The sequence below is a fragment of the Nocardia coffeae genome (genome assembly GCF_019890715.1).
Lineage (GTDB): Bacteria > Actinomycetota > Actinomycetes > Mycobacteriales > Mycobacteriaceae > Nocardia > Nocardia jiangxiensis.
Window position 1 is genome coordinate 1 of the sequence record NZ_JAINZY010000001.1, and the last position, 57,671, is coordinate 57,671.

At 67.4% G+C, this 57,671-nt stretch carries 50 protein-coding genes and 1 pseudogene (1 of these 51 running past the window's edge); 26 read left to right on the forward strand and 25 right to left on the reverse strand.

The features are described from left to right. Window positions 1-445: 445 nt before the first annotated feature. Window positions 446-2,347 (reverse strand): translational GTPase TypA, encoded by a 1,902-nt coding sequence (gene typA / locus K7711_RS00005; protein ID WP_222963687.1) that lies wholly within the window; start codon window positions 2,345-2,347, stop codon window positions 446-448. Window positions 2,348-2,534: 187 nt separating this feature from the next. Between typA and K7711_RS00010 the strand changes: the two genes are divergently transcribed. Next, on the forward strand, window positions 2,535-2,828 hold the full coding sequence (locus K7711_RS00010) for a 4a-hydroxytetrahydrobiopterin dehydratase (protein ID WP_222963689.1): 294 nt from the start codon (window positions 2,535-2,537) through the stop codon (window positions 2,826-2,828). 8 nt (window positions 2,829-2,836) lie between these two features. Here the strand turns inward: K7711_RS00010 and K7711_RS00015 are convergent, their stop codons facing one another. Next, window positions 2,837-4,078, reverse strand: a complete 1,242-nt coding sequence (locus K7711_RS00015) for a mannosyltransferase (RefSeq protein WP_222963691.1) — start codon at window positions 4,076-4,078, stop codon at window positions 2,837-2,839. A 336-nt stretch (window positions 4,079-4,414) separates the two neighbouring features. Here K7711_RS00015 and K7711_RS00020 point away from each other — a divergent pair, with 336 nt between their 5' ends. Together K7711_RS00020 and K7711_RS00025 are read left to right on the forward strand one after the other, a co-directional pair. Further along, window positions 4,415-5,293 (forward strand): Rv1157c family protein, encoded by an 879-nt coding sequence (locus K7711_RS00020; RefSeq protein ID WP_308014360.1) that lies wholly within the window; start codon window positions 4,415-4,417, stop codon window positions 5,291-5,293. A gap of 231 nt (window positions 5,294-5,524) precedes the next feature. Continuing rightward, window positions 5,525-5,839, forward strand: coding sequence for a hypothetical protein (locus tag K7711_RS00025; protein WP_040827613.1), 315 nt, complete (start codon window positions 5,525-5,527; stop codon window positions 5,837-5,839). A 1-nt stretch (window position 5,840) separates the two neighbouring features. Here the strand turns inward: K7711_RS00025 and K7711_RS00030 are convergent, their stop codons facing one another. Next, window positions 5,841-6,563, reverse strand: coding sequence for a DUF1906 domain-containing protein (locus tag K7711_RS00030; RefSeq protein WP_222963694.1), 723 nt, complete (start codon window positions 6,561-6,563; stop codon window positions 5,841-5,843). 232 nt (window positions 6,564-6,795) lie between these two features. Continuing rightward, window positions 6,796-7,923 carry a hypothetical protein gene (locus K7711_RS00035; protein ID WP_222963696.1) on the reverse strand — a complete coding sequence of 376 codons (1,128 nt, stop codon included), beginning with the start codon at window positions 7,921-7,923 and terminating at the stop codon, window positions 6,796-6,798. A gap of 1,185 nt (window positions 7,924-9,108) precedes the next feature. Between K7711_RS00035 and K7711_RS00040 the strand changes: the two genes are divergently transcribed. From K7711_RS00040 to K7711_RS00055, 4 genes and pseudogenes are all read left to right on the forward strand, one after another. Further along, window positions 9,109-9,759, forward strand: a complete 651-nt coding sequence (locus K7711_RS00040; protein WP_040827822.1) for an ABC transporter permease — start codon at window positions 9,109-9,111, stop codon at window positions 9,757-9,759. Continuing rightward, a pseudogene (locus K7711_RS00045) lies at window positions 9,752-10,933 on the forward strand (ABC transporter ATP-binding protein); the annotation flags it as partial. The gene K7711_RS00040 and the pseudogene K7711_RS00045, both read left to right, overlap by 8 nt. A 514-nt stretch (window positions 10,934-11,447) precedes the next feature. Continuing rightward, on the forward strand, window positions 11,448-12,197 hold the full coding sequence (locus K7711_RS00050) for an ABC transporter permease (RefSeq protein WP_372460080.1): 750 nt from the start codon (window positions 11,448-11,450) through the stop codon (window positions 12,195-12,197). After that, window positions 12,194-13,168 carry a glycine betaine ABC transporter substrate-binding protein gene (locus K7711_RS00055; protein ID WP_308014361.1) on the forward strand — a complete coding sequence of 325 codons (975 nt, stop codon included), beginning with the start codon at window positions 12,194-12,196 and terminating at the stop codon, window positions 13,166-13,168. The genes K7711_RS00050 and K7711_RS00055 overlap by 4 nt, the downstream gene beginning before the upstream one ends. 19 nt (window positions 13,169-13,187) lie before the next feature. On the opposite strand, the gene K7711_RS00060 is transcribed toward K7711_RS00055, so the two are convergent. Continuing rightward, window positions 13,188-13,853 carry a GNAT family N-acetyltransferase gene (locus K7711_RS00060; protein ID WP_308014362.1) on the reverse strand — a complete coding sequence of 222 codons (666 nt, stop codon included), beginning with the start codon at window positions 13,851-13,853 and terminating at the stop codon, window positions 13,188-13,190. Between the two features lie 238 nt (window positions 13,854-14,091). Continuing rightward, entirely contained in the window at window positions 14,092-15,042 is a 951-nt protein-coding gene (locus K7711_RS00065; protein WP_222963700.1) for a helix-turn-helix transcriptional regulator, read from the reverse strand. Window positions 15,043-15,146: 104 nt separating this feature from the next. Between K7711_RS00065 and K7711_RS00070 the strand changes: the two genes are divergently transcribed. From K7711_RS00070 to ychF, 4 genes are all read left to right on the forward strand, one after another. Then, entirely contained in the window at window positions 15,147-15,776 is a 630-nt protein-coding gene (locus K7711_RS00070; RefSeq protein ID WP_222963703.1) for a TIGR03086 family metal-binding protein, read from the forward strand. A gap of 453 nt (window positions 15,777-16,229) precedes the next feature. Beyond that, window positions 16,230-16,562, forward strand: coding sequence for a putative quinol monooxygenase (locus tag K7711_RS00075; RefSeq protein WP_222963705.1), 333 nt, complete (start codon window positions 16,230-16,232; stop codon window positions 16,560-16,562). Between the two features lie 108 nt (window positions 16,563-16,670). After that, window positions 16,671-17,471, forward strand: coding sequence for an N-acetylmuramoyl-L-alanine amidase (locus K7711_RS00080; protein WP_222963707.1), 801 nt, complete (start codon window positions 16,671-16,673; stop codon window positions 17,469-17,471). A gap of 64 nt (window positions 17,472-17,535) precedes the next feature. Next, window positions 17,536-18,615 (forward strand): redox-regulated ATPase YchF, encoded by a 1,080-nt coding sequence (gene ychF / locus K7711_RS00085; RefSeq protein ID WP_222963709.1) that lies wholly within the window; start codon window positions 17,536-17,538, stop codon window positions 18,613-18,615. A gap of 362 nt (window positions 18,616-18,977) precedes the next feature. On the opposite strand, the gene K7711_RS00090 is transcribed toward ychF, so the two are convergent. From K7711_RS00090 to K7711_RS00100, 3 genes are all read right to left on the reverse strand, one after another. Further along, complete coding sequence (locus tag K7711_RS00090; protein WP_222963711.1) at window positions 18,978-19,277, reverse strand: hypothetical protein; 300 nt, start codon at window positions 19,275-19,277, stop codon at window positions 18,978-18,980. A gap of 775 nt (window positions 19,278-20,052) precedes the next feature. After that, window positions 20,053-20,538 (reverse strand): SRPBCC family protein, encoded by a 486-nt coding sequence (locus K7711_RS00095; RefSeq protein ID WP_222963713.1) that lies wholly within the window; start codon window positions 20,536-20,538, stop codon window positions 20,053-20,055. Window positions 20,539-20,540: 2 nt separating this feature from the next. Continuing rightward, the gene (locus K7711_RS00100; RefSeq protein ID WP_222963715.1) at window positions 20,541-20,897 is read right to left on the reverse strand and encodes an ArsR/SmtB family transcription factor; all 357 of its coding nucleotides are present in this window, start codon (window positions 20,895-20,897) and stop codon (window positions 20,541-20,543) included. 345 nt (window positions 20,898-21,242) lie between these two features. Between K7711_RS00100 and K7711_RS00105 the strand changes: the two genes are divergently transcribed. Next, a complete protein-coding gene (locus K7711_RS00105) occupies window positions 21,243-21,428 on the forward strand; it encodes a hypothetical protein (RefSeq protein WP_222963717.1) in 186 nt (61 codons plus the stop codon). Between the two features lie 37 nt (window positions 21,429-21,465). Here the strand turns inward: K7711_RS00105 and K7711_RS00110 are convergent, their stop codons facing one another. Further along, a complete protein-coding gene (locus K7711_RS00110) occupies window positions 21,466-22,056 on the reverse strand; it encodes a P-loop nucleotide/nucleoside kinase family protein (RefSeq protein ID WP_222963719.1) in 591 nt (196 codons plus the stop codon). Window positions 22,057-22,430: 374 nt separating this feature from the next. Here K7711_RS00110 and K7711_RS00115 point away from each other — a divergent pair, with 374 nt between their 5' ends. Next, window positions 22,431-22,646, forward strand: coding sequence for a hypothetical protein (locus tag K7711_RS00115; protein WP_222963721.1), 216 nt, complete (start codon window positions 22,431-22,433; stop codon window positions 22,644-22,646). 206 nt (window positions 22,647-22,852) lie between these two features. Here the strand turns inward: K7711_RS00115 and K7711_RS00120 are convergent, their stop codons facing one another. Then, entirely contained in the window at window positions 22,853-23,503 is a 651-nt protein-coding gene (locus K7711_RS00120; protein ID WP_222963723.1) for a chymotrypsin family serine protease, read from the reverse strand. Window positions 23,504-23,871: 368 nt separating this feature from the next. On the opposite strand from K7711_RS00120, the gene K7711_RS00125 reads away from it, so the two are divergent. Next, complete coding sequence (locus tag K7711_RS00125) at window positions 23,872-24,903, forward strand: alcohol dehydrogenase catalytic domain-containing protein (RefSeq protein ID WP_222963725.1); 1,032 nt, start codon at window positions 23,872-23,874, stop codon at window positions 24,901-24,903. A 149-nt stretch (window positions 24,904-25,052) separates the two neighbouring features. On the opposite strand, the gene fahA is transcribed toward K7711_RS00125, so the two are convergent. Together fahA and K7711_RS00135 are read right to left on the reverse strand one after the other, a co-directional pair. Further along, window positions 25,053-26,261, reverse strand: a complete 1,209-nt coding sequence (gene fahA, locus K7711_RS00130) for a fumarylacetoacetase (protein WP_222963727.1) — start codon at window positions 26,259-26,261, stop codon at window positions 25,053-25,055. Window positions 26,262-26,313: 52 nt separating this feature from the next. Then, window positions 26,314-27,513, reverse strand: coding sequence for a homogentisate 1,2-dioxygenase (locus tag K7711_RS00135; protein ID WP_222963729.1), 1,200 nt, complete (start codon window positions 27,511-27,513; stop codon window positions 26,314-26,316). Window positions 27,514-27,600: 87 nt separating this feature from the next. Here K7711_RS00135 and K7711_RS00140 point away from each other — a divergent pair, with 87 nt between their 5' ends. Further along, a complete protein-coding gene (locus K7711_RS00140; protein WP_222963731.1) occupies window positions 27,601-28,434 on the forward strand; it encodes a hypothetical protein in 834 nt (277 codons plus the stop codon). Window positions 28,435-28,606: 172 nt separating this feature from the next. Next, the gene (locus K7711_RS00145; protein ID WP_222963733.1) at window positions 28,607-29,284 is read left to right on the forward strand and encodes an IclR family transcriptional regulator; all 678 of its coding nucleotides are present in this window, start codon (window positions 28,607-28,609) and stop codon (window positions 29,282-29,284) included. A gap of 48 nt (window positions 29,285-29,332) precedes the next feature. Here K7711_RS00145 and K7711_RS00150 read toward each other — a convergent pair whose 3' ends face one another. Genes K7711_RS00150 through K7711_RS00170 form a run of 5 tightly spaced genes read right to left on the reverse strand, consistent with a single transcriptional unit; the run spans window position 29,333 to window position 34,245 of the window. Then, window positions 29,333-30,658: an MFS transporter gene (locus K7711_RS00150; RefSeq protein ID WP_222963735.1), complete on the reverse strand. Its 1,326-nt coding sequence runs from the start codon at window positions 30,656-30,658 to the stop codon at window positions 29,333-29,335. A gap of 45 nt (window positions 30,659-30,703) precedes the next feature. Beyond that, entirely contained in the window at window positions 30,704-32,158 is a 1,455-nt protein-coding gene (locus tag K7711_RS00155; protein ID WP_222963737.1) for an FAD-dependent oxidoreductase, read from the reverse strand. Then, window positions 32,155-32,949, reverse strand: coding sequence for an SDR family NAD(P)-dependent oxidoreductase (locus tag K7711_RS00160; protein WP_222963739.1), 795 nt, complete (start codon window positions 32,947-32,949; stop codon window positions 32,155-32,157). Before K7711_RS00160 ends, K7711_RS00155 begins: the two co-directional genes overlap by 4 nt. Next, window positions 32,942-33,769 (reverse strand): SDR family NAD(P)-dependent oxidoreductase, encoded by an 828-nt coding sequence (locus K7711_RS00165; protein WP_222963741.1) that lies wholly within the window; start codon window positions 33,767-33,769, stop codon window positions 32,942-32,944. The genes K7711_RS00160 and K7711_RS00165 overlap by 8 nt, the downstream gene beginning before the upstream one ends. 41 nt (window positions 33,770-33,810) lie before the next feature. Then, a complete protein-coding gene (locus K7711_RS00170) occupies window positions 33,811-34,245 on the reverse strand; it encodes a nuclear transport factor 2 family protein (protein ID WP_222963743.1) in 435 nt (144 codons plus the stop codon). 98 nt (window positions 34,246-34,343) lie between these two features. Here K7711_RS00170 and K7711_RS00175 point away from each other — a divergent pair, with 98 nt between their 5' ends. Next, window positions 34,344-35,075 carry an IclR family transcriptional regulator gene (locus K7711_RS00175; RefSeq protein WP_372460081.1) on the forward strand — a complete coding sequence of 244 codons (732 nt, stop codon included), beginning with the start codon at window positions 34,344-34,346 and terminating at the stop codon, window positions 35,073-35,075. Window positions 35,076-35,281: 206 nt separating this feature from the next. Beyond that, window positions 35,282-37,729 (forward strand): tetratricopeptide repeat protein, encoded by a 2,448-nt coding sequence (locus tag K7711_RS00180; RefSeq protein WP_222963745.1) that lies wholly within the window; start codon window positions 35,282-35,284, stop codon window positions 37,727-37,729. Between the two features lie 20 nt (window positions 37,730-37,749). Here K7711_RS00180 and K7711_RS00185 read toward each other — a convergent pair whose 3' ends face one another. From K7711_RS00185 to K7711_RS00200, 4 genes are all read right to left on the reverse strand, one after another. Continuing rightward, window positions 37,750-38,763: a methyltransferase gene (locus tag K7711_RS00185; RefSeq protein ID WP_222963747.1), complete on the reverse strand. Its 1,014-nt coding sequence runs from the start codon at window positions 38,761-38,763 to the stop codon at window positions 37,750-37,752. 129 nt (window positions 38,764-38,892) lie between these two features. Then, a complete protein-coding gene (locus K7711_RS00190) occupies window positions 38,893-39,366 on the reverse strand; it encodes a flavodoxin family protein (RefSeq protein WP_222963749.1) in 474 nt (157 codons plus the stop codon). An 89-nt stretch (window positions 39,367-39,455) separates the two neighbouring features. Continuing rightward, complete coding sequence (locus K7711_RS00195; protein WP_235746492.1) at window positions 39,456-40,322, reverse strand: carbohydrate ABC transporter permease; 867 nt, start codon at window positions 40,320-40,322, stop codon at window positions 39,456-39,458. Between the two features lie 38 nt (window positions 40,323-40,360). Further along, a complete protein-coding gene (locus K7711_RS00200) occupies window positions 40,361-41,623 on the reverse strand; it encodes an ABC transporter substrate-binding protein (protein ID WP_222966488.1) in 1,263 nt (420 codons plus the stop codon). Between the two features lie 296 nt (window positions 41,624-41,919). Between K7711_RS00200 and K7711_RS00205 the strand changes: the two genes are divergently transcribed. The 4 genes from K7711_RS00205 (at window position 41,920) to K7711_RS00220 (ending at window position 46,645) form a co-directional block, all read left to right on the forward strand. Next, window positions 41,920-44,259 (forward strand): carbon starvation CstA family protein, encoded by a 2,340-nt coding sequence (locus K7711_RS00205; protein ID WP_222963751.1) that lies wholly within the window; start codon window positions 41,920-41,922, stop codon window positions 44,257-44,259. 56 nt (window positions 44,260-44,315) lie between these two features. After that, complete coding sequence (locus K7711_RS48290) at window positions 44,316-44,516, forward strand: YbdD/YjiX family protein (protein WP_308014569.1); 201 nt, start codon at window positions 44,316-44,318, stop codon at window positions 44,514-44,516. Between the two features lie 57 nt (window positions 44,517-44,573). Continuing rightward, a complete protein-coding gene (locus K7711_RS00215) occupies window positions 44,574-46,064 on the forward strand; it encodes an AlkA N-terminal domain-containing protein (RefSeq protein WP_372460082.1) in 1,491 nt (496 codons plus the stop codon). A 65-nt stretch (window positions 46,065-46,129) separates the two neighbouring features. Further along, on the forward strand, window positions 46,130-46,645 hold the full coding sequence (locus K7711_RS00220) for a methylated-DNA--[protein]-cysteine S-methyltransferase (RefSeq protein WP_222963757.1): 516 nt from the start codon (window positions 46,130-46,132) through the stop codon (window positions 46,643-46,645). 160 nt (window positions 46,646-46,805) lie between these two features. Here K7711_RS00220 and K7711_RS00225 read toward each other — a convergent pair whose 3' ends face one another. Together K7711_RS00225 and K7711_RS00230 are read right to left on the reverse strand one after the other, a co-directional pair. Next, entirely contained in the window at window positions 46,806-50,798 is a 3,993-nt protein-coding gene (locus K7711_RS00225) for an AAA family ATPase (protein ID WP_235746493.1), read from the reverse strand. A gap of 136 nt (window positions 50,799-50,934) precedes the next feature. Then, a complete protein-coding gene (locus K7711_RS00230; protein WP_222963759.1) occupies window positions 50,935-52,113 on the reverse strand; it encodes an exonuclease SbcCD subunit D in 1,179 nt (392 codons plus the stop codon). Between the two features lie 183 nt (window positions 52,114-52,296). Between K7711_RS00230 and K7711_RS00235 the strand changes: the two genes are divergently transcribed. Beyond that, on the forward strand, window positions 52,297-53,421 hold the full coding sequence (locus K7711_RS00235) for a DNA recombination protein RmuC (RefSeq protein ID WP_222963761.1): 1,125 nt from the start codon (window positions 52,297-52,299) through the stop codon (window positions 53,419-53,421). A 58-nt stretch (window positions 53,422-53,479) separates the two neighbouring features. After that, window positions 53,480-54,532, forward strand: coding sequence for a DUF6542 domain-containing protein (locus K7711_RS00240; RefSeq protein WP_222963763.1), 1,053 nt, complete (start codon window positions 53,480-53,482; stop codon window positions 54,530-54,532). A gap of 48 nt (window positions 54,533-54,580) precedes the next feature. Here K7711_RS00240 and K7711_RS00245 read toward each other — a convergent pair whose 3' ends face one another. Continuing rightward, complete coding sequence (locus K7711_RS00245) at window positions 54,581-55,585, reverse strand: 4-hydroxy-3-methylbut-2-enyl diphosphate reductase (protein WP_222963765.1); 1,005 nt, start codon at window positions 55,583-55,585, stop codon at window positions 54,581-54,583. Window positions 55,586-55,785: 200 nt separating this feature from the next. Between K7711_RS00245 and K7711_RS00250 the strand changes: the two genes are divergently transcribed. After that, the gene (locus K7711_RS00250) at window positions 55,786-56,406 is read left to right on the forward strand and encodes a lipid droplet-associated protein (protein WP_222963767.1); all 621 of its coding nucleotides are present in this window, start codon (window positions 55,786-55,788) and stop codon (window positions 56,404-56,406) included. A 223-nt stretch (window positions 56,407-56,629) separates the two neighbouring features. Then, window positions 56,630-57,671, forward strand: partial view of an exodeoxyribonuclease VII large subunit gene (xseA, locus tag K7711_RS00255; RefSeq protein ID WP_308014570.1) — the 5' portion only. It continues 179 nt past the right edge of the window; 1,042 of the gene's 1,221 nt are visible here — the first part of the coding sequence; its start codon is at window positions 56,630-56,632; its stop codon lies off the right edge, out of view.

Sequence of the window (57,671 nt, forward strand, 5' to 3'; positions counted from 1 at the left end):
AGGTCGGCGGAACTGGGTGACCCCGGGCTTCGCGTCTGCTGCTTCGGCATTGCATTCGATTGCCGCCGGTTCGCTCCGGTCAGTCCAGAATCGACCTGAGCCGCCGCCGAGGGGCGGCGTTCTCCGAGGTCGGTGGAACTGGGTGAACTCGGGCTTCGCGTTTCCTGCTTCGGCATCTCGTTCGATTGCCTCCGCTTCGCTGCGCCGGGGCCATGTGTTCCGGGGTGGGCGGAATCCATCGAGGTCGTGTTCGTCCCGGTTCACCGCGCGATCACTCTCCAAACTTCCGGACCACTGCACCGGCCCGGTCTCGGCGGCTCACTCGGGGAGAACGACATGTGCGGCCTCACCGAATGACACGGCTCTCGCCCTGCCTTGCCGCACGCACCGGAAGGTGCTGTGCGACAAGGCGTTCACGCTTCGTCACGACGAACGAGGAGTCCGGTTACGCGTTCTGCGCCGCCCGGTCGCGGGCCTTGCGGCGGGCGGCCTCGCGGCCACGCTCGGTGGCGCCGAGGATGACCTTGCGCACTCGCACGACCTGCGGGGTGACCTCGACGCACTCGTCGGCGGCGCAGAACTCCATCGCGCCCTCGAGGTCGAGCTGCAGCGGCTTGGCCAGGGTCTCGAATACATCGGCGGTGGCCGAACGCATGTTGGTCAGCTTCTTCTCGCGGGTGACGTTGATGTCCAGATCCTCCGCGCGCGGGTTGATCCCGACGACGTGACCCTCGTAGGTGTCCGCACCCGGCTCCACGAAGAACTGCCCGCGATCGGCGAGCTGGATCATGGCGAACGGGGTCACCGAACCGGCGCGGTCGGACACCAGCGAACCGGTGTGCCGGGCGCGAATCTCGCCGGCCCAGGGGGCGTATCCGTCGAACACGGCGTTGGCGATACCGGTGCCGCGGGTCTCGGTCAGGAAGTCGGTGCGGAAACCGATCAGGCCGCGCGAGGGAACGATGAACTCCATCCGCACCCACCCCGCGGAGTGGTTGCTCATCTGCACCATCTTGCCCTTGCGAGCGGCCAGCAGCTGCGTGATCGCACCCAGGTACTCGTCGGGGCAGTCGATGGTCAGCTCCTCGAACGGCTCGTGCACCTTGCCGTCGACCTGCTTGGTGACCACCTGCGGCTTACCGACGGTCAGCTCGAAACCCTCACGGCGCATCTGCTCGACCAGGATGGCCAGCGCCAGCTCGCCACGGCCCTGGACCTCCCACGCGTCGGGGCGGCCGATGTCCAGCACACGCAGCGAGACGTTGCCGACCAGCTCCTGGTCCAGCCGCGACTTCACCATGCGGGCGGTCAGCTTGTGGCCCTGCGTCCGGCCGACCAGCGGCGAGGTGTTGGTGCCGATGGTCACCGAGATGGCGGGCTCGTCGACGGTGATGCGCGGCAGCGCGACCGGATTGTCCATGTCGGCGAGAGTGTCGCCGATCATGATCTCCGGGATGCCCGCGATGGCGACGATGTCACCCGCCACGGCCTCCTCACCGGGTGTGCGCTCGACGCCGATCGTCTTCAGCAGTTCGGTGATCTTCACGGTCTTCACGCCGTCGCCGTGCATCCACGCGACGTTCTGGCCCTTGCGCAGGGTGCCGTTGTGAATGCGGACCAGGCCGATCCGGCCCAGGAACGGCGAGGCGTCCAGGTTGGTGACGTGCGCCTGCAGCGGCGCGGTCGGGTCACCCTTGGGCGCGGGCACGTACTTCATCAGGACCTCGAACAGCTCGTCGAGGTTCTCCGCATCGGGTGCGTTGCCGTTGTCGGGACGGCTGGTCGAGGCCTTGCCCTCGCGGCCCGAGGCGTAGAGCACGGGCAGATCAAGGGCCAGCTCAGCGGCCTCGGACGCCTCGTCGTCCAGATCGGAGGCCAGGTCCAGGAGCAGATCGTGACTCTCCTCGACAACCTCCTCGATGCGGGCGTCGGGCCGGTCGGTCTTGTTGACGACCAGGATCACCGGCAGCGACGCGGCAAGCGCCTTGCGCAGCACGAAACGGGTCTGCGGCAGCGGCCCCTCGGACGCGTCGACCAGCAGAACGACACCGTCGACCATGGACAGCCCGCGCTCGACCTCACCGCCGAAGTCGGCGTGGCCGGGGGTGTCGATGACGTTGATCACCGTGATGGTGCCGTCGGCGTTGTGCCGGTGCACCGCGGTGTTCTTCGCCAGGATCGTGATGCCCTTCTCACGTTCGAGGTCACCCGAGTCCATGACCCGGTCCACGAGCTCGGCGCGTTCGGCGAAGGCGCCGGACTGCCGCAGCATCGCGTCGACCAGCGTCGTCTTGCCGTGGTCGACGTGCGCCACGATGGCGACGTTGCGAAAGTCGACAGACGACACGTTGATTCCTCCTGCTGAAGATGGTGGTTGCCGGCCCGACCCTCGCCGTAGAGGATCCGTACAAGACAGGTGGAGACAACTCACCGGGCATGCGGCCGGCTACAGCGTACCGAAATCCGGCGAGGGCTCCCTCGTCGACCTGTTCGGATCGCCCCACAGGCCGTGCCGACAGGGGTACAACCGGGGTATGGGTACTGCACTGCTCACCGAGGAAGAACTGCGCACCGCACTCGCGGACCTGCCGGATTGGACTCGTACCGGCGACAGCATCGCCCGCACCGTCCAGGCGTCGTCGTTCCCGGCCGGGATCGATCTGGTCGGCCGGGTCGCCACCGCGGCCGAGGAGGCGAATCACCATCCCGACATCGATATCCGCTGGCGCAAGGTCACCTTCACGCTGTCCACACATTCCGCCGGTGGACTGACCGCGCTGGATTTCGCCCTGGCGAAACGAATCGACCAACTGGCACAACAGAATTGACGCCGCGCCTACGCGGTGGCGTAGGCCCCGAATCGCACCCGGAACCGATCGCGCCGGGTCCAGATCAGCCACGAATAGAACCCCAGCACTCCGATCACGTCCACCGCGCCGAGCCAGGACAACACCCCGGGCCGGGAGATCTTCCAGATCGTGGGCTGCGCGAACGACAGCACCCACGGCACCCCGATCAACGCGTTCACCAGCCAATATCCCGCTACCACACGGACGCCCACGGCCGTGCGCAACGGCCCGTACGTCAGCCACAGCAGCAGCGGCAGCAACCAGACCCAGTGATGCGACCAGGAGATCGGCGACACCATCAAGCCGAGCAACTGCACCACCAGCAGCGCGCCCAGCCGATCGTCCGACTCGAGCGCCCGCCACGCCAGTACCGCCAGCACCGCGACCACCACGACCCAAGCGATCCACCAGGGCCCGAACGGAATTCGATGTCCGGCCAGATGCCAGGGCGCGCCCGCGTCGTGTCCGAGGATGCGGCTCAACGCCCCGCGCAGCGACTGGTTCCACACCGAACCCACCGGACCGATCCGATTCGCATCCCCGACCAGCGGCCCGAAATAGGTTCGCGTCTCACCGGGCGAGATCGCGAAACTCAGCCCGATCGTCGCGGCGAACGCCACCGCCGAGGCCACCGCACTCGCCCAGCGTCGCTGGGTCAGGAAGTACAGGCCGGTGATCGCCGGAGTGAGTTTGACGCCCGCGGCCGCGCCGACCAGCAGTCCCGACCACCACCATCGCGCGGATCGCACCGCCAGCATCACCGCGAGCATCAGAAAGACGTTGACCTGGCCGTAATCGATGGTGGTGCGCACCGGTTCGAGCCACAGCCCCAGCGCGGTCCAGCCCAGTGCCGCAGTGTGCCAACGACTCTCGCGTGCCGCCTCACCCAGGATCAGGCCGAGGGCCAAGCGCACCACCGCGTACAGCGCCGCGACGATCAGCAGCAGCCACACCACGGCGATCACCGTGAACGGCAGGAAATGCAGCGGCCAGAACACCACCGCCGCGAAGGTCGGATAGGTGAACGGCAGCGGAAAATCCGGTGTCTTGTCCGCATAGGTGAAGTCGTAGAGGTGACCGCTGCCCAGCGAGGCCGCCCCGTACACGTACACGTGCAGGTCGACCAGGTTCATTCCGTTGGGCGAGACCAGCATCCACAACATTCGAGCCAGAACCGACAGACCCAGCACCGAGGCGGCGATCGGGCGGGCGCGAGGAGCGGTCCACATTTCTCCGAGTCCCGCGCTGCCGCTGGGCGCCGATCGGAGATCTCGGTTCACTGCGAACAACTTTCGGTCGGGTCGGCGGGCCGGGTCAAGACTAATCACACCGTTCCCCCGCTCCGCGAACCCGTGACACGCCCGGCACCATTTGCCACATCAATCCCATGAGCACCACTGGTCACACGATATATTCCGAGCATGTACCGAATAACTTGCCATTAGCTGAACGGAAGATCACAGCTGCGCTGTACAACACCCTGCTCACTCCCTAGAGTGGCACGGCGTACGCGATGCGCCCTCGCATCGCATTTTGACGTACCCGAGCTAAGGACGGCTACACCAGTGCTTCGCATCAGAGGAACGCGGTTCGCATTGTCGGTGCTGGCCCTTGCGGCCGGCGCGGCCCTCACCGCTTCGACCACCGCAATCGCGGCTCCGGCCGCGCAGACCCAGGCGAATGCCCCGCTGGTGCCCGAGGGCGTGCCGGTGGACGCGCTGGTCTCGCTGGCGCCCGCCATCATCGGCGCGGCTGCGGCACAGCAGATCTCCGGTCCGGCACAGCAGTCCATCCTGGGACAGGCGCAGCAGGCGCTGAACTCCTCGGGCCTGCCGCCGTCGGTCAAGACGACCCTCGGCGCGCTGATCGCGTTCCTCGACGGTAGCAACGGCGGCGGACCGGATATTCCCAAGAATGGGCCGACCATCGCCCAGTTCCTGTACCCGAGCATCGGCAAGGACTGCATCGGCGCCGGTTCGGATTCGGTCGGCACCGCACTGGCCGTGCCCGGTCCCGCCGAACTGCCGCCCCCGGGCCCCAAGGCCGGGCAGACCGGCTTCGTCTTCACCGCCCTGGGCACCAAAGGTCTTACGCCGCATCAGAACACACCGATGACGGTGCAGTGGATCAACCTCGACAGCGGTCGGGGCGGCACGCAGGCACTGACCGACGCCGCGCACATCAACCCCGGCGGCCCGGCCACCCTGTCCGCGATCGCCAACACCGGTTCGGGACGGGTCGTCGCGGTGGTCTCCGGTTCGCTGACCACGCAGCCCGCCGCCGACAAGGCGCCGATCACCTGCTCGTTCCTGCCGACCCTGGGCTTCTTCACCGTTCCCAACGTCGCGGCGGCGGCCGCACCGCAGGCCAAGACTCCCGCCAAGCGACCGCAGCAGGCCGTGCAGCCGCAGGCCAAGGCCCCGGCGGCCGCACCGCACGCATAACCGAATTCGAGCCCGCGAGACCGGAGCTCGAGACAACACATCGGACCGGAGTGTCGCCCTGTGCGACACTCCGGTTTTTTTGGTCTTGATACAGCGTAGAACCCCCGCGAATTGTGATAGACCCCATATATGTCGACTGTCGATCAGCTCGAACGGTCCGCATCACCCACCTCCGATTCCGCCCGCGCGAAATCGGCATCCGCCGTGAGCGGGCGCGCCGGGGGGTCCGTCATGTCCCGCCGGTCCTACAAATCGATTCTCTCCACGCGCTCACACCGATCGATTCTGTCGATCCGCTCCGAACGTTCCATCCTGTCCATCGGATCGGCCTATTCGGTGCTGTCCATCGGCAGCGTCGGATCGGTCCTGTCGGTCGGCTCGATCGGGTCGTTCTTCAGCCTGGGCTCGGTCCTGTCCGGCCTCTCACGCTGGTCACTGCTGGCCTGGACCGGCAACCGCGAAATCCCCGAGGCCCGCCCGACACTCCGCGTCGTCCCCGAAGAGCCCGACCTGTCCAAAGACCCCACCTGCCACTGCCAGACTTAACTCACCACTGGCCGTAGTTTGCGGTGAGGATGGTGTTCAGATCGACGCTGATGTTGTCGAGGGTGCATTTGTTGATCTGGAACTGGTGGAGGTTGGCGGCGGGGTGCACGAATCCCGCTGGGGTGCCCCAATCGTGTTGCCAGAAGTACGTTCCCAGTCCGGCGACGCGGGCGAGTTCGATGGTGGGGGCGTTGGCGTAGACGCCGAGGCGCTTCTTGCCGATCACCGATTGCCAACCGGTCAGGTAGGGGGCGATCAGCCGGACGAATTGGATCGGGGTCGGATTGTCGTCGATCGAGGCGTAGATCGGGGCCGAGTCCGGGCCCCCGGCGACGCCGTGCAGATGCAGACCACGGTCGGCGCACTGCTTGCCGGCCTCCTCGCCGCCGCGCCAATCCGCCGTGGGCCCCTTGCCGTACTGATAGTTCGAGACGACCGTGAGCCCGGCCGCGTGCAGCGCGTCGACCTCCCGGGCCTGCAACGGCTTGGCTGCCATCCATTCCGCGCCCGGCCGCCGCTCGGAGACGTAGCGGATCGCACCGGCATGGCCGGCCGAGCGGATGGATGCGGCCGAGGGGACTCCGCCCGCATAGTCGACCAACGTGCCGAGCTTGGCTTGCTCGGCCGAAGCGGGGGATGCGAATGCGCCCGCGGCGGCGGCCCCGACGGCCGTACCGGCGGCGTATCCGAGCAGGGTGCGGCGAGAGATCGGGACGGGACGCATCGACGACACTCCTTCGGCTCAGTGGAACTGCATACCTGCGTATCTGCCCTGTACTGCCCGTTGGAACCCGCCGACGCACTCGGCGCACCTTCCCCAATGACATCGTGAATGCCATCTGCGCGCCGAGCGCCTCGAACGTGAAGTAATTTCACCACACTCACATGAGAACCGCCATGCTCATAGGACACATCAACCTCATACGCACCAGAAATCCCCCCTGTCCCGGCAGAGGTCAGTCGGTTGCCGCGGTGATGCGGTCCGCGACATCGATGATGCGTATCGACGGATCGGCGAGTTCGGCGACCACGACCCGCGCCACCTGGGCCGCGACCTGCGCGCGGATACCACCGAGCACACCGAGCATCCGCGCCCGCCGGGTGCCGGCCTGCAGATCCACCCCGATGTCGCGCGCATCGGGCGGCACCGCGTCGATGACGACGAACAACGGATCCGCCGCCCGCGCGATCAGCAGCAGCGGGATCTCCACCTCCGCGCGATAACGATTGTTGCCCAGCACAGCGACCGTGATATCCAGCGTGACGGGGATGACCAGGTTGAATTGCACCGGATCCCCGGCTCTTCCGGACAGCCGCGGCACGCGCACGGTGCCCTTCACATCGACCGTGGCCGCCCGGCGCGGCCCGGTTCGCAGCGGACCGACCTGGATGATCCGCCCGGCCAGCCCCTCGACGACCTCGCGCACCCGGGCCGCGGTGACGATCCGCGGGAAGAATCTGCGCCCGAATTCGGTGTAGTCGATCCAGGTGAACTGCTCGAGCGCCCGATGTCGCGAACGAGTGCCGTTCATGATCGCCTCGACGTCGAAGACGCGGGCGCGGCGCGCGCCCGGATCGGTGAGCATCGCGTTGACCCGATTGGCGACCTCGCGCTGCACGAGCGTCGCGATCGGATCCATCAGCAGATCGATCGCATTTCCGACGGCCTCCGCACGCACCACGAAACTGACGTCGCGCCCGCGCACCCGCGGGATGTCGATGACGATCAGCAGCGGATCGGCGGTGCGCGCGTGCAGCGTCAGGTCGATCTCCACGACTGCTTCGAGGCGAAACTGCTTGCCGCCGAGGGTCACGGTGAGGTGCAGCGAAACGGGCAGCCCGACCTCGAAGGTCACATGTGGTCCGTTGCGCACGATCTGTGGTTTGCCGACACTTCCCTCGGCCACGAATCCCGCGAGCCCGGCGGGGCCGATCGAGAACGGACCGATGGATATCCCCCGCCCGGCCATTCCCGCGACCGCGGCCTCGATCCGCGTGGGCGTCACCGCGGCCGCGACGAAGCGTTCGCCGAACACTTCGTAATCGATCCAGGCAGGGGAGCTGTTCTGGCTGGACTGTCGCATGAGTTACCGAAACCTCGCTGTGCCGGATGGTGCGCCTGCCGATCCCAATCCCACGCCCGAGCGTACCGATCTCCGGCTTCCCCACGCGAATACGACGCAGTGATACGACACACGAAGTGATCAGCGGAAAGAAGTGATGCCCCCGGTGTGCAGGTCCCTGTCCTGCCGATGAGGGGGCAGCAGGACAGGGACCGCGTCGACGGCGCTGCCGGGCGCCGCCGGGTCCATAGTAAGGCTCGGCGCGCAGTGCGCCTCCCCCACCGGTTAGAAATACTCGCACGCCACAGGCGGTATTTCCCAAACGGCCGAGACCGACCTTACCCGCCTGATCGGCCCTGGCGTCACGAGATTTTTCTACCGCATCACACTTACTGCCCCCACCGATGGGGACAGCCTTCTCGCCGCGGCCGAACCGGAGGTGTGCGTGAGACCCGAATGCGCTGGTAGCGGCATAGATCACCGCGCCGAAACCGCATAGGTGAGCTCGTGACCGACCTCCGCGGATGTTCTTCCTCGCAGCAGATTCCCACCGACACTCGCCTGGAAAACCTGTCGCAACCCGAGTCCGAACGGCACGGGAAACCCCGCTCGACAACATCGCCGAATCTACGGCCGCGGACTCGACGAACACCGCGACCGCTCGTACCGCCCGCTCCCGGACATCTCTCGCAACCGGCACCACCCCCGAGTGCCACCCCCGATAACGAGTCCGGCAGCTGCCGGATCGGCCCCGGCCTTCGAATCCCGATCGCCCCCACACACCACGCATCCCGCGACGCCCCACCACGACTCCACACACCCGCATCCCCCTACCGACGGACTCACCCCACTGTCATTCGATAAGACGTTCGATCCAGCGGGACGGTTCCCTCGATCCGAAATTTCTTCGTGACACTTCACCCGCCTCGCCGACCCATACCTGCGCGGGCATTCCGACCACATGGCCACACCGGCTCGACGACGCCTTCGCGCGCGCTTATCCAGTTTCATCGCCCACCACACTCGTATGCTCGAAAGTGTCTCAGTTAGGCCAGTTTTCATTGCACTGTCCGGGAAATACCCGGCCACACTGGATATTTGGCCACGAGTTCGGCGAAAAAGCAGGCCGAAACGGCGAAAACGCGCATCTCCGGCAACCTCTCGGTACACTGTGCCGCGGACGTCGAGCCGCCGGAAGGAACCATCCTGGAAACTCTGTGGACGTATGTCGTCGACCACCGCACTCAACTACTGACGGATTCGTATCTGCACGTTTCCGCAGTGGTGCAGTCGGTTGTGATCGCGACCGTGGCGGCGGTGCTGGTCGGCATCGTCGTACATCGCAGTCCCTGGGGTTCGGCACTGGCCACCGCGGCGGCCAGCATCATCCTGACGGTCCCCTCATTCGCCCTGCTCGGCCTGCTCATCCCGGTACTCGGCCTGGGTGTACGCCCCACTATCACCGCGCTGGTGCTGTACGCGTTGCTGCCGATCCTGCGCAATACCATCGTCGGGCTCGCGGGCGTCGACCCTGCCGTGGCCGACGCCGCTCGCGGCGTGGGTATGAACCGGCTGCGGGTGCTGACCGGTATCGAACTCCCGCTGGCCTGGCCCGCGATTCTGGCGGGTATGCGGGTCAGCGCCATGATGTCGATGGGCATCCTGGCCATGGCCGCCTACGCGAAGGGTCCGGGCCTGGGCAACATCATCTTCTCCGGCCTCGCCCGTCTCGGCAGCCCGACCGCGGTGCCGATGGCATTGAGCGGCACGGTGCTGATCATCGTGCTGGCGCTCCTACTGGACGCCGTGCTCGCCCTCATCGGCCGCCTCACCACCCCCAGGGGAATCCGTGACTGAAACCGCAACCGCCGGATCCGATACCGCCGAACAGCGGCACGGCGCCGAGATCGTCCTCGACTCGGTGACCAAACACTATCCGGGACAACGGGATCCGGCCGTCGAGGAATTCTCGATCACCATTCCGGCCGGGGAGATCGTGGTCTTCGTCGGCCCCTCGGGCTGCGGTAAGACCACCACCATGCGGATGATCAACCGCCTGATCGAGCCGACCTCGGGCACGATCACCATCGACGGCCGAGATGTCTCGGGCATCAACGCGGATCGGCTGCGCCGTAGCGTCGGCTATTCGATCCAGCAGGCCGGGCTGTTCCCGCATCTGACCGTCGCCCGCAATATCGCGACGGTGCCGGGACTGCTCGGCTGGGATCGCAAACGGATCAGCGCCCGCGTCGACGAGATGCTCGAGCTGGTCGGCCTCGAACCCGGCACCTTCCGCCGCCGCTATCCGCGTCAGCTCTCCGGCGGGCAGCAGCAGCGCGTCGGCGTCGCCCGAGCGCTGGCCGCCGATCCGCCGGTATTGCTGATGGACGAGCCGTTCGGCGCGGTCGACCCGATCACCCGTGGCCTGTTGCAGGACGAGCTGCTGCGACTGCAGGCCGACCTGCACAAGACCATCGTCTTCGTCACCCACGACTTCAACGAAGCGGTCAAGCTGGGCGACCGAATCGCCGTGCTGGGCGATCGATCCCGCATCCTGCAGTACGACACCCCGGCCGCGATCCTGGCCGATCCGGCCGACGACACCGTCGCCGGATTCGTCGGTGCGGACGCCGCACTCAAACAGCTCACCCTCACTCGCGTCGCCGACGTCGACCTGGGCCAATGCCCTACCGCGCTGGAGTCCGACGCCCCGGACGCCCTGCGCGCCGCCCTGGCCGAACGCGAGTGGAAATGGGGTCTGATCCTGGACGCCCAGCGTCGCCCGCTGCGCTGGGTCTCGGCCGACCACCTGGCACACGCCGCCACCCTGCGCGAAGCGGGTCAACCGGTCGCCGGGACCGTCGTCCTGCGTGCCTCACTCCAGGAGGCGCTGGAAACCCTCCTCGCCGACAGCACCGCCCACGCCGTGGTCACCGGCCGTCGCGGCGAGTACACCGGTCTCATCGCCATCGACACGCTGGTCACCCACCTGTCCGCCATACGCGACGAACACTCCAGCGAGGCAACGGATTCCACGGCCGCGAAGACAGCCTCCGCAGACGCGGACGCGCAAGACGCCGCCGGGAACGCGGATGACAGCGAGACAGCCTCGGCCGACGCTGAAACCGACAGTGCGAGTGGCGATATCGCCGAGGCGTCCGACACCGGCACATCCGTGAGCAGCGAAGCGAACCCGTCGACCGGCGAAACATCCGCTGCACGTGCGGAATCCACTGACGATACGACCGCCGACGACCAGAGTGCGGCCGGTGGAACCATCGCATCAGGCGGCACGGATGTGGACGACGCCACGAGATCCGGCAAGGCCGAAGCCGAAACCGCCGGCGCGACTGCGAATATCGCCGAGGCGCCCGCCGCCGACCAGGCGACTTCCGAAGCAACCAGCACCGCGGACGACGCAGGCTCTGATCCGGATGCATCATCCCCGGACCGGCCGACCAGCGGCGAGGCGAAGCCATGAGCACCAATTCGATTCGCCACCGCGCGCTGCGGCCCGACCTCGGTGGGGGACGCGTATGAGCCCGGTGGATCAGCGTACCGAGCGGCGGGCCGATCTGGTTCGGCTGGCCGTGCAGCCGCTGCTGGCGATCGCGCTGGCCGCCGGAGTGCTGTTCTGGGCATTCCACCGCACACTCACCACGACTCAGCAGGCCAGTATCACCGGGGCGAACATCACCACCGTGGTGCGACAGCACGTGTTGATCACCATCACCGTGGTGGCGATCGTCGTGGTGATCGCGGTGCCGTTGGGCACATTGCTGACCAGACCCGGATATCGCAGGCTCGCACCGATTTTCGTCGGCATCTCCAATGTCGGCGCGGCCGCCCCGGCCATCGGATTGATCGTGCTGTACTACCTGCTCACCCAGAAGACGGGCTTCTGGGTCGGGGTCGCGCCGATCGCGTTCTATTCACTCCTTCCGGTGCTGCGCAATACGATTCTGGGCTATCAGCAGGTGGATCCGACGCTGGTCGACGCCGGACGCGGGCAGGGTATGTCGGCGGCAACGGTGTTGCGGCGCATCGAATTTCCGCTGGCCGTCCCGTACATTCTGGCGGGCCTGCGGACCTCGCTGGTGCTGGCCGTGGGCACCGCCACGCTGTCCTTCCTGGTCAGCGCCGGTGGTCTGGGCATCCTGATCGACACCGGATACAAGTTGCGCGACAACGTGACACTGTGGGTGGGCGCACTGCTCGTGGTCGCGCTGGCGCTCGTGGTCGACTGGGTCGGTGCGCTCGCCGAACAATTCCTCGGACCTCGGGGGCTGCGGTGAAACGCGCACTGCTGGCCACACTTTCGGCCGTCCTGTGTCTGCTCCCGATATCGGGATGCGGACTCGAATCCGGCGGTTCGGTGCCGCTGGAGGTCGGGCCGGGCAGCATCACCCCCGTACCGGAACTGAAGGGCGTGCCGATCACGGTGGGCTCCAAGGACTTCACCGAACAACTCGTCCTGGGCTACATCCTGGAATTCGCCCTCAGCGCGGCCGGGGCGCAGGTGCGCGACCTGACCGACATCACCGGCTCCAACAGTCTGCGCGACGCCCAGTTGCACGGCCAGGTCGACATCGCCTACGACTACACCGGCACCGGCTGGATCAACTACCTCGGCAACGAGAACCCGATTCCCGACTCCGGCCGGCAATTTCAGGCCGTGCGCGACGAAGATCTGTCGAAGAACGGCATGGTGTGGGCGGATCTCGCGCCGATGAACAACACCTACGCCATGGTGGTCAACGGCGCGGGTGCGGAGAAGACCGGCGCGAAGACATTGTCGGACTACGCGCGCCTGATCAACACCGATTCGAGTATCGGCCCGACCTGCCTGGGCACCGAATTCAGTGTGCGCCCGGACGGTTACCCGGGTATGGCCGCGAAATACGGCATCGATGTCGGCAAGGTGCACAAGCAGCTCATGCAGGACGCACTGGTCTATCCCGCGACCGCGAACAACACCTGCGAGTTCGGCTCGGTCGACACCACCGACGGCCGCATCAAGGCGCTGAACCTGCATCTACTCGACGACGATCTCGGCTTCTTCCCGAAATACAATGCGGCACTGGTGATGCGGAAGTCCTTCACCGACGCGCATCCACAGGTGGCGAAGGTGCTCGCGCCGATCTCCCGGCTGCTGACCAACGAGACCATCACCGAACTCAACGGCCAGGTCGACCTGCACGGTCGGGAACCGGCCGTGGTCGCCCGGGACTGGATGGTCTCGCAGGGGTTCATCACGGCCCGATGATCCTCTCGGGCCACGGCGATCAGGCGTTGAGCAGCTGTGGTCCGCCGTCGAGTTCACGCCCGATGGTGGCGCGCACGGCAGGCCATTCCTCGTCGAGGATGGAGTAGAAGGCGGTGCTGCGAATCTCGCCGTCGAAGCCTCGCGAATGCGCGCGACGGATCCCGTCGCTGGTCGCACCCAATCGCTCGATCGCCACGCGAGAGCGCATATTTCGCATATCCGCCCGCATGGCGATCCGGCGTACCCGCCACACCTCGAAAGCGTGTGTCAGCATCAGCAGCTTGGACTCCAGGTTGATCCCGGCCCCACGCGCCTGCGGCGAGAGCCAGGTATTGCCGATCTCGGCCGCGTCGGGTATCGCCAGCAGCGGATCGCCCGAGGGCTGCCCGTGCGCGACCGGCCACACCATCGGCCCCTGCCAGTAGTCGAAACGGGTGAATCTGGTCGATCCCAGCACCCGATCATCCGCGGCGGAGACGATCGCGAACGCCAGCCCGGTACCGGCGGCGTGCGCGGCCACGGCCTGCGCGACATAGTCGGCGGCCTCCTCGACTCCGTGCGGGACGGGTGTGTACGCATACGCGTCGCGATCCCCGGTTCCCGCTGCGGCGAGCCCCAGGACATGGTGTGGCGTAAGCGGTTCCAGTCGCACGAGACGACCGGTGAGAGCAACGAGTGCAGGCACGTTTCCCTCATTCTTTAGGAACGGTCTCCGGCACACGTCGGACCGGTACCGCCGCGCCGGCCAGAACGCTCCGGATCGACGAACCAGCCCTGGCGCGCCAGCAGCAGCATCGGATAGTGAGGTGAACGATAACGGAACATCGATCGACCGAATCGCAGGCTGAGCGTAAATTCGCGCCGCTGCTCGCGTGTCGTCCGGCGGGTCACAAAACCCCTGTGTGCGGATGGTTTCCGCGCGTTCACGCCTGCGGGAGAGCCGCCGCGTATCGACGCGCCAGAGTCCGGATGTGCGCCACCAGTTCCGGCGGGCCGTCGACGCGGAAATCCATCATCAGCATGCTCAGATAGATCGCGATGGTCTCGAGCGTGTCCGCGCCGGTCAGCAGCAGGCAGGAGTCCTCGTCGATCGGCTCGACGACGCCGACGGTCGGATTGATCCGCGCGATGACCGTTTCGGCGGGGGCGAGGACGGTGACGCGGGCGTGCACTTGCCAACCGGCCGTGGCGATTTCACGCAGGACGAAGGCGACCAGATCGTCCTCGGGCAGGGCTCGCGCTGCGAAATGCCGTTCGGTCGCTTCGACATTCCGCCATACGGCAACGGGTAACGCACGCCAGCAATGGGTTTCGAGTTCGTAGCCGACCAGATACCACCGGCGCTGCCAGTTGATCAGCCGATACGGCTCGACCTGACGATCGTCGATCCGCAGAGTGCGTCCGGCGCGCACGGCCGCGGCCACGGTGGCCAGGGTCTGCGCGGGCACCGGGGCGTCCGGCTCGCGCGATCCGGTCACGGCGGGGCCGATCTCGGTGGCGCTGCGCAACGCGGTTACCTTGCGTTGCAAGCGTTTCGGCAGAATCCTGTCCAGTTTCGCGAGTGCCCGCGCCACGTTGTCACCGATATCGGCGATCCCGGTGGACCCGTCCTGCGCCAACCCGATCGCGACGGCCACCGCGACCGCCTCGTCGTCGTCCAGCAGCAGCGGCGGCATCGTGCTGCCCTGGCCGAGGCGATAGCCACCCGCCGTGCCGCGTCCGGCGTGCACCGGATAACCCAGCTCGCGCAGGCGGCTGATGTCCTGGCGCAGGGTGCGATCGGTGACGCCGAGGCGTTCGGCCAGCTCACGCCCGGTATAGCTGCGGTCCTGAAGCAGCGACAGCAGTCGCAACGCGCGCGTGGTGGCCGTCACATCGAACTCCTCACCCGACCGCATTTCATTAGGAAGAAAATCCGCCTAATGGGGTCCTAAGCTGGTTTCAACACCGAGGAAGACCAGCGAAAACGGAGATCACGATGACCAGCACCCAGCAGTCCGACACCACCGCGACCGAGGCCCTGGCTCCGGTGTGGCGCGAGGTCCTCGCAGCCTCGCATCGCGCCCTCGCCGACGCCGTCGCCGGCGCGAGCGCAGAACACCTGAACGCGGTCACGCCCTGCTCGGAATGGACTGTGGCACAAGTTGTTCAGCACGCCGCCGCAGATCAACGCGCCTACGCCGCCGCTCTCGGCGTCGGCCCCGGGCCGGCCTACGACCCGTTCGCCCCGTCCGGCATCCTGGACGATCCGGCAGCCCTGATCGCCGCAGCCCTCGAAGAAACTGCCACCGCCTGGGCCACCGTCTCCGACGAGACTCGGTCGGTCCCCACCCCGCTCCCCCACGGCGAACTGCCCACCCCGATCGCCGCGGTCATGTGCGCCATGGACGCGGCCGTGCACGCCTGGGACATCGCAACCGCAACCGGCCGCAAGCCATCGCTCACCGATGAACATGCCGTCTACTTCCTCACCGCTGCAACAGATCTCGTGGAGCCGCTGCGTCAGTGGGGTGCATTCGCCGCAATCGTCCCGGCCGAGCAGTCCGATACCCCGGTGGACCGTCTGCTCCGCCACCTGGGCCGCAATCCGGGGTGGACCACCGCGTGATCACTGCGCGCCCCGGCAGGCGCGCACCTTCCACTTCCTCACCACCCCAACAGGTCTCGCGGGGCGGCATCAACGGGGCACATCCGCCGTGATCATCCTGGGCAAGCCGTCCGCGACCTCGATAGACCGTCTACTCCGCCACCTGAGCCGCAATTCCGCGTCGCCTACCGCATGAGCAACCCGCACACCTCGACGAGCCCGGCCTCCACTTCCCTGCCTCTGCTGCAACAGATCTCGCAGAACCACAGCGTCAAGAGGGTGCGCTCGCCGCGAGCGTCCCCGGCGAACCATCCGGCACCTCGATACCTGGTGCTCCACCATGCGGGGCCCGGGCCTGCGCGGCGCGTGAGCAATCTTGCGCTCGCGCCGCTCTGTGGGAGGGCTTGCGGCCCTGACCATGCCGAGGAAGACAGTAGGCTGAGCGCGAGGGGAATCCGACGAAAGGGCGAAGGCGTGTCGAGTCCGAATTTGTTCAGTGTCTGCGGACGAATGACCGCGTTGCCCGGTCGCCGCGAAGAGGTGATCGCGTTGATCAAGGAGTCGGCGCGCGCCGGCGGCGAGGACAGCGGTCTGCTCACGTACAGCATCAACACCGCCTTGGACGACCCCGACTCGGTCTGGGTGACCGAACTGTGGACCGATAAGGAAGCACACGACACGACCACCCGCTCCGAACCGGTCCGAATGGTGACCGAGCGCTTTCTCGAGCTCTTGGCCGAACAACCCGCGGGTTTCTACGGCAACGCCGTTCATGTGCAGGGTCTGACATCCGACGAATCGCTCTGATATCAACCTTGGGATTCCCTGGCTGACGTCGGCGATTTCGGGTGTCCCACTCGAGCCACACCGACGGCGGCACTCGGAGCGGCGGCCGAGGTGTGGCACGGTGGGCTGATGAACCGTCGTCGCTACGGCGCGACCGCACTATCGGCCTGCGCGGTGCTGCTGACCGCATGCGGCTCGGGATCCGCGGGCGTGTCCCCGCAGCGCCCGTCCGCTACGCACACACCGGCCACCAGCGCGTCCACCGCGCCTGTTCCGGTCGGAGCGGGTCGCGTGATCGTCCTCGATCCGGGACACAACGGAGGCAATGCCACACACTCGGCGGCGATCAACCGCCACGTCCCCGACGGCCGGGGCGGGATGAAGGCGTGCAACACCACCGGAACCGCCGCCCTGGACGGCTATTCGGAACACGCGTTCAATTGGGATGTCGCGACTCGGGTTCGGAATGCGTTGTCCGCCAAGGGATTCACCGTGGTCATGACGCGACCCGACGACTCCGGCGTCGGACCGTGCGTCGACGAACGCGCGGCCATCGGCAATCGCGGCGACGCCGCGGCGGTGGTCTCGATCCACGCCGACGGCGCACCGGGCGCGAATTCGCACGGCTTCCACGTCGCCTATTCCGCGCCGCCGCTCAACCCCGCCCAGGGCGAACCGTCCATTCGCCTGGCCACCACCCTGCGCGACGGCTTCAGCGCGGCGGGCTTCACCCCCTCCACCTACGTCGGCTCGCACGGCCTGAACCCGCGCAGCGACCTGTCCGGCCTGAATCTCACCGAACGCCCGACTGCCCTGGTCGAATGCGGAAATATGCATCATCCCGGGGATGCCGCGGTGCTCGAATCGCCCGACGGGCGTGCGCGAATCGCCACGGTGATTGCGAACGCCATCGTCACCTATGTGGGATGACCCGGCGGACGATCATCTACCTGGGGCAACAGCGCGTTCATCGGCCGCGTAGACTCCTGTTCTCGTGAGTCTCACCCTCGGAATCGTCGGCCTGCCCAACGTCGGAAAGTCGACGTTGTTCAATGCGCTGACCAAGAACGACGTGCTGGCCGCGAACTATCCGTTCGCCACCATCGAGCCGAACGTCGGCGTGGTGCCGCTGCCGGATCCGAGGCTGGACAAGCTCGCCGAGATCTTCTCCTCCGAGCGCATCGTCCCCGCGACGGTGTCGTTCGTCGATATCGCCGGCATCGTGAAGGGCGCGTCCGAGGGCGCCGGGCTTGGCAACAAGTTCCTCGCCAATATCCGCGAGGCCGACGCTATCTGCCAGGTGGTGCGTGTGTTCGCCGACGACGACGTGGTGCACGTGGACGGCAAGGTCGACCCGACCGCCGATATCGAGGTGATCGAGACCGAGCTGATCCTGGCGGACCTGCAGACCCTCGAGAAGGCGGTCCCGCGCTTCGAGAAGGAAGCCAAGATCAAGAAGGATCGCAAGCCGATCGCCGACGCCGCCAAGGCCGCACAGGAGTTCCTCAATGAGGGCACCACCCTGTTCGCCGCCGGCTCGAAGGTGGATACCGAACTGCTGAAAGAACTTTCGCTGCTCACCACCAAGCCGTTCCTCTTCGTCTTCAACGCCGACGAGTCCGTCCTCACCGACGAGGCTCGCGTCGCCGAACTGAAAGCCGCTGTGGCACCGGCCGATGCGGTCTTCCTCGACGCCAAGGTCGAAGCCGAACTCCTCGAACTCGACGACGAATCCGCCCTGGAACTCCTGGAATCCATCGGCCAGACCGAGCCCGGCCTGCACGCCCTCGCCCGCGCCGGCTTCCACACCCTCGGCCTCCAGACCTACCTCACCGCAGGCCCGAAAGAGGCCCGCGCCTGGACAATTCACCAGGGCGACACCGCCCCCAAGGCCGCCGGCGTCATCCACACCGACTTCGAACGAGGCTTCATCAAGGCCGAAATCGTCGCCTACAACGACTTGGTCGAGGCCGGTTCGATGGCCGCCGCCAAGGCCGCAGGCAAGGTCCGCATGGAAGGTAAGGACTACGTCATGCACGATGGCGACGTCGTCGAATTCCGCTTCAACGTGTAGCCGATCAGCGTCTGCGAAAAAGTGAGGGCGACGTACTATCGTCGTCGGCAGTGGCTCTGCTGAGTCTTCATTCGCTGTCCGGGCGAGACTCAGTCGTTTCGCCGACGCCAGTCGGTGGGCGGTCTGTCGGACGTCGTTGCCCTGGCTGCGGACGGCACGAGACCTGTCGCGCCATGCCGCTGCCAGTTGGTAGCGCTATCCCTCCGAATTGTCAGTGCGACGATGGTCGGTGGACAGCCGAACCGGCCGACAAGTGGGCGTTACCGCGTGGACGGCACCCGTGGTGGCTACGCCGTGTGTCTTGCAGCGCTGTGTGGGGGTTTTCGCACACCGGCCAGTGGTGGAGAGCGATCGGCTGGGCCCTAGTCGTCCCCTTTGACGACAAAGTAGCCGTAGGCGGTACTCAGCAACAGTAGGCCGCCGCCCATGACGATCAAGCCCCAGCCGCTCCGGGTGTTAGCCGCGTGTCGCCCGTCGTAAGCGACGGTATCCGAATCTCCGTGGTGGATGATCTTGCACTGATCGCCAGAGTGCATTTCGAAGCCGTCGCACGTCGGAGCGGACTGGAGAGTGTCGATCCCCCAGATCAGAAGCCCTGCTCCCAACAGGCATGCCAACACGAGCCAGACGTAGTTCTTCCATGTGCTGTGGGCGGCTGCCATCAAGATGTCCCCCGATCTGTCAATATCTTTCCGGTTCAGTTTTATAGCACTGCGGTGTGAGGTGCGTGCCCTATCGATAACCTTGTTCCGGTCGGTTTGACTGGGACCGTCCAGTGACGATTGTGGACTCAGAGCATCGCAGCATTACCTCGTGGATGATCATGTCGGCGTGGAGGTTTTGGATCAGTGCCGCGCTTTCCGGGCCGTGGGAGCCGGAGCTTATTGGGATGGGATCAGTTGCACAGTAGAGACTTTGCATGTCGAAACCACCGTTCCCTCGCTTTCGGTCACCGGCTCGGACATGGGTCCGCTGATCGATGTCGAGAGGGTCGAGTTGAGATTCAACGTATAGCCGATCAGCGGTAGCCGCGTCCGCATGTCCCGCGCGTTGAGGTTGGGCAGGGTTGTGGTTGTCGGACAGTAGATTTGGACAACCATGCGCAACCATGAGGTCGTCGTCGGGATGCACATGCCCCCCACGGCATCACGACGAAGACCTGTACGGATCTCACCCGTTGCCGGGCTTCGCGACAGCGAACAGCGTTGGGCCAATACCGGTCTGCTGCGCGAGTACTTCACCTCATCGCCCAGGATCCGACTCCGCTCGACCGCGCAACGGCCACCCTGAAATCGGCAGTTGGGGTCCCTCTCGAAATCGTCTGGAAGCCATCGGCTTCGGCGATTCTCGCAGACGATCGAAACGCCTGGTCGACTGCTCGATGCGTAATAGCGCTGCCCGCATGGGACTTTCGATGCGCGACCGGCTGTCGCCGGATCAGGAGGCGATGAGTGTATCGATCTGGTTGATTGCGGCGGTGGCGCCCTCGACGACACCCATCTCCAGTACCTTCTGCAGCCCTTCGGCGGTTTCGTAGGTGCTCGCGTACACGGCGCGGGTGCGGCCGTCCTGCTCGGTGAACGTGAAAATGTTCTGCGAGACCGGCATATCCGGGTTCGGGACGAAATCCAGGTCGGCGAATCCATCCTCGAACGCGAAGCTGTGCGGCTCGTCGACGGCCGTGATCTTCCAGTACCCGGCGAACTTCTCGCCCTCGGGGCTGGTCATGAAGTAGGTCACCAGGCCGCCGGGGGTGAGGTTGTGGTCGACGACGGTCGCCGGGTAGGTCGGCGGGCCCCAGATCTTCTCCAACTGACGCGGGTCGGCGTAGATCTGCCAGACCCGCTCCACCCCCGCGGCGAATTCAGCGGTCATGGTCAGGGTGCGGGAGTCCAGGTCGTGCTGAACGTCGATGACGGGCATTGTTACTCCTTTTGTCTGTGATTCGGTGTGGGGTCGGATGCGATCAGCTCGTCGATGCGCGCGATGCGGCCACGCCAGACCTGCTCCAGCTCGGTGAGCATGGACGCCACCGACCGCACCGCCGTCACGTCGCCGCTGGCCAGTTGCTCGCGACCGTCCCGCCGCTTGGTGAGCAGACCGGCCTTCTCCAGCACGGCGACGTGCTTCTGCACTGCCGCGAAGCTCATGTCGTACTTCGCGGCGAGAGCGGAGACCGAGCGCTCTCCGGCCAGCACCCTGCGCATGATGTCGCGCCGGGTGCGGTCGGCGAGCGCGTGGAACAGGGCATCGGCCCTGTCCTCCTCGTCCGACTCGGTCACGAGAAAAATATACAACCGATTGGTTGTACGTTGTCAAGAGTTGTGTCGAAGCTGCCGAGGCAGTGGCAGCAATGCCCTCGCCCCGAATCCAACCTCCGCATCGATGTGCACTCTCGGCGTTCCGAGAGCTGCTTGATGGGACCGGTTGCGCGACAGAGATTTCGAGCGTCACACGAGCTGTTCACGGACCGTCGCTCAATAGGCCGGAGACCGTTCCTTCGATCGATGTGCGCGGGAGGAGTTCCGCTTCAACGTGTAGCTCGACCCCGAAAATTAGGGAGCCCCAGGCGCATGAATTGCTTCAGAGGCGACACTGGGGCGTTCAAGCACAGGATACATCCATGGATGAGGAATTCAGTCGCAGCCGAGGTCTGGTACCTGCCGCCCGAACATCGACTCGAGCCTTTTCTGAAGGCTGCCGCGGAGGGTGATCCTGATGCCGCTCTCGAGCCGTATGCCGCACAAAACAATTGGGCGTGGCTCAGCGTCGAAGTGGATGAGGGTGTGATCGGGGCGGGCCTGCCGACGTAGAAGGCCGTCATCCCGGCGCTCCTGGCAGGACCGATGATCACTGCTCAGCATGGGAGAAGGTTGCCGGCATGGTTTGCCAGCGGGACGACCGCATGCGTTGTCCGCACAATGCGGTGGCGATGAGCTCGATCGCTTGGTCGATGCCTGTTGCTGTGTCGACGCGGAGTACCGATGTCGGCCAGGGTTCGTAGGTGCGTTCTTCGACCTGTTGCCAGGTCGGCACTGTCAGTCCGTCGAGGTCGGAGGTCCGGGATTCGATGCGGCGCTTGTGAATTGCGCGGTCGCTGCAGATCACCTCGATGTTGACCAGGGCCGCGTGTCCGGCCTGTGCGCAGTCCGCCCATGCGTGCCTCGTGATCGCCAGGGGGTTCACGCTGTCGGCGACGACGTCGTGTCCTGCCTCGAGATGATCGCGGGCGAGGGCGTAGGCGACTCGATAGCCGGCGTCGGGAGCTGCGGTCCATCCTCCGGCCCGCTCGACCATCCCGGACGCGGTCAAGGCTGCTTCGATCGTGTCGAGTCGGACATGAACGGCGTCGAGCTCGGCGCTCAAACGGCGGGCGAGGGTGGTCTTGCCCACGCCGGGAAGCCCCGACAGGGCGATGAGCTTCGGATTCCGAGTGGCCATCACCTTTATGGTACGAGCTGCGCCGAGCGTGGGGCCTCATCGGGTAATTCGGTCGACGATGTGATCGTCGTGGTGACACAATTCGCTTATGTTCGCTGACCGAAAGGGCCGTGCCGCGTAACCGGCCCGGCGCGCTACGCGCTCGAACCCGGGGATCCCGCCGCCCGGTGTACGGGCCGCCGCCGACATCCATCGCAAGGCTGTCCGACAGAACAGCGCGAGCCGTGCATCGTGTGGAATCAGCGAACCGCGACTGCGAGCTCATCTATTGGGGCGCAACCGCTTCGGCATTACATCGATACCGTGAATTCCTTCGGCGAGATGCGCGCTTCCCGCTGTACCCGATGCATTGGTACTGCTGGTGTCCGGACTGCTTGCAGGACGACGTGCGGCACGCGCGTGATGCCCTGGAGTTCATGCTCGGCGAGTTACCCGTTCGAGCGAAAGTAGAACTCGCACAGGTGGTTCGGGCGCTGGATCGCGAGTTTCGACAGCGCAGCCTGCCGGATCCGTATGGCGACCATCGTGGGCGACACCGCGACGAGGCGTGGTGGTGGCATCGGCTGGACGTGGAGAGGCCGCTCATGTAGTCGCGCGTCGACATCGTGCTCGCACCGGCCCCGAACCATCTCGACGCACTCGAGCCGGATGCGGTCATGCACGTCACCGGGATCGAAACAGCCTGTCCGAGGATGTCTTTCAATCGATGGATGCAATCCGATGCTGGGACATGAAGACTGCGGACGCAGCCGTGCACCCGCCATCGGATTGGCCGGTGATCCCTACTCGGACAAGGTCATCCGATCGTGAAGCCGTAGCCGATGGTACCGGGGCGGGAGTTCAGTTCGCGCAGGATGCCGTCGATGCCCGAGTACCAGAACAGGCTGGCGGGGGCTCCCAGGGTGATGACCGACATGAGGCCGACTATTCCTGTGCCCTGGTAGGCGGGGGCGCCCGAGTCTCCGATCAACGAAGCGGTGCCCGACTTCAGGATGTTGTTCGCGATCACCGCGATGTTGCCGGTGGTGGTGCCGGTGATCTGGCCGTATTTGCTCATTCGGCGATCGACGTGGGGAGTGCCGAAGTGATCGAGCACCGCACCGTTCGGAGCCGTGACGGAAATGCCCACGCCGCGGTCCAGCTCGATCACCGCCCAGTCGTCGGAACCGTCGGACTGTAGGGGCGCCCATTTCGAGCTCCAGGTGACGAAATGGCCGATCTTCCCGATGCCGAGGGCGTAGACCGTCTGGCCGCGGCTGAACATGCAGTGTCCGGCGGTGAGCGCAACTGCGTTGCCCTGCGCGTCGTGTCCGGCGGTGGTGATGGTGCACAGCCCGATCGAAGTTCCCGGACCGACCTCCGGGGTGCTGTTTCTCGCGCGTGCAGTACCGATACCCAGGCCGATAAGTGTGATTGCCACGGCGATTGCCGCGATCGTTCGTCTCACGGTAGCTCCTCTGCAGATTTCATCTGGTCCGGACGGAGATCCTCCGACTCGGTCGGGAGGTCCTGGCTGCCGTTGCCTCGAATCCTGTAGCGCTTCCTGCCGACAGTCTTTCATGTAATTCGTGCGGCGGGATACTCATTCACGACCTGCGAATAGATCTCGACAACCGCGAGGTCACGAGCCCATTTTCCGCACGGGCCGCAGAACCCGCGGCCGATGCGGCCGGACGGCGGATAATTGTCCGGGAACGATCCTCACCCCGCATTGCCGAGTAGCACCATTCCTTCGCCGAGCTCAGTGATCCGGTCCGCCGACGCCCGCGGCTCCTCGAAGGCTCACCACCGTTACCGAGGAAAGCGAGGATGTAGATGTCCACTCATCAGGCTGTTCACGTGCAGTCCGCCGGTGACGCGCTGAAACTGGTCGACGTCGACACACCGGCGACGCCCCGCGACCATGTGCGGATCCAGGTCGCCGCATGCGGGGTCTGCGGCACCGACCGGGCGTTCGTCGGCGGCGGATTTCCGGGGCTGACCTGGCCGTTGACGCCGGGGCACGAGATCGCCGGAACCATCGCCGAACTCGGGGTCGGGGTCGGGGTCGGGGTCGGGGTCGACAACTTCGCCGTCGGCGACCGCGTCGCGGTGGGCTGGTTCGGCGGGAACTGTGCCACATGCATTCCGTGCCGCAAGGGCGACTTCATCCACTGCGCGAATATGCAGGTCCCCAGCTGGCACTACCCGGGCGGATATGCCGAATCGGTGACCGTCCCGGCGAACGCCCTGGCCCGTGTCCCGGACGGGCTTACCCTGGCGGAAGCCGCGCCGATGGGGTGCGCCGGGGTCACCACATTTCACGCGCTTCGCGAGAGCCGTGCGACACCCGGCGACCGCGTCGCGATCCTGGGCATCGGCGGGCTCGGCCACCTCGGCGTCCAGTTCGCACGCGCGATGGGCTTCGAGACGATCGCGATCGCCCGCGGCGCGGGTAAGGCCGATGACGCTCGTGCGCTGGGCGCCCACCACTACATCGACTCGACGTCCGAGGACGTCAGCGAGGCTTTGGGCCGACTCGGCGGCGCGTCGGTCGTGCTCGGAACCGCGGCCAGCGCCCAGGCCATGGCAGAGACGATCGGCGGGCTCGCGCCGCGCGGTGAACTGATCACCATCGGCGTCACCCCGGAACCGCTGCCGATCAGCCCGCTGCAGCTGATCGGCCCGGGACTGAGCGTCATCGGCCATCCCTCCGGAACCGCGCGCGACATCGAGGACACGATGCACTTCGCGGTTCAGTCCGGTGTGCGGGCGCGCACACAGGAACTTCCGTTGGATCGGGCCGCCGAAGCGTATGCGGACATGGACCAGGGGCGCGCGCGGTATCGCATGGTCCTGACGATCTGAGAACCGATCGACCACATCGTGTCAGGGGAACGGTCATGGCATTTGCCGCCCTCATGGCACACGTGACCCCGCATTCGCTACGCCGCGAGCCCCAAGTCGACTGAGCCGAGTTGCGGGCCGGCGGCGCGCGAACGGCGTGCGAATCTTGTTCAGCGGGAAGGCAATATGCGCCCGGTGGTTTCGCCGAGGGTGATGGCGCCCTCCGGCCCGGCGGCTCGGGCGCGGAGGGTAACTTCGTCGTTGTCGCGCAGGAAGGCTATTTCGGTGCCGTCGGCCAGGGACAGGGGTTCGCTTCCGCCCCAGGTTATTTCGAGGAAGGAGCCGCGCTGGTTGGCATCGGGGCCGGAGATGGTGCCGCTGGCGAAGAAGTCGCCCGGTCGTAGGCCCGCGCCGTTGACGGTCATGTGGGCGAGCATCTGAGCCGCGGTCCAGTATGTAGTGGCGTAGGGGGCGGTGGAGACCACTTCGCCGTTCAGGACGACATCGATTTCGATGTCGAAAGCCCATGCGGGAGTGGCAGAGTCATCCAGGTAGGGGGCGAGCGGGGTGTCCCGCGGGGGCGGGGCGGTGCGGGCCCGGTCGAGGGCGGCCAGGGGAGTCACCCAGACGGAGATGGACGTGGCGAAGGATTTGGCCAGGAAGGGGCCGAGGGGGACGTATTCGAACGCCTGGATGTCGCGGGCGGACCAGTCGTTGGTGAGGGTCAGTCCGAAGATGTGGTCGTCGGCGTCGGTGAGGGCTACTTCCCCTTGCGGGACAGCGGATCCCAGGACGAAGCCCATTTCGACCTCGATGTCCAGGCGACGACTCGGACCGAAGGTGGGCGCCCCTTCGGTTTCGGGGCGCAGCCCCTTGGGGCGGGCGATCTCGGTGCCGCTGGGGACGATGGTGCCCGCGCGGCCGTGATAGCCGATGGGCAGATGCTTCCAGTTCGGCGTCAGCGGCGGCTGTCCGGGACGGAAGATCCGGCCGACGTTGGAGGCGTGGAACTCGTTGCCGTAGAAGTCGACGTAGTCCGCGATGGTGAACGGCAGATGCAGACTCGCCACGGAGAGTGGAACAGCTTCGGCGACAACGGTTTCGGCAAGGGCGGGATCGGTCAGGACACGAACGATCCCGGCGCGGACGCGATCCCAGGCGGCGCGGTCGCGGGTGAGCAGAGTGTCGAGGTTCGCGTGGTCCGTGGCCGCGACGTCCTCGGGCGCGGCATCGGCATGCCCCAGCAGAGCGGCTGCACCGAGGACGTGATCACCCAGGCGCACACCAAGTTTCGGTCCGGACTCGGAGGTCGAGAACGATCCGTACGGCAGATGGTTGATGTCGAAGCCCGTGCTGGCCAGGCGTTCGGCGGCGGTCATCGGGTCACCTCTCCACGAGCTTGCTTGTCCGTACTCACCAGGGCGGGCGCGCTCACCGGATCTTCCGTCCGGCCCACGCCCAGGCGTAGACGCCGTCATCGCTGGCGGTCGCGGCCTCGCCCAGCTCGAGCGGGCGGAACGTATCGACCATCACCGCCAGCTCGTCGACCTGCTGCACGCCGATCGATGCCTCCATCGCACCGGGCTGCGGCCCGTGCGCGTGCCCGCCGGGATGCAGTGACACCGACCCGATGCCGATCCCGGAACCCTTGCGAGCCGCGTAATCGCCGCCGACGTAGAACATGACCTCGTCGGAATCGACATTGGAGTGGTAGTAGGGCACCGGAATCGACAGCGGGTGGTAGTCGACCTTGCGCGGTACGAACGCGCAGACCACGAAGTTGTCGCCCTCGAAGACCTGGTGGACCGGCGGCGGCTGGTGCACCTTGCCGGTGATCGGCATGAAGTCCTCGACGTTGAAGGTGTACGGGTACAGGCAGCCGTCCCAGCCCACGACGTCGAACGGATGGTCGGCGTAGGTGAAGCGGGTGCCGACGATGCCGGTCGAGCCGCGATGCTTCACCAGGACCTCGACATCGGCGCCCTCGGCGAGCAGCGGCTCGTCGGGTCCGTACAGATCGCGCTCGCAGTACGGCGCGTGCTCCAGCAGCTGACCGAAACGCGACAGGTAGCGCTTCGGCGGTGCGATGTGACTGTTGCCCTCGATCGGGTACAACCGGCTCGGCCCCTCGGCCGCGTCGGGCACCCAGCGGTGCGTGGTCGCCCGCGGGATGACGACGAAATCTCCTGTGCGATAAGGCAACACGCCGAATATCGTCTCCACGACCCCGCGCCCGGACTCGACGTACACGCATTCGTCGCCGATCGCGTTGCGGTAGTACGGCGACACCGCACCGGCCACCACGTAGCCGATCCGCACGTCGCCGTTGCCCAGCACGAGGCGCCGGCCGGTGACGGCATCGATCCCGGCCGCCGCGTCGACGGCGAACAGTTCGTGCAGCCGCAGGTGACGCGGTTTCATCGGATGGTTCGGCATCCTCGACTGCTCCCCTAGATCCCAGATCTCACTGCCCACGATGGCCGAGGGGATCGTGCGGTGATACAGCAGCGAGGAGTCCGAGGTGAACCCCTCCTCGCCCATGAGTTCCTCGTATCGCAGCACACCCTCGCTGTCACGGAACTGCGTGTGCCGCTTGCCCGGCACCTCGCCCACGCGTCGGTAGTACGCCATACCTCACCTCGATACTCGACGGCCGAATGTTCGATAAACGGTCATTAGATAACCTATTATCGACCATACTGCGCTACAGTGTGACCCATGTCAATCCCGAACGTATTTGCCGCCCTCGTCGACGACGCCGCGATCTTTCCGCCGGGATCACTGCCGCTGCCCGAGGCCGTCATCGCCCATGCCGCACACCGGAATTCACGTGTGCAGGCCCTGGTTGGCCCGTTCGTTCTCGGGGCCGGCGCCCTCGCGGCTGCCGCGCAACTGGCCACACCCGAGTTGTTCCCCGAACCCCTGCCGGTGAGCGTCGTCGTCCCGACCCCGGACGCCGTCGCCGAGACGATCGAGGCGGCCGACGGCCTTCGGGTCGCCGTGCGTGCGCTGGAGGTCAAACTCGACCGGTCGCAACCCCTGACTCCGCAGGTCACCGCCATCGCGAACCATGATCGCCGAGGTATCACCACCTACGTCGAAGTGCCGCGCCCGAGCCACCCGGAGTGGCCCGAGGTACTCGCCGCCGTCGCCGCCAACGGCCTGCGGCTGAAATTCCGCACCGGCGGAACGCAAGCCGACGCATTCCCGGACGACACCGAACTGGCGACCTGGATCGGCGACGCCGCCCGCAGCTCCACCCCCTTCAAATGCACTGCGGGACTACACAATGCGCTCCGGCACACCGACGCGACAACCGGATTCGAGCACCACGGCTTCCTCAACGTCCTGTGCGCCGCGTCGGCCGCCCTGGACAACGCCGGAAACAACTCGCTCGCAACGATTCTCGCCGAGCGGGACGCGGCCGTCCTCACCGAGACGCTCGGCGACACCGCCCGGACGACACCGCGAACGCTCTTCATCTCCTACGGCTCGTGCAGCATCGACGAACCCTACGAGGACCTGGCCGCACTCGGGCTGCTCGACCGCTGAAAGCCCCGAGCCTCGACCACTCGTCCAACGAACGCACCGTGCTCGAACCACTCGGCGACTGAAATCTCCCCTCGACAGCCGACAGCTCGGAGCACTCGAACTGCCCGGTCACCGAACGTCCCCACACCGACCGAAGATCGCGGGCAAGATCGGAAAGAGAACAATGACACCCGTGACACGCGCTGAACCGAACGATGGTGCGCAGACGCTGGAACGCGGTCTGGCGGTACTGGTCGAGCTGGGTCGTCATCCCGACGGCCTGACCACCGCGCAGGTCGTCACGGCCTGCGGACTGCACCGCTCCATCACCACGCGATTGCTGATCTCGTTGCAGCGCACCGGATTCGCCGTGCGAGACGATGCGGGGGCCTACCGGATCGGCCCGGCGGTCTCGGGTCTGCTCGGTCCGGCCCGCCCGCAGCTTCGCGACGTCGCGAAACCGGTTCTCGAACGTCTCGCGCGCAGGGTCGACGCGACCGCGTCGCTGGTCGAGGTGGTCGACGGATACGCGATCACGACGCTGGTCGCCGAACCGCCCAGCGATGGCCCGCGGTTCTCGTACCGGCTCGGCAATCGCGATCCGCTCGATCGTGGCGCAGGTGGAGTCGCCGCCCTCGCCGCCGGTCCGCCACAACCCGCTGAGCCCGATCGGGTCGCGACGGCGCGAGCGCAGGGTTTCATCACCACCCACGGCGAACTCAATGCCGGTGCGCACGCCATCGCCGCGCCGCTGCCGGGGTGGGGTGAGCTCGCGGCGATCAACATCGTCACCAACCGCGAGGCCACCGTCCGCGACGCGCACCACCCGCTGCTGGACGCGGTCCGCGAGATCGGCGCGTTCACCGGGTAGCAGACCGGGCGCCCCTCATGACACGCCCGGCCCGGCCGTCGGTACGGCTCAGTCCACCGGCAACTCGATGCCCTTGGTCTCCCGGACGAACAACGCCGCGACCAGGGTCAACACCGCGCAGAACACGAAGTAACCCGCCGGGGCGAGGCTGTTTCGAGTCACACCGATCAGCCAGGTGGCGATGAACGGCGCGGTGCCGCCGAGCAGCATGTTCGTGATGTTGTTGCCCAGGGCCAGACCGCTGTAGCGGACCGACGCCTTGAGCATCTCGACATAGCTGACATAGGAGGCGGCGTTGACCACCGAAACGGCGATGAACAGCACCGATTGCCCGAAGACGGCCTGCCAGACACTGCCGCCCGCCATCAGCATGAACATCGGCACACCCAGGACGACCCCGGCCACACTGCCGCCGATCAGCACCACCCTGCGCCCGTAACGGTCGGCCGCGGCTCCCGCGATGGGCAGCGTGGCCACACCCAGAACCAATGCCAGCGAGGTGGACAGGAAGGCCACCGAGGACGACTGGTGACCACTCTTCTGCAGGTAGGTCGCGGCATACACCGAGGCGATGTAGTAACCACCGGTGATGAAGGCGCCCAGGAAAACGATCTTGACCAGCGGCCCGCCGGAACTGCGCAGCAGTTCCATGATCGGCACCTTCTTGGTCTCGCCCTTCTTGGACAGTTCGTCGAACTGCGGCGTCTCCTCCATGCTGTTGCGGATCCAGATGCCCACACCGCCGATGAGCAGGCTGAGCAGGAACGGAATTCGCCACGCCCAGTGCAGGATCTCGGCCTTGGTGAACAGCGAGGTCATCGCGAGCGCGATCAATGATGCGACGAGCGATCCGAGATAGGTCCCGGAGTTGACCATCGCGGTGTAGGTCGCGCGCCGATGCCTCGGCGCGGATTCGGAGACGAAGGCGTTCGCCCCACCGAGTTCGCCGCCCGCGGCGAAACCCTGTAGACAACGCGCCAGGACCAGGGCCACGGTGGCCCAGATGCCCAGCGTCAGATAGGTGGGCATCAGACCCATCAGCACCGTGGCCGCCACCATCAGCAGGATGGTCCAGGACAGCGCGCGTTTGCGGCCGTACTTGTCGCCGACGTGGCCGAAGACGATGCCGCCCGGCACTCGCAGGAAGAACGCGACGGCGAAGGTCGCGAAGGTGCCCAGCAGCGCCGCGGTGTCATCGCCCCCGGCGAAGAACAGCGCGGCGATGGTGGTCGCCATATAGCCGTAGATACCGAAGTCGTAGTACTCGACGACGGTGCCGACAATGGCCGCGCGAACGACCTTGGCGATCGACTTGCCTTGTCCGGCAGTGGATTCGGCGTCCGACGACGATGTGGGGGTGTCGATTCCGTGCATGAGATATTCCTTGCTGCCATCGGGCCCGGCCCGATGCGATCCAGATCAGACTCCGGCCGGTGCCCGGCCCGCGGAGGTCCCGCGCCGCGCGAGGCGCGCGGCGTTGCGGCCGGCGATCCGGCCCATGGTGAGCGCGTTGGCGACGGCGTTGCCGCCGCCGACGTAGCGTTGGCCGAGCACCCCGGCCCCGGCCTCCCCCGCCGCGAACAGGCCGGGTACCGGATTTCCGTTCCGGTCCAGAACTGTTGCAGCACTGTCGATTTCCATACCCGCGTGCGTGCAGACGAGTTCCGCGGGCAGCATCCGGACCGCGTAGAAGGGTGCCTGCGCGATCGGATCGGGATCGGCGGACGAGCCCTTGTTCGCCAGGGTGCGATGCCGCAGGAACTCCTCGTCACTTCCGTGCGGGAGCTGCTCGTTCCAGCGCGTCACAGTGTGCGTCAGCGCTTCGGCGGGCACGCCCATGCGATCGGCGAGTTCGGTGAGAGTCGCCGCGCGCAACGTTCGCCCGGCGTCCGCCTCCGCGGCGACGCGCTCGGGAATCCAGTCGGTGTACCCGGACGGCAGACCCAGCCGCGCGGTCTCGTCGAATACCGCCCACACCTCGCCGGGCTGGGCGGCCATGATCCCGGTCGAGACCGCGTAGGAGGCGTCCTCGTCCATGAACCGGCGACCCAGACCGTTCACGTAGATCCGGGACTTCGGCGGAAAACCCGAGGTCCAGTGATGATGACGCTGGAAGTACGCGGTCGGCAGCAGCAGACCCCAGCCCTGTCCGGTCACCGACGACTCGATGTCCTGCGCGAACCGGAGGTGATCGCCGCGGCTGCCGGGAGCCGCGACCACGAACAGCGACTCACCCGCCGCATGCGCGGCCGGAAAATACCGATCGACCAGCGACGCGTCCTGCGCGAAGCCGCCGCTGGCGATGACGACCGCGTTCGCGCGCACCTCGACGTCATCGGCGACCACGCCGACGATGCGACCGTGTTCCCGGATCAGCGACTGCGCCCGGGTCGCCAGCACGGTCTCGATACCGTGCGCCCGGCGCGCCTTGTCCAGAACCTGAATCAGGCCGTACCCCTGATCCTTCGGCACGTGTCCACGCCAGACGTCCTCCACACCGGCCTGACTCAGACCGGGCATGTGGGCGTTGGAGGAGATCCAGGCCGGAATCTCCACCCCCAGGCCGATCAGCCATTCCAGGGTCGGCCCGGACTGCTCGCAGAAGGTGCGGATCAGACCGGGTTTGAGCATCCAGTGGTTGAGGTCCATGTAGTGCTGGAAGAACCGTTCGGCGTCGTCCTCGATGCCGAGGGCACGCTGCACGCTGGTGGCGGCGGCGGTGAACAGGCCCGCCGACAGTTGCGTCGACCCGCCCAGTTCGGTCTCCGATTCCAGCAGCAGCACCGTCGCGCCGTGCTCGGCGGCGGTTACGGCGGCGGCCAGTCCGGCACCGCCGCCACCGACCACGATGACGTCCCAGGAGTCCTCGCTCATGACAGTTTTCCTTCCGCATCCGCGAGCACGCGGTGATACAGACCGTTGGAGATCAGCCCGCCGTCCACGGTGACCTCGGTGCCGGTGATGTAGCCGGAGCGATCCGAGAGCAGGAACAACACCGCATCGGTGACCTCGTCCAGACTTGCCTTGCGACCGGTCGGAATGCTTCGCAGCGAGGCTGCGACGAATTCGTCCGCACCGCGCACCAGGTCCGTGCCTACCAGGCCCGGATGCACCGAGTTCACCCGGATCCCCCATTTCGCGAGGTTCCCGGCCGCGGATTTCGACAGTCCGGTCAGGCCCCATTTGCTCGACGAGTAGGCCGGTGAGAAATATCCGATCAGCCCCGCGATGGAGGAGATGTTGACGATCGCGCCACCACCGTTCTCCTGCATCAGCGGTGCGACGGCCTTGATTCCGTAGAACGGGCCGAACAGGTTGATCCGCATGGTCTGCTCCCAGATCTCGTCCGGGGTGTCCATGAATTCCAGGCGGCGCGAGATACCGGCGTTGTTGATCAATCCACCGAGAGAGCCTGGGCCGGAACGAATCTCGTCGACGGTGCGAGCCCAGGCCGCCGGATCGGCGACGTCGAGGTGGTGGCCCGACGCACTGCCGCCGGCCCGCTCGATCTCGGCGATCACCTCGGAGGTGTCGATGATGTCGGCCACGCAGACGTGCACACCGCGCGCGGCCAGCGCTCGTGCGTGGTTGGCGCCCATCCCCCGCGCCGCGCCGGTGATCAGCACGACGTCGGGATACGTTTCGGTGCTCGGCGACTCAGACATGCCGCGACCCGCCGTCGACGGCGATGGAGTGTCCCGTGACGTATCGAGCGCTGTCCGAGAGCAGGAACAGCAGCGGGCCCAGGACCTCCTCGGGCGAACCGAGCCGATGCAGCGGAACCACCTCGAGCGCGTGCGCGAGCGCGGCCGGATCCTCCTGCACCCACCGGGTCATCTCGGTGTCTATGTAGCCGGGGGCGATCGAGTTCACCCGAATTCCCTTGTCGCCCAACTCCACCGCGAGCGATTCGGTCAGATGCGCGACCGCCGCCTTGGAGGTGCAGTACGCGCCCCGGCCGCGACGCACCCGCACCGCGGACACCGAGGACATGTTGACGATCGCGCCGCCGGGACGCATATGCCTCGCTGCGGCCTGCGCGCCGAACAGCACACCTTCCACGTTGACGTCCAGTACCGCGGAGATCTGCTCGGGCGAGATGTCCTGCGCCTCGGCGAACGGGAAGATGCCCGCGTTGTTGATCCAGAAGTCCAGTCGCCCGAACTCGGCCACGGCGCGCCGGGCCAGCGCCTCGTGCTCGTCGGCGGAGGTCACGTCGACGCGGGCGGCGACCACGCGCCCCGGCTTCTCGACGCCCGCGAGGTCGGCATTGATCTGGGCGGCGGTGGCCGTCATCTGCTCGTCGTTGATGTCCGCGCCGAGCACGTCCACGCCGCGGGCGGCGAGTCCGGCCGCGAAGACCGCGCCCATTCCGCGCGCCGCGCCGGTCACGACCGCGGCCTTACCCACCATGTCGGGATGGACGACCTCGATCCGGTCGTGCTCGACCCGGCCCGGGTTCGATGCTCCGGTTGCTGTGGTCATGGATGAGTTCTCCTTCGAAATAATCAGGGGCAGAAGAGTTTTCAGCGGGGATCGTCGTCCCGCTCGACCACCCGGCGGGTGATCGACCAGTCGTCGACGTCGCGGATGAGCCGGTCGGTGATCGTGGTGAGCCGCAGCAGCCGGGACTCGCCACCGATCCGGGTGGCGATGACCTGCAGATAGGCGCTCACCGCGAGGGTGTCCGCATCGACCCGCTCGACGAGAAGGTTGCTCAGGACATGCCTGCGGCGTTCGTCGGCGGCGCGGGCCGCGCGATCGAATTCGGCCGCGAACTCGGTCAGGGCGGCGGTGCCGACGACCGGTTCCGGGTAGGTCGGCGAGTGGAACTTCCCGTCCGCGGTGAAGGTCCGCGCCCACTCCTGGGCAGCACCGGAGTCGATCGCTCGGCTCTGCCGGGCGTACAGCTGATGAATGGCCGCGACCGTACCTGCATCGACGGCGGAAATTGGCGACATAACTTTCCAGAATTTTCAAAGTGTGCGATAATCGCACGCAGCGTGTAATATGTGAACACTGTAGGTGCTTCAGGTCACAACGGTCAAGGAGTTCAGCTATGCCTCAGTTACGGGCGTCCGGGGAACCGGCGGCCACCAGCGGCGATGTCGGGTCGGATATGTCCAAGACGCTGCACAACGGCCTGCAGATCCTCGAACTGCTCGCGCGCAGGACCGAGGGCATCTCGGTCACCGAGATCGCGGAGCAGGTCGGGGTGCATCGCACGGTCGCGCACCGGCTCGTGCGCACGCTCGAACATCACCACCTGTGCCGGCGGGACGATTTCAAGCGCGTCTTCCTCGGGCTCGGGCTGGTGCGGCTGGCCGAACCGGTGGAACAGGATCTGCGCACCCTGGCCCGGCCTGTGCTGGAGGAGCTCGCCGACAGCGTGCAGGCCACCGCGCACCTCGTCGTCCGGGAGAGCGATACCGAGGTGCGGGCCCTCATGGTCGTCGAACCTCGCCACGCCCGAATCCACGTCGCCTTCCAGACCGGACAGATCGATCCGATCGACCGCGGTTCGGCAGGGCTGGCGATCCTGGCCGCATTTCCCCCCGTTCCCGGCGAACGCGAGGAGATCACCCGCGCCCGCGAGCGCGGTTACGCCGTATCGCACGGGGAACTGGTCCCGTCCGTGGGCGGCGTATCCGCCGCGGTTCCCGGACGCGGGTCGGCGGCCGTCGCGAGTATCGGCGTCTCCCCCCTGGACATCGGTCCCGACGACGAGGAGAACTTCGGCGCCGCCGTCCGGTCCGCCGCCCAGCGCCTCAGCGCCATCCTGCTGCGGTAGGACCCGGAACCGGCTGAAGCGCCCGGCGTACAACGCCCTTGAGCTGCCAAACGACCGCCACTACCACACGTAGCTCTATCGGCGCGAGAAGCCCTGCCGTACAGTCTGTTTGGGGTCCTCGGAGAGTGGCCGCGGGAGCCCGGCACGATAAACTCGAACGACCGCCGCCCGCGGATGCCCACTCGAGTTCCGGCAAGGGGATGATCATGACCGACGACCGGATTGCGGTGACCGAGACGATTCCGTTGCCCGACGTGCTACGGGCGCTCACCCGGGAGCTCACCGCCATGACAGGCGATCGGACGAGCGGATTCGAGACGCGCGCAGCCGAATTGACGGTGCGGCTGCTGATCGACACCGATGCGGGCGAGCCCCGCTTCCGCGTGGTCGGACCGCAGTCGCCCGAGCCCGCCGGAACCACCACGCACACGCTGAAGCTCACCCTGCAACCGCTGGTGGGCGAGCCGACGCAGGGTGTGTTCGCGCCGGTTCCCGAATCGGAGTCGCAGGCCGGGAACGGCGCCGACACCCTGTCGATTCCGTTTCCGGAAACCATTGCGCAATCGGCGGAACAGTTGCCCGTCGATGTTGCCGAAGCTGCGCAGATCTCGGAATCGAAATCTGCTGAGCCGCAATGGGATACCGATCCAGCAGATTTCGAGCAGACCGCGGCGGAGCCGTCCGAACCGCTGGGCGACACCGGATCCGAATCGCCGAACCTTGCCGACGATCACCCCGACCAGGCGGAAACTGCTGCCGAATCGCAGGATTCGCCGCAACCGCGCCACCTCGCCGTCGTCGAGTCCAACCAATCCGACGCCATGTCCGGCCCAAATGCCCAAACCGTCGCCGAGTCCGTCGGAACCACCATCGCCCAGGTCGAAACACCGCACGGAGAAACATCTTGCGAGCCTGGCGAATCCGGGGCCGGATCGCCGGAGCCGCGCGATGACATCGCGGCCGAGCCCCTCACGGAATCCGGGAGCACAGTCACGTCCGGAACACCGGACCACGACACGGAATCCGACCCCGCCGACACTCCCGAGACCGAGTCGTCGCACATCCCCACCATCGATGAATCCACTGCGGCATCCGAGGTCACCCGGCCCGGAACACCGAGCGCCGATGCGGATTCCGCACCCCTCGGGCTCGTGGACGACACTGCGTACGAACCGGAAAAATCACTCGACGACGCTGGTGGACCGACCGCGGAATCCGACCGCACCGACGCCGCTGAGCCCGGAATATCGCCTGATGCCACCGATTCCGAGCCTGTCGGCACCCCTGATTCCGATCCAGTCGACGCCCCCGTAACCGAGCAACCGACTGGCACCAGCGACGGGTCGACGAACGGCACGACGGAACCACCGGCAATCGCAGAGCCCGTCGTCGACACCGCGCAGACGGTCCAACCAACCGACACCGGTTCCGCACCAGCGGATTCCACGTCCGAATCGGCTTCTCCACAGGACGCGGTCACCGAGACACCAGACCCCGCCGACAACCCCACGGCCCCCATTCCCAGAACCTCCGGCCAGCCGGACCCGAACGCGGCACCGGCCCGAATCACCACGGGCAGTGCGTATTCGGACCTGGACGACGAACACGCCGAGGTGATCGCCCGGTACGAGAAGATCCTGGTCGATCGCGAACGGGCGATGGGCCCGCTGCACCGGCACACCCTGATCTCGGCCGGAAATCTGGCCCGCGCGTATCGGGAGGCCGGGCGATCCTCGCAGGCCATCGACGTCTACGAGCGGGTGCTCACCGACAGCGAGAGCACTTTCGGCCCACAGGATCTCGACACGCTGATCTTCCGCGGCAGTCTCGCGCGCTGCTATCGCGAGGCCGGGCGCATGGTGGAGGCCGTCGACCTGTACGAACGCACCCTCACCGACAGTGAGAAGGGTTTCGGACCCGACCACAAGAACACCCTGACCGCACGTCACAATCTGGCCCTGGCCTATCGCGAGGACGGGCGGCTGGACGACGCGATCGAGCTCTACCGCACCTGCCTGGCGGACAGTGAGCGACTGCTCGGCGCCAATCACCGCGACACCCTGATCACCTGCGATTCCCTGGCCTCATGCCTGCGCGAGGCCGGGATGGTGACGAAGGCGACCGCGCTGGACGAGCGTCTGCTGACCGCCCGGCAACGCGTCCTGGGCCCGGAACATCCGGACACGCTGCACTCGACGGTCAACCTGGCCTCGGACCGCGCCGCGGCGAATCGTGCGGGCGAGGCAGCCGAGCTCTACGAACAGGCATTGAGCACCAGTGAGCGAGTGCTCGGTCCGGACCATCCGCTGTCCGAGCGCGCCCGTATCGGCCTGGCACACGGATACGCGGAGGTCGGCCGCGCGAGCGAGGCGGCCGACCTGTTCGAACGCCTGCTCGCCGACTGCGAACGCCAACTCGGGCCCGACCACCGGCACACGCTCATCGCCCGCAACAACCTCGCGGTCGCCTATCACGACGCGGGCCGCTTCGGCGAGGCGATCGAGGCGCACACCCGCACCGCCGAGGACCGCGAACGCCTACTCGGGCCCGACCACCCCGACACCCTCAAGTCCCGCGAACACCTCGCCTACAGCTACGAGGCCCAACTCCTGGCCCGAACCGCAGGCCCGCAAATCCCTGTGCCACAGGAGTAATCGCACCGGACGAACGTCACTCAGAGATGCACCCGGAACTCGACGATCGAGCGTGTCCCGGCGGGGACGGTCTCACCGAGGTGCAGGCCGGTCGGGGCGGCGAGTTCGGCCAGTTGTTCCAGAGTGCGTTCGCGGCCGTTGACGTAGCAGAGCATGCGCAGATCGCCTTCGGTGTCGGGGATGCCGCCGCGCGAGGTGTCGATATTGTCCACGAGCAGCACCCTGCCGGTCGGGGCGGCGGCCTGCGCGCATCGTTCGAGGATGCGTGCGGCGTGCGGGTCGTCCCAGTCGTGCAGGACACCGGACAGAACGTAGCCGCCCGCACCGGCTGGAAGAGGATCGAAGAAGCTGCCCGCCCGCGCGTCGGCGCGGTGGCCCAGACCGGCCGCGGTGATGGCCTCGATGGCGCGGGCGGCCGGTCCGGGCAGGTCGACGACCGTGCCGCGCAGGTCGGTGTGGGCGCGCAGCAACGCGATCAGCAGACTGGCGTTGCCGCCGCCCACATCGACGACATGTCCCAGCTCGCCCCACGGATACGCGGTGGCGACCAGGTCCGCATCCGCGACCAGCCGGGCGCCCATGACTGCGTCGAAGGATTCGGCGCGAGCGGGATCGGCCGCGAGATCGTCCCAGAACGGCCGGCCGAACTGCTCCGGAAATGCGGGCTCGCCGGTGCGGACGGTGTGCAGCAACTGAACGAAGCACAGGTCGGCGCGGCCGATCGCACCCTCCAGATCGAGCCAGGGACGCAACCCTTGCGGATCGTCGTCGCGCAGGTGCTCACCGAGCGATGTGAGGTCGAATTCACCGGTCTCGGTGTGGACCAGGACCCCGGCGGTCACCAGATGTGCGAGCACCCGGCCCAACGCGTCACGATCGGCGTGCACGGCCTCGGCCAGCGCGTCGGCCGTGCGCGTGCCCGCGACGATGTGATCGGCCAGCCGCAGGGTCGCGGCCACCCGGATCGACATCGGGGTCACCAGATCGGCCGCCGCCCACAGACCCCCGCCCCACCCGGTCGTCTCCTCGGTCACTGGGCCTCCTCGCTCGACGGTTTCCCGGATCACCCGATGGCAGGTTCAATCTAGCCCCGGTCACCGCCGGACGAGCCCGCTACGACGCGTCCGAGCTGCCTGATCGCCGATCCGGCCCGGCTCGAGCGATCAGGACCGCGCGCCGATCCGATCCCGCAACCCCTCGGCGAAGGTGCGCGCGGCGGCCAGATCGTCGGCGTTCGGCCGTCCCTTGCGGATACCGCCGACGGGCTTGAACGGCAGATAGGTGTCGAACGCGCGGCACGAGAACGTCCCGGCGACCTGGAAACCCTTGCGCTCCAGCGCCCCGACCAGCGGCCGGCTGAACGGCTGGAACCGCGCCTCGGGAAATCCGCTGGTGGCGAATACGAATGCGCTGCCGCGCGATTCGACCGCGAGCCCCTCGACGAAATCGCGCAGCCGAGGATGGAAGGCGCGCAGAAAGATTCCCGATCCGAAGCCCACCAGATCGGCCGCCGCCAACTCCGCCGGATCGACCTGCTCCGGCTCGACGACGCGCGCCCGCAGCACCTCCCCCATCACCTCGGCGACCTTCCTGGTGTTGCCGTGCGATACCGATGCGCACACGATCATGACCTTCATGGGATGCTCCCCTCTCCGTACGATGATCCGGACATCCATGCAGACCCCGCCCGAATCCCGATTGTGACAGCCCGGATCTGTGCCGACCGTCACATCTCGCGGCGCGAGAGCCGCAGTTGCAGCACGGTCAGCACCAGCAGCACCGCGAACATCACCCAGGCCAGCGCGGCCGCGTAGCCGACTTGATAGAACCGGAAAGCGTTCTGGAACAGCATGATTCCCAGTACGTAGGTGCCGGTCTCGGGTCCGCCGTTGCCGTCGGTCAGCGCGTAGGCCTGATCGAACGCCTGCACCGTGTTGAGCACGGTGATCACCAGGACGAACGACAGCGCCCCGCGCAGCAGCGGAACGGTGATGGACCGGAACCGCCGCCACGCCCCGGCCCCGTCGATCATGGCGGCTTCGTACAGGTCTCCCGGAATCGCCTGCATCGCGGCGAGCAGGATGACGGTCGCGAACGGCACCCCCTTCCACACTGTGACGATGCTCAGCGAGATCAGCGCCCACCCCGGATCGGTCAGCCAGGGCACCGGCCGCACCCCGAACCACCCCAGCACGATGTTCAGCAGACCGTCGTCGGTGACGAATACGAATCGCCACACCACCGCCATGGCGACCGTCGAGGCGACCAGCGGCAGGAACACCGCGGTGCGAAACAGCGCCATCCCCTTCAGTTTCCGGTTCAGCGCGGCGGCCGCGCCGAGGCTGATCACGACCGTCGGCACCAGCGTCAGCGTCGTGAAGACCGCGGTGTTGCGCAGTGCGATGTAGAACATCGGATCGTCGAACAGCTGACGGTAGTTGGCGAGTCCGGTGAACCGCATGGGCCGGAACAGATCCCACGAATGGAAGCTCAGATACAGCGAGAAGCCCAGGGGGAACAGCATGAACAGCGCGACCGCGGCCAGATTCGGTGCGACGAAGGATATTCCGGCTCGCGATCGCTGCCGGTCCAAGGCGGATCGGTGAATTCGCCGGTTCCCGCCCCGGCCGTTCACGTCGTCGCTCGCAGCAGCGCATCGATGTCCCCCGCCATCGCGCCGAGCGAATCCGCCTGCGCCGCACCGCGCAGCACCCGATTGCAGCCTCGCGACATCAGCGATTCGACCTTCCCCCAGGCCGAGGTGGTCACCATCGTGCGGGAGGCCGCGGGTCCGCCGGTGAGCACCTCGAGATTGCCGATCCGGCTATGCGCAGCGGCGAATCCCGGTGAGCTCATGGCCGATTGCAGTACCGGAACGAACAGACCCGATTCGGCGATGATCGCCTGTCCGATCGGTCCGGTCGCGAATTTCACGAACTCCCAGGCCTGTTCACGTCGCGGACTGTGCGCGGCGATGGCCAGCCCGGTACATCCGATACCGGTGATCGCGCCCGGTCCGCCGCGCGGACCCACCGGCAGTACGGTGACGTCGAAATCCAGATCGTCCTGTTCGACGAATTCCGAATAGAGCCAGTGCCCGCCGAGCAGCATCGCCGCCCGCCCGCCGGCGAACAGATCCGCGGCCGAGTCCGACAACCGATCCGCGACGCTCGGCGCGACCTCGTGCCGCACCGCGAGATCGGCGTAGAACTGCAATCCCTCGGCGAAGCGCGGATCACCGATATCGGTGCGGATCGGCGCTGTCGGCGGACTGAACCACTGCGCGCCGTTGTTCATCCCGAAACAGGCCGCCGAATAGCAGGGCACCCACGCGTCCGCGAATCCCCACTGCCGGACCCGCCCGCGATCGTCGCGACGGGTCAGCGCCTGTGCGGCGGCGAGGAACTGCTCGAAACTCCACGGCTGCGACCAGCGGACCGGGGGCTGAATTCCGGCCTGGGCGAGCAGTTTCCGGTTGTAGTAGACGAACACCCCGGACCACTGCTCGGGCAGGGCGTACCGGCCGCCGCGGTAGTCGAACGTCTCGTACAGGGTCGGATAGCTGTCCGCGCGCAGGGTCGCGGCGTATTCCGGATCGCGGTCGAGCATCGTGTGCAGATCCAGCAGCACCCCGCGGTCGGCCAGACCCGCGAACAGCAGGTCCCAGGCCATCAGCACGTCCGGGCATTTACCCCCGGCACAGTAGGTGAGCATCTGCTGCAACGGGTCAGGGCCCGACATTACGGTGCGGATCCGGATCTCGGGATGACGTTCGCAGAAGGCGGCGATGATCCGCATCCGGGCCCGAGCCTCCTGCGGTCGCGCCTGGAAGAAGAAGGTCACCGCATCCTCGTCGGCGGCGCCGCAGCCGGCCAGGATCGGCGCGGCCAGCATCGATCCGAGCAGGGTTCGGCGGCGCACCGGGTTCACGGACCTCCTCGTCGGCCCGATCGCAGGCGCCGCATTCGACCCGGCACACGCACCCGATCAGGCAAAACATCAGCAATCCAACGGATCAGCACGCGCAGCTTACGGTCGAGACCGCGCGATCCTGAGCAGCACACGCACGGACAACGTTTCCCGCACCGGATCCGCTCGTTACCGCCCCGGCCTGTCGGTCCGCCGTGGCAAACTTCCCCTGTCCGATCCCAAATGTCGGATCCGCACATGAGCACGGGAGAGTTACTCGCATGGCGACGATCGAATACCTGCGGACCGACCCCGACCTACCTCCGGTCGGGGTCGTGGACCGCTCACCCATCAGCACGACGAAGAAGGCGATATTCCTCGTCATCGCCGTCCTCGGCGCTGTCGCCTGGGCGGTGCTGGGAATCAGCCGGGGTGAGAACGTCAACGCCGTGTGGATCGTGGTCGCCGCGGTCTGCACCTACATCATCGCCTACCAGTTCTACGCCCGGCTGATCGCGAACCGGATCACCCAGCCGCGCGACGATGTCGCCACGCCCGCCGAGGAATTGGAGAACGGCACCGATTACCTGCCGATGGACCGGCGGGTGCTGTTCGGCCACCACTTCGCCGCCATCGCCGGTGCGGGCCCGCTGGTCGGACCGGTGCTCGCCGCGCAGATGGGGTATCTGCCCGGCACCCTGTGGATCGTGGTCGGCGTCGTGCTCGCCGGTGCGGTGCAGGACTATCTGGTGCTGTGGGCCTCGGTCAAACGTCGCGGCCGCAGCCTCGGGCAGATGGCGCGCGACGAACTCGGCGTGGTCGGCGGCGTCGCGGCACTGGTCGCGGTGCTGGCCATCATGGTGATCCTGCTGGCGGTGCTCGGCATCGTCGTGGTGAACGCGCTGGCCGCCACGAAGGGCGCGGACGGGCAGTTGCACGGCGGCAGCCCGTGGGGCGTGTTCTCGATCTCGATGACGGTTCCGATCGCCGTGCTGATGGGTCTGTATCTGCGCTACGTGCGGCCGGGCAAGGTCGGTGAGATCTCCATCGTCGGTTTCGTGCTGCTGCTGTTCGTCATCGGGGCTGGTAAGTGGGTCGGCGATTCGGGCTGGGGCCGTTCGGCTTTCACGATGGACGGCACCACGATCTCCTGGATCCTGATCATCTACGGCTTCATCGCCTCGGTGCTGCCGGTCTGGCTGTTGCTCGCGCCGCGCGACTATCTGTCCACGTTCATGAAGATCGGCACCATCGTGCTGCTGGCGGTCGGCGTGCTGATCACCATGCCGGTGCTCAAGGCCCCCGCGATCTCCCAGTTCGCCGGTAACAGCAAGGGCCCGGCCTTCGCCGGCGGCCTGTTCCCGTTCCTGTTCATCACCATCGCCTGCGGTGCGCTGTCCGGATTCCACGCGCTGGTCTCCTCGGGCACCACACCGAAACTGCTGGAGAAGCAGTCCCAGGCGCGCATGATCGGCTACGGCGGCATGCTGATGGAGTCGTTCGTCGCGGTGATGGCGATCATCGCGGCCAGCATCATCGATCAGCACGTGTTCTTCGCGATCAACACCGGCGGCCTGACCGCCACCCCGCCCGGCCTGCCCGCCGGGGCCTCGCCCGCGCAGGTCGCGCAGGCCACCGCCGATGCCGCGGCCAAGAAGATCAACGGGATGAATCTGGGCGGCACGCCCGTCACCGGCACCGATCTGATCAACGAGGCCAAGAGCGTCGACGAGAGTTCACTGCTGTCCAAGACCGGTGGCGCGCCGACGCTCGCGGTGGGGATGTCCCATGTGCTGCAAGGGTTCCTGGGCGGATCCTCGCTCAAGGCGTTCTGGTACCACTTCGCGATCATGTTCGAGGCGCTGTTCATCCTGACCACGATCGACGCCGGTACCCGTGTCGCGCGGTTCATGCTCTCGGACACCCTGGGCAACCTCGGCGGCCCCGCCCGCAGGTTCTCCGATCCGTCCTGGCGGCCGGGCGCGTGGTTGTGCTCGGCGCTCGTGGTCGCGGGCTGGGGTTCGGTGCTGCTGATGGGCGTGACCGATCCGCTCGGCGGCATCTACACGCTGTATCCGCTGTTCGGTATCGCCAACCAGCTGCTCGCCGCGATCGCGCTGACCGTGGTGATGGTGATCGTGGTGAAGAAGGGCCTGGTCAAGTGGGCGTGGATTCCCGCGCTGCCACTGATCTGGGATCTGATCGTGACGATGACCGCGTCGTGGCAGAAGATCTTCTCCGGCGACAAGAATCTGGGCTATTTCAAGCAGCACAGCGTCTACAGCTCGGCCCGCGACGCCGGGAAGGTGCTGTCCCCGGCGAAGAACATGCACGATATGGACAAGGTGATCCGCAACAGCTTCATCCAGGGCACGCTCTCGATCGTGTTCGCGGTGCTGGTGCTGATCGTCGCGGTGATCGGTGCACTGGTGTGCGTCCGGGCCTTGCGCCGGGGCGGGAGCGAGACCACCGAGACGCCCGAGGTGCCCTCGAAGATCTTCGCGCCCAGTGGATTCCTGGCCACCAAGACCGAACGCGAGGTGCAGCAGCAGTGGGACGAGCTGGTGAAAACCGGTAAGGTCGCCGCCCCCGGGGCCGCTCATCCGGTGCCCGCGGAATGACGTCCGCGCCGATCCCGGATGCGGCCCTCGGTGCCCGGGGGCCGCGAGGCAACACGATCCGAGCCGCACGCGGTGTCGCGCGCGCGGCTCGGGCCGTGGCCGGATACGTCAATGCGATTCTGGGCGGCCGGGATTACGCGCGGTACGTCGAGCATCTTCGGCGCAATCATCCCGAGTGCCCGGTCCCGACCGAACGGGAGTACTGGCGGGAGCGGTATGCGGCCGCCGAGCGCAATCCGGCCACCCGCTGCTGTTGACCATATACGTCTGTTTTCCGCTAGCGTGGTGGGCCGGAGCCTGACAGGGTGGATTGCGTGAGTGCACACGGTCTCGAGTTCGAGCGCTGTTACCGCGCGGTCACCACCCGCGACGTCCGTTTCGACGGGCAGTTCGTGACAGCCGTCCGCACTACCGGAATCTATTGCCGCCCATCGTGTCCGGCCATCACTCCCAAACGCGCGAACGTGACGTTCCTGCCGACCGCGGCGGCGGCACAGCAGTCCGGATTCCGAGCCTGCCGCCGCTGCCTGCCCGACGCCGCACCCGGTTCACCGCTGTGGAACACCCGCGCCGACCTGGCCGCGCGCGCCATGCGACTGATCGCCGACGGGGTGATCGAACGCGGTGGCGTGCCCGCGCTGGCCGGATCGCTGGGCTACTCGCAACGTCAGCTGACCAGGGTGCTGACCACCGAACTCGGCGCAGGGCCGCTGGCTCTGGCGCGGGCGCACCGCGCGCACACCGCCAGGCTCCTGATCCAGACCACGCGAATGCCGATGTCCGATATCGCCTTCGCCGCCGGATTCGCCAGCATCCGCCAGTTCAACGACACCGTGCGGGAGGTGTTCGCGGTCAGCCCGACGATTCTGCGCGACGAGTCGCGACGGCTGCGCGGCGACACCTTGCCCGCGACGAACGGCATGCTCACCCTGCGGCTGCCCTATCGCGAACCGCTCGACGCGGGCTGGCTGACCTGGTTCCTGTCCTCGCACGCGGTGCCCGGACTGGATCTGTGGGAGGACGGCCACTACACCCGCGGCCTGCGCACACCGCACGGACATGCCACGGTGCGCCTGAGTGTGCAGCCCCGACATGTGCGGGCGGGCCTGGCCCTGCACGATATGCGCGATCTGGCCCCGACGGTGGCGCGGTTGCGACACCTGCTGGATCTGGACGCCGATCCGGTCGGTATCGATGAGGCGCTCGCGGGTGGCCAGGAGTCCGGGCGCGGGCCGATGTTCAGTCCCGGCATCCGCGTCCCCGGCTGCCTCGACGGCCCGGAACTGTTGTTGCGCACCATGATCGGTCAGCAGATCTCGGTCGCGGCGGCCGCCACGCACACCGCCCGCCTGGTCGAGGCGCTGGGCGAGGAGATCGGCGGGCCGGTACCACGACTGTTCCCGACCGCCGCCGCCATCGCCGAGCGCGGTACCGAGGTGCTGACCGGGCCGGCGCGGCGCACCGCGTCCATCGTCTCGGCGGCCCGCGCGCTGGCCTCCGGGGATCTGCGCCTGCACGCCGGCCGCACCGCCTCCGACCTGCGCCGCGATCTGCTCGCGCTGGACGGGGTCGGGCCGTGGACGGCGGATTACGTGACGATGCGACTCCTCGCCGATCCCGACGTGCTGATGCACACCGATCTGGTGGTCCGGCGCGGTGCGACATTGCTGGGCATCGATCTCGGCGACACCGCGCGGTGGTCGCCGTGGCGATCCTATCTGTCCATGCACCTGTGGAAGCAGGCTCTCGCCGCCCGGCCCGCACCCGCGCGGACCGGGAATACGGCCACCGCGGTTGTGCGATAACGGATCTCGCCGCACACAAGCACCGGCCCCCGGGCCGACGAACTGGTGAAAGTAGGTGCAGGACGATGAATACCGCCGAATTCGCGACGATCCCGACGCCGCTCGGGCCGTTCACCACGGTGGTCGATGCGGACGGCGCGGTCCTGGCCGCCGGGTGGACCGCCGATTCCGACGAGCTGGTGCGGGTCGTGCATCCCAGCCTGCGTCCCGATGAACTGCGGCAACGCAATTCGCTCGGCGAGGTGACCAGCGCGGTCGAGAAATACCACGCCGGTGAGGTTTTCGCGATCGACGACATCCCGGTGCGCCAGACCTCCGGCCCGTTCCTGCTGCACGCCTGGGATGTCCTGCGCACCGTCCCACCCGGAAAACCGATCACCTACACCGCATTCGCCGCCCTGTCCGGCCGTCCCGAAGCCGTCCGCGCCGCCTCCAACGCCTGCGCCCGCAACGCCGCCGCCCTCTTCGTCCCCTGCCACCGCATCTTCCGCACCGACGGAACCCTCGGCGGCTTCCGCTGGGGACTCGACGTCAAGGCACGGCTGCTACAGCACGAACAGTCCGCAGCAGCGGCATCCTGACCAGGCACGCCACGCCGAGCGCTGGTATCGCCAGGCCGCGAATGCGGGCAGCCTCGAGGCGATGAACAGGCTCGGGTTGTTGCTCGTTCGGCGCGGAGAACTCACCGAGGCCGAGCGGCGGCACCGCAAGGCCGCCCGCACCGGGGATACACGTAAATCGTTATGCGACAATGGTTTTCAGATGTGAGCCGGTGGGTTGGCGGATGACGTGCAGGCGGCTGGGGATGCGCTGGCGCATTTCGTCCACGTGGCTGACGATGCCCACCACGCGTCCGCCGGAGCGCAGGTCGTCCAGGACGCCCATGACCGCGTCGAGGGTGTCGGCGTCGAGGCTGCCGAAACCCTCGTCGATGAACAGGGTGTCCATCACCAGGCCGCCGGATTCGGCGGCCACCACATCGGCCAGGCCGAGCGCGAGAGCCAGTGAGGCCATGAAGGTTTCGCCGCCGGAGAGGGTTTTGGCCGGGCGGATCGCGCCGGTGTAGTCGTCGCGGATGTCCAGGCCGAGGCCGCCCCGCCGACCGTTGCGGCCCGCGACATCGGTGTGCACGAATTCGTAACGGCCACCGGACATTCGACGCAGCCGTACCGAACCCGCGATGGCCACCTCCTCGAGCCGGGCCGCGAGCACGTAGGAACGCAGCGACATGCGGCGGTTGTTCTCGCCGCGACCGGCCACCACATCGGCGAGCCCGGCCAGTTCCTCGTGGGCGCGCTGCATCGGTGTGATGCGATCCACCGCGGCCCACAGCTGCGTGCCCAGCTCCTCGAGCTGCTGCACCCGGTGTTCGGCCTGGGCGTGCGCGGCCACGGCCGCATCCAGCGCGGTACGCGCCTGTGCGACTAGGGCTTCCAGCTGCCGGACATCACCGAGTTCGGCATCGGCGGCGGCCTGGATGTCGGGTTCGGCCAGGGTGGCTTCGGCATGCGCGCGTTTGCTGTCCGCTTCGGTCAGCTCGCTCTCGATCGCGCTCTGCTCCTGCGCGGTGCGGGTAGCCGCGGCCACCACCTTCGCGTAGGCCGCCAGTACGGAATAGTCCGGTTCCGAACCATTTTCGGGCACAACCACATCCGCGAGCGTCACCAGCTCGGCCCCGCGAGCCAACTGCTCCACCCGGCGCGCCAGCGTCGTCACCTGTTCACGGGCGGCGCCCGCTTCGGTTCGGGCCGTGCGGAGTTCGGTGGCATCGCGCACGAGGGCATCCAGGCGCGCGCGGCGGCGATCCACCGTGCGGTCCGCTCCGGCGGCGAGGCGCAGACGGTCGGTCAGTTCGGCCATCCGGCGATCGGCGGCGATGAGACCTTCCTCCACGGCACTGCTGCGGATCTCGAGTTCACGCAGCTCGTTCTGCAGCCGCGTTTCCTCGGCGCGCAACCGGTTCAGCTCGGCGGTGAGTTCCTCGACGCGGGAACCGGCACGGCGGGCGGATTTGTAGCGTTCGGTGACGACGTTGAGTTCGGCGGACAACTCGGCACGGTCGCCCTCGCCGCCGCGAGCGACGAGCACCGCGATGTCGTTCTCCAGCTCGGACACTCGGGATTTCGCTCGGTCACGGGCGGATTCGGCAGTGTGTTCGGCGGCGACCGCACGTTCCTCGTCGGCCTTGGATGCGGCGGCCGCGGTCGGCTGCGCGGGGGCCGGATGGTCCGCGGAACCGCACACGCTGCACGGCTGTCCGACGGCGAGCGCACCCGCCAATTCGGCCGCCATCCCGGCCAGCCGACGTTCCCGGATCGCGAGCGTGTGCTCGCGGGCATCGACGTGCGCCACCCGCGCCGACTCGAATGCGGTTGTGGCACGGGCAAGTTCGGCACGCCGGGCAGCCAGTCCGGTGGCCGCCTCCGACGCGGTGCGCAGCCGTTCGCATTCCGCCTGCAGTCCGGCCAGCCCGGCCGCCGCCTGCTCTGCCTCGCGCACCCGGACATCCAGTGCGGCAATAGCTTCCGGCATCGCAGCACGAGCGGCGGACACCTTCGCCATACCGGCTTGCAGGGACGACTGCTCCTTGCGCAGCCTCGCGAGTTCGACGCTCACCCGCTGCGCCGACTCCGCATCCGTCCGCACCTCGTCCAGCGCACCGATCTGCGCCGACCACCGCTGAATCGCCGCATCGATCCCGGTGAGTTCGACGTCGGAATCATCGCCGCGGAACGTCTCCCGCACATCGGAGTCGGCATCCGCATCGCCGCCGGACTGATCCGCTACCGGTCCGACACTCGAATCATGTACTCCCGTAGTCGATTCGCCCTCTCGAACCGTGCTACTCGCGATGGCCTCCGAATGGCCCGGCCCCTCGGCTTCGAATTCGCCTGCGGATCCGTCGGTTTCAGCTGCCGAGTCCTCGCCCACAACAGGCGATTCTTCCGCCGACGACGCATCCACCACCGGAGGCAACTCGACCGCGAACAACCCCGGCTCGCCGTCATCGGCAGCCCAGTCGGCCGCCGAATCCACCACGCGTAGCGGCCGATCTCCCACAATGGTCTTCGCAGTCTTGCGCGCCGCATTCCCCCGCCGCGCAGTCGCCTCACTCGATCCCCGCCGCCTGGCCTCTCCTGCGTCGCCGGAAGCCGACTCTCCGGCCCCACTCACATCGGCACCGGGCACCGGATCGATCGAGAACAACTCGAGCTCGACATAGCCGACCGGAGTCTGATCGACACCAGCTTCCCCTCGATGCCCCGACTCACGCCCTTCGGCCCCCGCACCCACGGGCGTTGCGCCCGCGGCGTGGTCGGCCGAGGTGCCGGACCCGCTCGTCGACGCTCCCGCAACACGATCTGCCGCCCTGTCGCCCTCGGCGCTCGTCTCGAGCTCCACCCCTTCACCATCTCGCGTAGAGGTACTCGGGTCGTGGACGAGCGTATCGGATTCGAGGGCCGACGACTGATCCTCTCGATCAGCCGGATCACTTGCTGCCCTGTCGATCTCGCCCGGACCTGCAGGTCCGGATCCAGCAACATCCTCGAACACCGTTCCCGCACTTCGATTCTGGTCCGGAACCGGCGGAATGGCGGCGAGTTCGGCCGCAAGATCGGTGTCGGCGATTTCGGCAGCAGCCAGATCAGCTGCGGCCCAGACAGTTCCGGGTAGTTCGGCACTGGGCGGTTCGAGCAGCCGCGCGGCGAGACGTTCCGCGAGGTCACGGGTGTCGCCGGTGCGCCGACGCAGGGCCGTCGCCGCCGTGCGGGCCTCATCGAGCGCGGTGGCAACCGGCTCGGCGCGACGGGACTGATCCAGTTCGATGCGGCGGCGGGCCCGCAGTTCCGCGGTGGAGGCGTACGCGTCCAGTTGCGAGCGGGCAGCGGACAGGCGGCGATGCAGGTCGTGCAGACGGCGCTGTTGCTCGGCCGCCGCGTGCGCGTCGGTCGAATCCGCTTGGCGCTGTGCTAGTTCGGATTTCGTGGTCAGCACAGTGGCGCGTGCGGTGGTGAGAAGTTGCTGCGACCATTCGGTGGCCTCGAGCGGACCGACGGTCTCGGTCGCGCCCACCCCCGCGGAGACGACCACCTGCCCGATGAGCCGATCGATACTCTGCCGCTGCGCGTCCAGGTCGGCGGTACTGTCCCGGCGACGTTGTGTCAGCCATTGTTCGGCGGTGCCGAATCGCTCGGTGTCGAAGAGCTTTTCGAGCAGTTTTTCGCGATCCTCGTTCTCAGAGCGCAGAAAACGCGCGAAGTCGCCCTGCGGCAGCAACACCACCTGGAAGAACTGATCGGCGCTCATCCCGAGCAGCCGGATCACCTCGTCGCCGATATCGCTGAGCCGCGACAGGTTCTGGCCGCGGCCGTCCAGCCATTCCAACGTGGCCTTCGGTTGCTCGTCCCGCCAGCCCTCGCCCCGCTTCTTGGGCCGCCGGAACTCCGGCGAACGGATCAGCCGCAGCCGCCGCCCACCCAACGTCGCCTCGAGCACCACCCGCGGCGGCGTCTGCGGATCGGCGTGATCGGAGTGCAGCCGCTTGCTGTCCCCGCGTGCCCCCGGCACCTTCCCATACAGCGCGAACGCGATCGCATCCAGCACCGTCGTCTTCCCGGCCCCGGTCTGCCCGTGCAGCAGGAAAAGCCCGTCGCCCCCGAGCACGTCGAAATCCACCACCGCGGTGTCGGCGAACGGCCCGAACGCCGTCAACTCCAACCGGTGCAGCCTCATCCGATCAGCCTCCCACGACCCCGATCACGCATCCCCGCCACCTCCGGCCCACCCTGCCCGCACATCGTGCCTGCCCGACTGCCTGCGCGCCCACGGGCAGTGACAAGACCGCGCTGCTGCCTCCGGACCCGGCCGCTCATGCCGTGCGCTCCCCCACTTCGACCGGCTGCGCTTCGGCTACCTCGCGTTCGGCGGTGGCGGCGGCCAACGCGCGTGCCAGCCAGTCCATTTCGGTGTCGGTGGGTTCGCCGCGCACGTCGGTGAGGAAGCTGTGCGCTACTTCGGTGTCGCGGCGGCCGTGCACCCGTTCACGGTAGCGCAGGTCCGGATTGCCTTCGGGGCGAACCCATTCCACATGCACCGCGTGCGGGAAACGCTGGCGCAGGCGACGCAGGGCGTCCACCGGGCGGGCATGGTCGGTGAGATTCGCCGAGACGTAGTGCTCCTCGGCCTCGACGTGGGCCGGATCGTCGAGCAACTCGTCCAGCGTGCCGGTGAGCTGGGTGAGTCCGCGAACCTGCGGGAGGTCGTGCCGCTCGACGCCGGTGAGCCCCTCGGGCCCCAGATCGAGGATCCACACCGCCTTGCGATGGGAACGTTCGGCGAACGAATACGGCAGCGGCGAACCGGAATACCGGATCGATTCGGACAGCGTCTGCGGTGAGTGCAGATGCCCGAGGGCCACGTAGTCGATCCCCTCGAACGCGCCGGCCGGCACGGTCTCCACCCCGCCCACGGAGATCGACCGCTCCGATCCGGTCGCCTCCCCGCCGACGACGAAGGCGTGCGCGAGCACCACCGAGCGCGCCCCGCCGCGCGCCGCGAGATCCGCGCGCACCCGGCTCATCGCCGCGTCCAGGATCTCCGCGTGCGAACGAGCCTGGGGCACACCCAGTTCCACGCGCGTGATCTCCGGCTCCAGGTACGGAATGCCGTAGCAGGCCACCTCGCCGTACTCATCGCGCAACACCACCGGACGCTGCAGATCCGCCACCGACGTGCGCAGATGCAATCCGCCCGCCGCGGCGAAACTGCCGAGCGCGCCGAGTCGGGTCGGAGAATCGTGATTGCCCGAGGTGGCCACGATCACCGCGCCCGCGGTCCGGATCGCCTCGAATCCCCGGTTGCACACCGCGATCGCATCGGCGCTGGGTATCGACCGGTCGTAGACGTCACCCGGTAGCAGCACCACGTCCACCCGCTGCTCGGCCACGATCTCGGCCAGCGATTCGAGCGAACGCGCTTGATCCGCCAGCAGATCCACACCGTGGAAGGTCCGCCCGATGTGCCAGTCGGAAGTGTGCAGGATCCGCATGCCGCGAAACCGTAGGCGATGGCACCGACAGATTCGAATTCGCCACCCCGGGGCCGCCGGAGAAAATCCCGTCTCGATCGGCCCGCGACCGACCGATCAGCAATGGTCACGAACCCCCGAACAAGTGCTAGGTATTTGCCGTCGCACCGAACTTGTCGGTGGCATACGGCACTATCTGCAGTCATGACCGCACCGACACTGTTAGCGATGCTCGTGGTGTTCTGCGCCGGGCTGGGCCTGGGCTGGCTCGGTCATCTCGCGCGGGCCGGGCGTGCCGAGGCGCAACTGGCCGCCCTGCGCGACAACGAGCATCTGCTGCGGCACTCCCTCGGCGCGGCGAACGAAGATGCCGCACAGCGCAATTCACAGGCCCTCGGCACACTGGTGACGCCGCTGCGCGAGGCGGTCGGCGCGCTGAACCGGCAACTGGCCGAGGTCGAGCACAAGCGCATCGACGCCTATGCGGGCCTGCGCGAACAGGTCGCGGGCATGCAGCACCTGTCCCATCAGCTCGCCACGCAGACCGGTCAGCTGGTTTCCGCCCTGCGCGCGCCGCAGGTCCGCGGACGCTGGGGCGAGATCCAGCTCGAGCGAGTGGTGGAGCTGGCCGGAATGTCGCGGCACTGCGATTTCGACACCCAGGTCACCCGCGCGGGCCGGGACGGCATCGTGCGCCCCGATCTGGTGGTCCGGCTGGCCGGTGACCGCCACATCGTGGTGGACGCCAAGGCCCCGCTGACCGCCTACCTCGACGCCGCCGCCCAGGACGATCCCCGGAAACAGGCCGAACACCTGACCCGCCACGCCAGACATCTGCGCACCCATATCGATCAGCTCTCCGACAAGACCTACTGGGCCGCGTTCGATCCCGCACCCGAATTCGTGGTCCTGTTCGTCCCGGGCGAAACGTTCCTGGATGCCGCGCTGAACGCCGACGCCGGTCTCCTGGAGTACGCATTCGGCCGGAACGTGATCCTCGCAACGCCGACGACCCTCGTCGCACTACTTCGCACCGTCGCTCACGGCTGGCGACAGGACACCATCTCGAAAGAGATGGCAACAGTCCAGCAATTGGGTCGGGAGCTGTATGCCCGACTGGGTGTGGTCGGGGGTCATCTGGACCGGCTGGGCGGCCAACTGGCAAAGGCGGTAGACGCTTTCAACCAGACAGTGGGCTCGGTCGAGTCACGGGTGCTGGTAACCGCGCGGCGATTGCACGAGTTGGACATCGGCGATCAGGAGGTCCCGGCAATCCGCTACATCGAGTCCCGCCCACGCGTCGCGGGGTTCTCAGACATCAACGAGTAAACGGTTCATCCGCCCAGCCTCGATACACGTTCCGGTTCCGACAGATAGTGTGCTTTACGTGGCAGCTACCCAACGCGACCGATCCGAGGTGCCCGCACCGCACCGCTCGATCATCCCGTCGGTGCCCGGCATCCCGGCCGGTGCGGCGGTATTGATCGCGGTGGCGTGCACTCTGATCGGGTTTTTCATCGACGCAAGCGGCGGCAGCAGAGATCTGACCCGCGTGTTCGCCGGCGCCTACATCGTCGGCTGTGTGCTGGCCGCGCTGGCGGTGCGCTACCGCGGTCTGTTCACCACGATGGTCACCCCGCCGCTGCTGCTGTTCATCGCGGTACCCGTCGCCTACGGGCAGTTGCTGGACCATACGTCGTCCTCGATGAAGGACATCCTGCTCAACCAGGGCATCCCGCTGGTGAATCGCTTCCCGGTGATGGCCATCGCCACCGTGCTCGTGCTGGCGGTCGGGCTGGGCCGGATGGTGCTGCAACGCCGCCTGGAAGAGGCCAAGCCGCGTGCGCGCGGCGATCGGCAGCGCAAGGGCGATTCCTGGGGTGCACGGGCCGAGGCGAGCCGTTCACGCCGCAGCCGGGGCACCCGCTCGTCGGACACCCTTCGCAGCCGTGCGCGAGCACAATCCGCCACCGACGAGAAGGCCGCCACGAAACCGACTCGCGGAAGCCGTAAGACCACCGGGCGGGTCGCCGAGCGCCCGCCACGGGTCTCGGCTCCGCAGGGCTCACGCACCGCCGAGCGCGCGAAGGTCGCCGCCACCGCGCGCCAGCGTCCCGAGGCCGACACGCCGTCGCGGCACCGCGCCGACGCCGACGCCCCGCCACGGCAGCGTCCCGCGGAACCCGGTCGCCAGCGTTCGGCAGAACCGCAGCCGCGCCGCCGGGCCGCCGCGGACGCTCCGGCACAGCCGCCGCGTCAGCGCGGCGCGGCGCCGTCCACCGGCCAGCAACCTCGCCGACGGGCACAGGAGCCACGCCAGCGTTCCGCGGAACCCCAGCCGCAGCGCCGCGCACGCGGAGCCGATCACGGGGATGTCCCGCCACACCCGCGGCCGAACGTCCGCTACCGCGAACGCGATTCGGGCCGGATCGAGCACTGAGGGCGCGCCGGAGTCGGCGAACACGCCGACCGAGCGCGCCGGAACCGCCTACTGACGCGCGGCGCGCAGCTCGCGGGGCAGCGAGAACACGAGCGTCTCGTTCGCCGTGGTGACCGGCTGGACGTCGGCGTAACCGTGTTCGGCGAGCAGATCGAGCACACCGCGCACCAGGATTTCCGGGACCGAGGCGCCGGAGGTGACGCCGACCGAGCCCACGCCCTCGAACCAGGCCGGATCGACCTCACGCGCAAAATCGACCAGATGGGCCGCGCCCGCACCAGCATTGAGGGCGACCTCGACCAGCCGCTTGGAATTGGAGGAGTTGCGCGAACCGACCACGATCACCAGATCGCATTCCGGCGCCATCGCCTTCACCGCGATCTGCCGGTTCTGGGTCGCGTAGCAGATGTCGTCGCTGGGCGGATCCTGCAGCTTCGGGAAACGCTGGCGCAGCCGCTGCACGGTCTCCATGGTCTCGTCGACCGACAGGGTGGTCTGGGAGAGCCAGATCACCTTCTCCTCGTCGCGCACGCTGACGCCGTCGACCGCGTCGGGACCGTCGACGAGCTGGACGTGATCGGGCGCCTCGCCCGCGGTGCCCTCGACCTCCTCGTGCCCCTCGTGGCCGATCAGCAGGATGTCGAAATCGTCGCGGGCGAACCGCTTGGCCTCCTGGTGCACCTTGGTGACCAGCGGGCAGGTGGCATCGATGGTGTGCAGGCTGCGGGCCGCGGCGGCCTCGTGCACCATCGGCGACACGCCGTGCGCGGAGAACACCACCACCGCGCCCTCGGGCACCTCGGCGGTGTCGTCGACGAAGACCACGCCGCGCTCGCGCAGCGTCTCCACGACGTGCCGGTTGTGCACGATCTCCTTGCGCACGTAGATCGGCGCACCGTGCTTGTCGAGGGCGCGTTCGACGGTCTCCACCGCACGATCCACACCGGCGCAATAACCGCGCGGCTCGGCGAGCAGGACACGCTTGGCGGCGCCGGCCGCGCGCGAACCCGCGGACCGGGCGATTCCGACGTTCAAGGGGATTGCCGAGGACATGCTTGCCAGCTTACGTGCGAGCGGGTGACGACACGCGCGCGGTCGCGGCCGGTATCGTGTGATGACGGGCGCGGCGAATTGTGAGTCCCCTCACCACCGGCCGCCACGGCCCGGCGACATGACGACGAACAGATGCGACGAGAATGGCGCACGTGGATTCCCTCCTTTGCTTCACACGGCGAATCGGGCAGGCTAGGGCTATGTTTCGACCGCCGTTCTTCGCCCGTGTCGCCGCCGGGGCCGCCGTCTACGCCCTGGAGGAAGCCCGCCGGCTGCCGACGACCGCGATGCATCTGCCGATCACCGCGATCAGCCAGTTGTTGCAGACCACCATGCACGCCCAGCAGTTCGTGACCAGTCTCGCGCTCAAGGGCGACGAGGTGTTCGATCAGCTGACCAATCGTCCGGAGGAGCAGCCCGCCTGGGCCACCTTCGACGAGGACGAGGACGATCCCGCTCCGGTCTTCGCCAGTGCCCGCGAGGCCGCGCGCAGCCGCTTCGACATGTACCTCGCGGCCGAACCGGCCCCGGAGCCCGCGCCCGCCGCACCCGCTCGGGAGCCCGCCGCGCAGGAGTCCGAATCCCACACCGCGGCAACGTCTTCCGCCAACGGTCAGGCCCCCGCGGACGAGGTCGTCGAGCCGGAGGTCGCGGCCCGTTACGACTACCTGAACATGACGCTGGCCCAGCTGCGCGCGCGCCTGCGGATGCTCACCGTCGACGATCTGAGCGCACTGCTCGAGTACGAGCAGCACACCCGCGACCGCGCGGCCTTCGTGACTATGCTCACCAACCGGATTGCCACCGTGCAGGCCAAGTGACCGAATTCACCCACCACACCCACGCACACCCCATCGCCGGCCACCGCCGCGCCGAACACCGGCACGCAGCGACATGCCAGCGCGGGCCCGGCGGTCGAACGCCGAATATCGGTGAGGCGCAACGGTGACCGATCCCGACACACACGCATCCGCCGACTCGGCAGCCTCCGGCGGGCAGGGAAATGCGGCCCGGCCCTCGAATTCGGCCGAGAACCCGTGGCCGGTGCGCAGTATCGCGTTGAAGGTCGCCCAGTGGATCGACCGGCTCGGCAGCGTCTGGGTCGAGGGCCAGATCACCCAGATGAACGTACGTCCGGGCACTCGCACGGCCTTTCTGGTGCTGCGCGATCCGGCCGCGGACATGTCCCTGTCGGTGACGTGTGATCCTGCGCTGCTACGCAATTCGGCGATTCCGCTGCAGGAGGGCAGCCGCGTCGTCGTCTACGGCAAGCTGTCCTACTTCACCGGGCGCGGCACACTGTCGTTGCGTATCACCGAGATTCGGCCGGTCGGCATCGGCGAACTGCTGGCCCGCATCGAGCGGCTCAAGGCGCTGCTGGCCGCCGAGGGCCTGTTCGATCCGCGCCTGAAGCGGCCGATTCCGTTCCTGCCCGGGACGATCGGCCTGATCACCGGACGCGCCAGCGCCGCCGAGCGCGACGTCCTGACCGTGGCCCGGAATCGTTGGCCCGCAGTGCGTTTCGAGGTCAGAAACACCGCGGTGCAGGGCGCGACGGCGGTCCCGCAGATTCTGGATGCCCTGGCCGAACTCGACCGCGATCCCGAGGTCGCGGTGATCGTGCTCGCCCGCGGCGGCGGCAGTGTCGAGGATCTGCTGCCCTTCTCCGACGAAACCCTGTGCCGCGCCATCGTTTCCGCGACGACGCCGATCGTCAGCGCGATCGGGCACGAGCCGGACAATCCGCTCTCGGACTATGTCGCGGATCTGCGCGCGGCCACACCCACCGACGCCGCCAAGCGCATCGTCCCCGACGCGGCCGCGGAACTGGCGACGGTGCGGGAATGGCGGGAGCGTTCGGCCGCGGCCCTGCGCGGCTGGGTGCAGCGCGAACTGCGTGCCCTGGACCAGTTGCGCTCGCGGCCGGTGCTGGCCGATCCGCTGCGTCAACTCGATCAGCGCTACGAGGAGGCCGAACGACTGCGCACCGCGGCCCGCCGCGCGGTCGAGCACACCCTCACCACCGAGTCCACCGCGACCCGGCATCTGCGCGACAAACTCACCGCCGTCGGCCCGGCCGCCACGC

What these genes read in the sequence shown, in the direction of transcription:
- K7711_RS00025 (WP_040827613.1), top strand. Translation starts at nt 5,525, where the DNA reads ATGTCCCGCCGGTCCTACAAATCGATTCTCTCCACGCGCTCACACCGA.
- K7711_RS00230 (WP_222963759.1), bottom strand. Translation starts at nt 52,113, where the DNA reads ATGCGGATCCTGCACACTTCCGACTGGCACATCGGGCGGACCTTCCAC.
- K7711_RS00015 (WP_222963691.1), bottom strand. Translation starts at nt 4,078, where the DNA reads ATGTGGACCGCTCCTCGCGCCCGCCCGATCGCCGCCTCGGTGCTGGGT.
- K7711_RS00150 (WP_222963735.1), bottom strand. Translation starts at nt 30,658, where the DNA reads ATGCACGGAATCGACACCCCCACATCGTCGTCGGACGCCGAATCCACT.
- K7711_RS00225 (WP_235746493.1), bottom strand. Translation starts at nt 50,798, where the DNA reads ATGAGGCTGCACCGGTTGGAGTTGACGGCGTTCGGGCCGTTCGCCGAC.
- K7711_RS00220 (WP_222963757.1), top strand. Translation starts at nt 46,130, where the DNA reads ATGAATACCGCCGAATTCGCGACGATCCCGACGCCGCTCGGGCCGTTC.
- K7711_RS00090 (WP_222963711.1), bottom strand. Translation starts at nt 19,277, where the DNA reads ATGGCAGCCGCCCACAGCACATGGAAGAACTACGTCTGGCTCGTGTTG.
- K7711_RS00155 (WP_222963737.1), bottom strand. Translation starts at nt 32,158, where the DNA reads ATGAGCGAGGACTCCTGGGACGTCATCGTGGTCGGTGGCGGCGGTGCC.
- K7711_RS00190 (WP_222963749.1), bottom strand. Translation starts at nt 39,366, where the DNA reads ATGAAGGTCATGATCGTGTGCGCATCGGTATCGCACGGCAACACCAGG.
- K7711_RS00105 (WP_222963717.1), top strand. Translation starts at nt 21,243, where the DNA reads ATGAGGAATTCAGTCGCAGCCGAGGTCTGGTACCTGCCGCCCGAACAT.
- K7711_RS00070 (WP_222963703.1), top strand. Translation starts at nt 15,147, where the DNA reads ATGACCAGCACCCAGCAGTCCGACACCACCGCGACCGAGGCCCTGGCT.
- K7711_RS00250 (WP_222963767.1), top strand. Translation starts at nt 55,786, where the DNA reads ATGTTTCGACCGCCGTTCTTCGCCCGTGTCGCCGCCGGGGCCGCCGTC.
- fahA (WP_222963727.1), bottom strand. Translation starts at nt 26,261, where the DNA reads ATGACCGCCGCCGAACGCCTGGCCAGCACGGGCTTCGACATCAACCAT.
- K7711_RS00135 (WP_222963729.1), bottom strand. Translation starts at nt 27,513, where the DNA reads ATGGCGTACTACCGACGCGTGGGCGAGGTGCCGGGCAAGCGGCACACG.
- K7711_RS00165 (WP_222963741.1), bottom strand. Translation starts at nt 33,769, where the DNA reads ATGACCACAGCAACCGGAGCATCGAACCCGGGCCGGGTCGAGCACGAC.
- K7711_RS00095 (WP_222963713.1), bottom strand. Translation starts at nt 20,538, where the DNA reads ATGCCCGTCATCGACGTTCAGCACGACCTGGACTCCCGCACCCTGACC.
- K7711_RS00125 (WP_222963725.1), top strand. Translation starts at nt 23,872, where the DNA reads ATGTCCACTCATCAGGCTGTTCACGTGCAGTCCGCCGGTGACGCGCTG.
- K7711_RS00170 (WP_222963743.1), bottom strand. Translation starts at nt 34,245, where the DNA reads ATGTCGCCAATTTCCGCCGTCGATGCAGGTACGGTCGCGGCCATTCAT.
- K7711_RS00080 (WP_222963707.1), top strand. Translation starts at nt 16,671, where the DNA reads ATGAACCGTCGTCGCTACGGCGCGACCGCACTATCGGCCTGCGCGGTG.
- K7711_RS00235 (WP_222963761.1), top strand. Translation starts at nt 52,297, where the DNA reads ATGACCGCACCGACACTGTTAGCGATGCTCGTGGTGTTCTGCGCCGGG.
- K7711_RS00180 (WP_222963745.1), top strand. Translation starts at nt 35,282, where the DNA reads ATGACCGACGACCGGATTGCGGTGACCGAGACGATTCCGTTGCCCGAC.
- K7711_RS00110 (WP_222963719.1), bottom strand. Translation starts at nt 22,056, where the DNA reads ATGGCCACTCGGAATCCGAAGCTCATCGCCCTGTCGGGGCTTCCCGGC.
- K7711_RS00140 (WP_222963731.1), top strand. Translation starts at nt 27,601, where the DNA reads ATGTCAATCCCGAACGTATTTGCCGCCCTCGTCGACGACGCCGCGATC.
- K7711_RS00205 (WP_222963751.1), top strand. Translation starts at nt 41,920, where the DNA reads ATGGCGACGATCGAATACCTGCGGACCGACCCCGACCTACCTCCGGTC.
- K7711_RS00175 (WP_372460081.1), top strand. Translation starts at nt 34,344, where the DNA reads ATGCCTCAGTTACGGGCGTCCGGGGAACCGGCGGCCACCAGCGGCGAT.
- K7711_RS00200 (WP_222966488.1), bottom strand. Translation starts at nt 41,623, where the DNA reads ATGCTGGCCGCGCCGATCCTGGCCGGCTGCGGCGCCGCCGACGAGGAT.
- K7711_RS00245 (WP_222963765.1), bottom strand. Translation starts at nt 55,585, where the DNA reads ATGTCCTCGGCAATCCCCTTGAACGTCGGAATCGCCCGGTCCGCGGGT.
- K7711_RS00035 (WP_222963696.1), bottom strand. Translation starts at nt 7,923, where the DNA reads ATGCGACAGTCCAGCCAGAACAGCTCCCCTGCCTGGATCGATTACGAA.
- K7711_RS00160 (WP_222963739.1), bottom strand. Translation starts at nt 32,949, where the DNA reads ATGTCTGAGTCGCCGAGCACCGAAACGTATCCCGACGTCGTGCTGATC.
- K7711_RS00030 (WP_222963694.1), bottom strand. Translation starts at nt 6,563, where the DNA reads ATGCGTCCCGTCCCGATCTCTCGCCGCACCCTGCTCGGATACGCCGCC.
- K7711_RS00010 (WP_222963689.1), top strand. Translation starts at nt 2,535, where the DNA reads ATGGGTACTGCACTGCTCACCGAGGAAGAACTGCGCACCGCACTCGCG.